This window comes from Sulfitobacter sp. 1A13353 (assembly GCF_043557255.1).
GTDB classification, from domain to species: domain Bacteria; phylum Pseudomonadota; class Alphaproteobacteria; order Rhodobacterales; family Rhodobacteraceae; genus Sulfitobacter; species Sulfitobacter faviae.
The window spans coordinates 398,156-451,627 of sequence record NZ_JBIFFS010000003.1; the positions used below are offsets into that span (position 1 = coordinate 398,156).

Genomic DNA, 53,472 nt, shown 5'->3' on the forward strand with positions numbered 1-53,472 from the left:
CGATATCTCGGCCAATGGCAATATCATGGGCACGGGGCGCTCGACCGATCTTGCGGTGCAGGGTGACGGCTTCTTCGTCGTCTCGCGCAACCCCAACGATCCTGTCGAATCAAACTACTACCTGACCCGCGCCGGTTCCTTCACCCCGGATCAGGACGGCAACCTGCGCAACTCGGCGGGCTATTTCCTCTCGGGCTTTCCGACGGATGCCAGCGGCGCCACAGGCAGCGTCAGCAGCACCAGCTACAATGACCTCAGCACCGTCAATGTGGCGAGCTATCAGGTCCAAGGCACGCCCAGCACCCGCGTTGGCGTTTCGGGCAATGTCCCCGCGCAGGAAACCGGCGCTGGCACCACCGGCACGGCCTTTGAATCCACCCTGCGCTATGTGAACCAATTGGGCGGCAGCGATGCGCTGAACCTGTCTTGGACACCGGGGGCCACGGCCAATGAATGGACTGTCAACATCAGCGATGAGGCAGGCAACAGCTACGGCGATGCGACGGTGAATTTCACCGACAGCGGCGTCAATGCAGGTAGCCCGGCGAGCTACACGCCCGGCACCCTGCCGATTGATCCCGCGACCGGCGTGGTGACCCTGCAAATCAACAACGGCGGCACCCCCCAACCGCTTGAGATCGACTTCGGCGCGCCCGGCACCTTTGAGGGGATGACCCAATTCTCGGGCGATTACACACCCCCGGCCTTTTCGGATGACGGCACCGAGACCGGCAGCCTTGAACGGGCCGAGATGAGCGACAGCGGCATCCTTTACGGCGTCTTCGACAACGGCCAGCGCCGCGCGCTGTTCCAAGTGCCGCTTGCCAATGTCGCCAACCCTGACCAGATGCGCTCGGTCGACGGCAACGCCTATGTGGCGACCCGGGATTCCGGCGCGGTGAGCATCGGCAACCCGATGTTGAACGGTCTCGGCAGCATCAACAGCGGGGCGCTCGAAGGCTCCAACGTGGATATCGCGGAAGAGTTGACCGACCTGATCCAGACACAGCGGGCCTATTCCTCCAGCGCCAAGATCATCACCACCAGCGATGAGATGCTGAGTGAAACGCTAAGCATCAAACGCTAACCCGGTGCATGAATGAGCATCTCATCTGCCTTTAGCATTGCCCGCAGCGGGCTGAGCACGACAGAGGGTCGCGCCAACCTTGTTGCGGGCAATATCGCCAATGCGCAAACCGAAGGCTACGTCCGGCGCGAGGCCGCGCAGGTCACGACCAACGGTCAAAGTGGCACGGTGGAGCTGCGCATCGCGCGGCAGGTCGATGAACGCCTTGCGGGCATGTCGCGGAATGCTTCGGCTGAATTGGGCCGGGCCTCTGCCACCAGTGAGATACTCGGCAGCTATCTGATCACTCTGGGTGAGCCGGGCGATGAAGTCTCCCCCGCCGCTCGTTTGGCGGAGTTTCAGGCGGGGCTCGACCTTTTGGCCAACAACCCCTCCGACCCCGCCGCGCAGAACGACCTTTTGTCGCGCAGCGAGACCTTGGTGCACAGCATCAACGAGGCCGCCATCGGGCTTGAGGCCAGCCGCGCACAGGCCGGTGATAGTCTGGTGGCGAGCGTGGCCGAGGTAAACGCGGCGCTCTCGGATATCGCTGCGTTGAACGAACGTCTGGCCCTTGCCGGGACCGATCCCACCGGCACCAGCGGGCTGATGGATGAGATGAACCGCCGCCTTGATGCTTTGGGCAGTCAGATGGATTTCCAAAGCCGTAGGGAAGCGGATGGAACGCTGACGCTGCACACCACCGGCGGCACGGAATTGGTCCATGGCGAAACCGCCGTGCCGCTCAGCGCCAACCCCGAGACGGGGCGGCTGATGGCCGGGGACATCGACATCACGCCAAACAGCCCCACCGCGCGCGGGTCCGACAGTGGCCGCCTTGCGGGGCTGAGCGGGCTGATCGCCAATGACCTGCCGCAGATGAAGCTGCAATTGGATGAACTCGCCCGCGGGCTGGTGCAGAGTTTCGAGGCCGCAGATGCCTCCCTCGGGGCCGGGCAGCCGGGGCTTTTCACCGATGCAGGCGGCGCTTTCGATCCGGCGCAGTTGGACGGGCTGGCCGGGCGGCTTGCGCTCAATGACAGCGTCCAGCCCGACAAGGGCGGTGCGCTTTGGCGGCTGCGCGACGGTGCCGGTGCCACATTCCCCGGAGAGCCGGGCGACACCACGCAGTTGAATGCCTTTGTCGACGTGCTTGAGACGGGCATGGCCTTTGACGCGGCCACGGGCCTCAGCACCAATGCGCGTTTGGGGGATTATGCCGCCGATCTGGTCAGTCAGCAAAATGTGCTGCGGGTCGGGGCGGACGGGCAGGCCGAGACGGCCCGCGTGCGGCTCATCACCTTCGAGGACAACCGCAGCAGCATCGAAGGCGTGAACGTCGACACCGAATTGCAAAAGCTTCTGGAAATCGAACAGGCCTATGGCGCGAATTCGCAGGTGCTCACCAGCCTGAGCGATATGCTCGACACCCTTTTGGCCAGCGTGTGAGGATAGGATGACCGAGATTTCCCGCACCGTCTCCACTGCTTTGCAAAGCCTGCGCCAGCGCGAACAGACCAGCCGCCTCGCCGCCGAGATCTCGGACGTGTCGAAAGAGGTGACGACCGGGCTGAAGGCCAACCCCTATGACGATCTGGGCCACCGCTCTGCCGATGCCATCGCCATTCGCATGCAGATCACCCGCAACGATGGTTTCCTGACCTCCAATGCGCTTTTGGACCGCCGTTTCCTCGCCGTGGAAACCTCGCTCGGGGCCATGCGTGACGTGGGCCAAGAGGTGCTTGAGCAAGCCTTCACCGCCGACAGCGCGGGCGGGCTTTCGACGACCTACCTGTCGCAGGCGGCACGCACGGCGCTTGACCGGGTGTTGGAGCGTGCGGCGGTCAGCGACAGTTCCGGTTTCCTGATGTCGGGCACCCGCAGCGACACCAACCCGCTGCAAGCTTGGGATGAGATCAACCCGCGCACCGGCGAATCCCCGGCCATCGCGGTGGATCACATGATCGGCGGTCCTCTGACCGATGTGGCCGATGTGCAGCGCGCCATCGACGATCTCAAGGCAGGCTTCGGCGACAGTTCGGTGTTCTTCAACCACAATTTCGAGAACAGTTTTTACAACGGCGCGCCGTCGGGCAATCCGCCGCTGACCTCGCGCACCTCCGAGACCCAGACCCAGACCCAAACCGCCCAAGCCAATGATCCGGCAATCCGCGATCTGGTCCGTGGGTTGGCGATGCTGAGCGCGGTGAACCCCAGCGACATCCCCGATGAGGCCGCCCGCGATGCGTGGCTAACCGAGGCGCGCAGCGCCATCGGGGCGGGGCTGGAAGGGCTGACCGATCTGGAAACCCAGACTGGCCTGAAACGCGCACAACTTGCCGATACGATCGCGGCGCAAGAAAGCCGGGCGCTGTTTCTGGATGGGGAGGTGATGAACCTCGAAGGGGTCGACCAATATGACGCGGCCACCCGTCTGACCCAATTGCAGAACCAACTCGACTCCAGCTTTGCCGTCACCGCGCGCCTCTCGCGCCTGTCCTTCCTGAACTACCTCTAACCGGAACCGCCCCATGAACGCCTTGTTTAAACTCTTGCTGATCGGCCTCACCTTCGCGCTTGCCGCGCCGGCGGCAGCACAGGTGCGGATCAAGGATATCGTCACCGTCGAGGGCGTGCGGTCGAACCAATTGGTCGGCTACGGGCTGGTCGTGGGGCTCAACGGCACGGGCGACAGTCTGCGCAACGCGCCTTTCACCGAACGCGCCATCGAAGGCATGCTAGAGCGGCTCGGCATCGGCAACCTGACCGAAGATCAGATGCGCACGGCCAATACCGCCGCCGTCATGGTGACCGCCTCCCTGCCGCCCTTCGCCCGCGCGGGCAGCACCATCGACGTGGTCGTGTCCTCACTGGGCGATGCCTCATCGCTGCGCGGCGGCACGCTGATCGTCACACCGCTGACCGCCGCGGATGGCGAGATCTACGCCGTGGCCCAAGGCCCGATCGCCGTCGCCGGCTTCGCGGCGCAGGGGCTGAACGCCTCCATCGTCGAAGGGGTGCCGACAGGCGCGCGGATCGACAATGGCGCCATCGTCGAGCGTGAGGTCGATTTCGACTTTAGCGAGATGAACAGCATCAAACTGGCCCTGCGCAACGCCGATTTCGTCACCGCACAGCGGGTCGAGGCGGCGATCAACCAAGCCATGGGCCCGGTTGCCAAGGCCATCGACTCGCGCACCATCACCGTGTCGGCTTACGGCAAAGGATCGTTGATGGAGACGATGGCCCTGATCGAACCGCTGCAAGTTCAGCCTGATCAAGTCGCCAAAGTGGTGATCGACGCGCGCTCCGGCACCATCGTCATCGGGGCCAATGTTCGCATCGACCGTGTCGCGGTCAGCCAAGGCGGGCTGACCGTCACCGTCCGCGATGATTTCAACGTGAGCCAGCCCGAATCTTTGTCCATCGGCGGGACCACCGTGGTGGTGCCGAATTCTTCGGTCGGCGTCGAAGAGAAAGACGCGAAATTCGCCGTCATCGACGGGTCGGTCAGCCTGCAACGGCTCGTCGACGGGCTGAACGCCATCGGCGTCGGCGCGACCGAGACGATTTCAATCCTTCAAGCCATCAAGGCGGCGGGCGCTCTGCATGCCGACCTTGAGATCATCTAGGGGCAGGCCATGGAATTCGCATCTTTCCCAATCCCCGCGCCGACCCCGGCGGCCAAACCGGCAGCACCGCAGGCCGATGCCGTCACCGCCGAAAAAGCGCAGGAGTTCGAGGCGATGTTCCTCGGCCAGATGGTCGATGAAATGCTCTCGACCGTGGACGTCGGCAGCTTCGGCGGGGGGCATGCCGAAGAGACTTGGCGCAGCTTTCTGTCCAACGCGATTGGCGAAAGCATCGCCGAGCAGAACAGCACCGGAATCGCCCGTACAATTGAAACCGCCATGCAGCGCTATCAAACGGGGGCCGACCGATGAGCGATCCGCGCAAAGCACTCGCCGCCGTGGATGCCTTGGGCAATCTGCTGCGCCGCGAAATCGCCGCGGTGGAGGGCGGGGCGTTCAACCAATTGGTCGAATTCGCCAGCGAAAAGGCCCGACTCACCGCCGTGCTGGAAGAGCAACTCAGCCATGATCCCGAGGCGGTCAGCAAAGATAAATTGCGCGATCTGAAAGATCTGATCGCGCGCGATCATCACCACCTGCAATTGGCCCGCCAAGCCACGTCTGAGATGATCTCACAGGTTTCCCAAATCCGGGAAAAGCACAGCATTGCAGGCATTTACGGCCGAAGCGGTGCGAAACGTGACAACCGCGCAACACTGATGACAACCGTGGACAAAAGTTTCTGAATTGCCTCAATGTTGCCAGTTTTTCGCGTAAAAACGTAATCAAGCGGGTTCGCCCCGCAGTTGTCAGAAAGACGACATAACGAACTAGAATAGTCTGGAATAAGAACATGTCTTCGATCAACACAAACACATCCGCAATGAACGCTCTGTCGACTCTGCGGAGCGTCAATTCGAGCCTGAATCAGACCCAAGACCGTATCTCGACCGGTCTGAAAGTTTCGAACGCTGGCGACAACGCCGCTTATTTTGCCATCTCGGAAACGATGAAGGGCGATAGCGGTATGACCAAATCGATCAACGAAAGCTTGACGTTGACCAAAAATTCTTTGGCGACAGCCAACGTCGGAGCTGATAGCTTTAAGGACCTCGCGCGCCAGTTTTCGGAGCGTGTTGCCTTCGCTCAAGGCGGCGGCAGCATCGAAGACGTCAAGAATGAGCTTGATGAAATTGTTAAGCAGATGGACGCTTCCATCAGCCAAGCAACTTTTAACGGCGATGATCTGATCGGCTCGGGCAATACCGTCGCAACTGGGACAACTGTAGCAGGTGACGGCTCGATTTCTGCTGCGGCTACCACCACCGAACAGGCTCGTTCCCTTAGTGTTGTCACCGGGATTACCCGTAACGCCACCGGTGTAGCAGCAACAACAATGGACGTCAGCGGTGTAGACCTAAAGCGGACCTACACCGATTTCAAAGCAGTCGCGGATGCTTTCAAAACCGGTTATGATGCCGCCGTGGCGGGTGCCGCCACTCCTGCAGCAGCCGAAATTGCCGGTCAGGACTATCTCAAGAACTCTTTGACCGCGGCCGAAGACCTTTTGGGGGAAGCTATTGAAGCTTCGACCACTCTTGGCGTTGGTCAGAAATCCATCGAAAACCAGCAAGAGTTCCTGACCAAGCTGACCGACAACCTCGACACCGGTGTTGGCGCGATGGTTGACGCCAACATGGAAGAAGAAGCCGCCCGTCTTCAGGCGCTTCAGGTTCAGCAGCAGCTGGCATCGCAGTCCCTGTCGATCGCCAACCAGGCGCCGCAGAACATCCTGAGCCTGTTCCGTTAAGGATTAGGGTTTTCGGGGCCGGGACCTAGTGCTCTGGCCCCGATCCAACCGCCTCAGAATTTGCGGTTGGCAGGCAGCAAACGATAAAAACAAGGAAGAATTCCTATGGGGCTGGCAGCATACAAACGAACAATTCGCGAAAGCGAAACCCCGCGGCAGATCGAGCGCCGCATCCTCAGCCGCGTCACACATGACCTTGCCGAAAAGGGTCAGGGCTTTGATGCGACAGACGATAAGAGCGAGCGGTTGCACATCCTCGCCTCCGGTCTGCGCGACGCGATCTACGAAAATCAACGGTTCTGGTCGGCCCTGCGCTTTGACCTGTCCGAGCCGGAAAACAAAATGCCCGACGGGTTGAAAGCCTCGCTCATTTCCATCGCGCTTTGGGTGGACCGTCATAGCACCGCGCTGATGGCCGGCGAAGGCCGCTTGGCGGGTCTCGTCGAGATCAACGGCAATATCGCCGCCGGTTTGGCCGGGCAGGCCGCGCCGCAGATGCAGGAGGTGTAAGATGCTGAAACTCACTCTTCGCCCCCGCGAACGTGTGGTCGTGAACGGCTGCGTCATCCGCAACGGCGACCGCCGTCAGGCGCTGACGGTCGAGAACCGCGCCGACATCGTGCGCGAGTCCGATCTGTTGAAGCCGGATGCGGAATCCACGCCGGTCTCCAAGGTCTATTTCCTTGTGCAAACCGCGCTGATCCGTCCCGATACACGCGATCAAATCCTGCCGATGATCCAGCAGGGCTTGGCCGATCTGGCCTGTTGCTTTGGCGCGGACATGCGCGCCCGGATCATGGAAGCGGCGAATTTCGTCTCCATGGCCGATTTCTACAAAGCGATGAGCGAGCTGCGCGCGGTGCTCAAATACGAGACCGAGCTCATGCAGCTGCGCCCGGTGCCGCCCGCGGCAAACCATGAGGCCGCGCACGCATGATTTCGCTGGGCGGCATGGGCACGCAGGTGGCGGTCAAACTGTTTGACGCAACGCGCGACAAACAACTCGACCTTGCCGCCAGCAACGCCCTGAACGCCCGGCAGATCGAAGCCTTTGAAGAGCGTATCGGCAGCATCTCTTCCCCGCAGGAACTGATTGCCGATACGGAAGTCTATACTTTCGTCATGCGGGCCTTCGACCTTGAAGATCAGATCTTTGGCAAGGCGATGATCCGCAAGACGCTGGAAAGCGATATCACCGACAGTTCCGCACTGGTGAACCGCCTCAGCGACCCCAAAATTCGCGACATGTATCTGACTTTGGGCTTCACGCCCGGAGGGGGGAGCAGCGAAAACCTCGATAAGGTCGATTGGCAGGCCGAGATGATCGACCGTTTCAAGGAACGTTTCGTGCTGAACGAGGCCGGAGAGGACAACGAAGGCGCGCGGATCGCCTTGGAGTTCAAAGCCAAAGCCGCTGAGATCGACTCATGGCTCGACGTGTTGAAGGACGAAGACCTCGGCAAATTCATGCGCCGCGCCCTTGGTGTGCCGGATGAGGCGATCCAAGTCGATCTCGACCGTCAGATCGCACTTTTCGAGCAGAAGTTCGACATCGAAAAGCTGCAAGACCCGGCGGAGGTCGACAAACTCGTCTCGCGGTTCTCGGCGATTTACGATGCGGTCGAAGGTGTCTCTTCGTCGTCGAGCACGGTGCTTTCGCTGATGCAGGGGGCTGTCTCGATCGGGCAGGGCGGCAGCTTTACGGCTGCCACCATCGACATCCCCACGATCACCGGCGGCTATAGCGCGTCGAGCGTCTACCGCTGACCCCCTTTATTCGATGAATTCGTCGTCATCGGCTGCCGAGGGCAGTTCGATCACGCCTTGATCGGCAAGGCTCTTGGCATATTCCACCATGGCGGCCTGTGCCGCGCGGACGTCCCGGCCCCGGACTGGGCCGGTGGCGGCCATCTCGTCCATCAGCATCTGACGCGAGCGTTGCGGCAGGCATTCCATCAGGTGATCGCGCTGCTCTTTCTTGGCGCCGCGCATCGCCATCGGCAGGGTCGACCCGTCCAGCCCGCGCATCACCTGCGCCAAGTCCTGCATCGGCAGTTTGAACAGGTCGTCAAAGACGAACATGCGCTGTTTGATGGCTTGGAAAGCGTCCGGAATACGCGCGTCCAGCGCGCCGGAAAGCTCCTCAAAGGCCTGCACATCCAACTGGTTGAATAGATCCGCCATGCGCTGATGCGTCTCGACCGAATTGGTATGCATCGCATTCGACAGGATATCCTGTTTCAGCGTCTCTTCGATCTGCTGCATCATATGCAGCGGTACGGCCTCCATCGCGATCATGCGCTCGGCAATGTCCTGCATCCGTTCAGGGCCCAGCAGCGGCAGCACCTTGGCGGCCACGCCGGTGTCGACGTTGTTGAGGATCGCCGCGGCGGTCTGGTCATGCTCGCCCTTGAGGTAATTGGCGATCACCGTCTCATCCAGCGCGCCAAAGCCGCGCCACATGGCGCTTTCGCGCTCGCTGTTCTTGAGCCCCTCCATGATGCTGGTCACCTGCTCATCGGGCATGAATTTGCGCAGCATGGATTCCGCCGTCGACAGCGACCCCACGACCGAACCGGTGCCGCTGACGACCTTTTGGGTGAACTCTTTGAGCACATGTTCCACCACCTCTGCCGGGATCGGGCCAAGGCGGCTCATGGCGCTGGTGATACGCTCGATCTCGGCGGTGCCGAGCTTTTGCATGAGTTCCGATCCGGTCTGCTCGCCAAGGCAGAGAAAGGTGATGGCGGCTTTGGTCGGACCGTTCAGATCCTCCACCGTGATGGGCTTTCTGCGGGATTTGGAAAGGGCATTGGTCGACATGAAGAGATCCTTTCAGTGCAGGTCAGCCACCGGCAAGCGGCACATAGCTTTCAATCAGCGATCCCGCCAGCATGTACCAACCGTCGATCAGCACAAAGAAGATCACCTTGAACGGCAAGGAGATGAGTACCGGGGGCAGCATCATCATCCCCGCGCTCATCAAGACCGAGGCGACGATAAGGTCGATGGCGACGAAGGGCAGGTAGATCAGAAAACCGATGGTAAAGGCGCGGCGCAGTTCCGAGATCATGAAGGCCGGAACGAGATGGCGGAAGGTGGCCTCTTCCGCCGAGGCGGGCAGGGGGCTTTCTTCTGCCTCTTCATCCGCGGGCGCGATGCGCAGGAACAGGGCGTAGTCTTCGGGCCGCGTGTTGACGTACATGAAGGTCTTGAAGGGCGCGGCGATCCGCTCCAGCGCCTGTTCCTCGGCGATGGCGTTTTCCAACAGCGGCTCGACCCCGGCCTCATAGGCGTCCTCGAACACCGGCTGCATGACGAAGAAGGTCATGAAGAGCGCCAGCGAGGTCAGCACGATATTGGGCGGGGTCTGGTTCAGCCCAAGGGCCGAGCGCAGCATCGACAGGACAATGACAAAGCGGGTGAAGCTGGTCATCACCACCAAAAGCCCCGGCGCGATGCTGAGCACGGTGACCAGCGCGATGAACTGGACGATCCGACCTGAGAGGTTGGCGTTCTCATCACTGCCCGGCGCGGTGTCGCCAATCACATCCGAAAGCGTGCTGAGAAATCCGCCATCTTGGGCCACGGCCATGCCGCCGCTGGCGAGAAGCACCAGCAGGGCAAGGCCCATCCGGCCCGACGCATGGCTGCGCAGAGAGGGGCGGTCAGTCAGGGACATAGTCCTTGACGATCTGTGTCAGGGACACGCCAAGCCGGTCTTCACCGACCTTCACGAGATCACCGCGCGCCACCAGACGGTCAGAGACCATAAGGTCCACCGGTGCGCCGATCTTGCGGTTCAACTCCACGATAGAGCCTCGGGTGAGTTCCAGCAGGCGCGAAATCGGCATACGGGCCTGGCCCAGCACGATCTGCACATCGAGGCCGACGTTCAGCATCGCGTTGATGCCCGCGCCGCCCGCCTCGGGGCGGGGGGCCAGCGCGTTGCGCGAGTCTTCGGTGTCGAGCTGCGGGAAGACGCCCGCATCATCGCCGCCCGCGCTGGCGGCGTTGCCAAAGGCATCGGCGCGCGGTTGCTCTGGCGTGGCGTCAGGCGTTTTGCCGTCTGCGGCGTTGTTGTCGTCTCGGGGGGATTGCAGGTCAGGCTTGTCCATTTCCGTCCTTCTCCTTTTGTGCTTTCAGCGCCCGCGCATGGGTGTCGCGCAATTCGGCGAGCAGGCGGTCGCAAATCTTTTTGAACCCGTAATCAAGGTTGCCGTGGTCCCATTCCATGCGCGCATCGCCATCGGGCAGTTCGGGATCGGCCCGCAGGTCCAGCACGCTGTCGCATTTGTAATAGACCGCCCGTTGCCGCAGCTCGGGGCCGATCTGATCCAGCGTGGCGGGCGACAGGCGCACTTTGATATGGCTCGACCCGATGGCCATTTTCAGCGATTGGGTCACGGTCTTTTTCACCCGCGCGGTCGAGAGGCGTTCGATCACCTCAGGCAGGACGATCTCGCAGGTTTGTAGGGTAAAGCCCACGATCTGCGCCATCAGCGCTTCTTGATGGGCCTGCATCGCCTGTGCCAACCGCGCCAGTTCCTGCGCGAGCTTTTCGGCCATAGCGGCATGTTCGGCCTGCATGGTCTGATGCATCTCGGCGCGGCCCGCATCGGCCCCGGCCAGATAGCCTTCGATATGGCCCTGTTTATGGGCCTTCTTGATCTTCGCTTCGATCTCTTCGGGGGTGGGCAGCGCCGGGTCTTGCGGCTTGCTCTTGCCGTCTTCGTCGAAGTTCTGAAGCTTGAGGCTCGTGATCACAGATCATCCCCTTCCGACAGCCATTCGCCCAGAACGCGCAGGGCGTCATCGGTGTTGTCCTCAGCCAGTTCGGCCACGGCGCGCAATTGGCTGTGCTGAACCGCCCCCTCGACCGAGGCGAGATGCACCATGTCGCGGGGCATTTCATCCATCGGGCCAAGCACCGCACCGGTCTGTGCCCCCGCCGGGGTGGGCAGGCGGTTTTGCGGCGTCTCTTTCTGGGTGCCGCCGGTCAGCGCCTTGGGCGCGTTGTCTTCCTCGGGGCCGTCCAGCAGCGCCGCGTCGGCCCCGGCACCAGCCAGTGCGGGCTGTGGCAGGGTGGCATCCAGCACCATGCGCAACGGGCGGGCGCCCAGCACCATGATGATTGCCACCAGCGCCAAGGCAAAGAGCGAGCGCAGGATGGTCATGGCGTTGTCCGCGAGCACCGCACCCAAGCCACGGCTGGCGGGGTTGCTGAACTCGGAATCGAAATCGAGGAATTGCAGACTGTCGACCTGCACCTGATCGCCCCGGGCCTGATCAAAGCCGATGGCCGTGCTGACCAGCTGTGTCAGGCGCGCCATCTCCTCGGGGCTGCGCTCGATATAGCCTTCGGAGCCATCGGGCAGGGTGCCATAGCTGCCGTTGACCAGCACCGCGACCGAGATACGCTCAATATCGCCCGGCTCGCGCACCAATTCGCTCTGAACCGAGCCGATCTCGTAGTTGATGATCTCGTCATTCTCAGAGCGGGTGGATTGGCCCGCGCCGCCGCCCGCATCGTCGCGCAGCTCATCGGGGATGTTGTTGGCCACATCCACCGTGGCCGCCGCCGGATCGGTTTCATTGGAGTTGCGCACGCGGGTCTCAATCGACCGGGCGACCTGCTGGGCGGGATCGAAGCTGCGCGAGACGCGGACTTCGCGTTCGGTCGTCAGATCGACGCTGACCCGCACGCGGGCATTGCCCGGCCCAACCCGGGCGTTGAGGATCGATTCAACCTTTTGTGCCAGTTGCTCTTCGATCATGCTGCGCTGCCCTTGCAGCGAGAAGTCTGAGCTGCCGCCTTCGTCCTTGGCCAGGATCGTCTCGCCGGAGGCCGACAGGACGGTCACGTTCTGCGCTTCCAAGTCCGCCACGGCGGAGGCCACTAGCGCTTGGATCGCCTGCGCCTGACGGCGGGTCATGCTGGTATTGGCCTGCGACCGCACGATGACCGAACCGCTGGCCTCGGCCCGGCTGCGCGAAAAGGCGGCGCGTTCGGGCAGCACCAGATGCACCCGCGCGGCCTTGATGCCGCTGATCGTCTGGATCGACCGGGCCAGCTCACCTTCCAGCGCGCGCAGGCGGTTCACCTTTTGCATGAAGGAGTTCATCCCCATGCCGGACATATTGTCGAAAATCTCCCACCCCGGGACGCCTTCGCCGGGCAGCCCCGCATCGGCCAGCGCCATGCGGGCGCGGGCGATGTCGGTCTCGGCGACCGAGATGGTATCGCCGTTGCGCGACAGATCGACCGTCAGCCCCGCCTGTTCCAGCGTCTGCATCATCTGCGAGGCGGTGCCGGGGCTCAACTGGCTGTAGACCGGGACATAGGTGGGGGCGAGGATGGTCCGCGCGCCGATGAAGATGGCCGCGGTGATCGCCAGACCGATGCCACCGAGAAGAGCCAGCCGCTTTGGACCCAAATCCTTAAGGTTTTCAACGATCTGATTCACGGCCCCTCACTCGGTTGTATGGTCCGAGCATTCTCCACTCGGCCCTCACTATGCAAGCATATATCGATTTATACTTGGCCGATCCGAAAAATAAACAGGTTTCTGTTGCAATAAAGCTTGTTTGAAGATGTATTTGTTCTTGCATGTGGCGCTTCGCGCGGGATCCGATTAAGAGTGAAAGAATGAAAAAGCCTCTCGCTATCCTTGCTGTCGTCTTGCTCTGCCTTCTTGCGGGTCTGGGTGGGGTCACGCTGGCCATCGGGCCTGCGGGGTTGCTTGAAATGGCCGGGCTGGGGGGGGAGGAAACCGCCGAAGAGACCGTGGAGACGGCTGAGAACGATCACGGCGAGAAGGGCGGCGAAGACGGCCACGGCGCAAAGCCCAAGACCGAAGTCAAAATGCCGGTCATGCCTTTTCCTGAGATCATCGTGAACGTCACCGACACCGGCCCGCAGGGCGGGCAGACCAGCCGCTTTCTCAAGCTCAACATGCTGATGGTCTATGACGAAACCGCCGAGGGCGCGGACCGGCTGATTGCGCGTGAGATTTACCTGCGCGACAGCTTCCAAGACTTCCTGCGCCAGTTGCATGTCAGCGATCTGTCGGGCAGCTATGGGCTGGCGATGCTAAAGACCGAACTGCTGCGCCGGGCGCGGGCGGTGGGGCACACCGACGCGCCGCATGAAATCCTGATTGCCGATATGGTGGTGCAATGACGATAGCGGCCTCCCCCGATGCGCTGAGCCTCGAAGAGACGATGATCCGTCAGGCGCGCGAAAGCTTCCAGCGCCTGCCCACGCTTGAGATCATCATCGACCGTCTGCTGTTGGCGCTGGTGCCCGACCTCAAATCCTATTGCACCGTCGCCCCCGAGATCGAGCTGAGCTCGCTCGAATACATGCCCTATGAGGACGCGATGGAGAGCATCCAGTCGCCCTCGCTCATCGCCATTGCCAATGCGGAAAGCTGGGGCAGCCAGATCGCCTGTGTGGTCGAGCCTGACCTCCTGTTTTCGGTCCTTGAGATCATGCTGGGTGGCCGGCGCGCCACCAGCCAGCAATGGAAACCGCGCGGGTTGACCGCGATCGAGCAGAAACTGGGCCGCAGGCTGGCGGAACTGTCGCTCAAAGGTCTGGCGCAATGTTTGACCGATGTCAGCCCCGTGCAATTCGACATCCAGTCGCTGGAGTCCAACCCCCGGTCGGTCATGCTGGCCGCGCCGCGTACGGCGACGGTGCTGGTCCGCTTGCATATGCAATTCGAAGACCGCAGCGGCCATATGGCGCTGGTCTTGCCCTATGGCACGCTGGATGAGGTCAGCGCCCAGCTTGCGCAGCCCTTCCTTGGCGGGCGTTCGCCGACCGACAGCAATGCGCGCAAGGATATGAACAGCCAGATCTCCAGCACCACCGTCACCATTACCGGCGTGCTGCAGCAGGTGACGATCCCGCTGCATGAGGTGCTGGAATGGAAGCCCGGTCAGGTGATCGATCTGGGCATGACCGTCGATACCCCCGTGGTCGGCATGGTGAATGCCCAGCCGATGTTCCAAGCGGCCTTTGGCCAGCGCAGCAACGGCGCTTTGGCGCTGCGGGTGATCCAATCCTTGCTCCCTAAGGAAAATCAGGAGGACAGCGACGATGATGCCGGCCTTGATTGATATCCTCATCATCGTGCTGCTGGTCGGCACGCTGGTCTATGCCTTTATCCTCGACCGCCGCGTTCGCGCCTTGATGGCGACCCTGAAAGAGATGGAGCCGATGGTCGGGGCCTTTTCTAACGCGGTCGATCAATCGGCGAAATCGGTCGAAGACCTGCGTGACCTTAGCACCAAGGTACAGCGCCCCGAGCCGCCAGTGCAGCGCGAGGCGACGCCACCCCGCGCAGCCGCGGCTGAACCCGCCCCCACAGGGCAAAGCCCGGCCCAGATGCGCGCCGCGCGGCTCAAGGGCCGTGCGCAGGTCCGGGGTCAAGCAGCGGTACAGGGCAAATCCGAACTGGTCCGCACCTTTTTCGACATCACCAAGGAGCGTAAGGAATGAGCCGTATTTCCCTGCCCAAGATCGCGCTTTTTGGCCTTGGCGTGGCTGGTGTGCTCAAACTCACGGTTGAGTTCATGCCGATGATGGCCATCGCCGAAACCCCCGATGACACGCCCCCGGTCCCTGTTGAGCTTGCCGCCGCCCCCGCGCCGCCCAGCTATGATGCCAGCGGCCCGGGCGAGAGCGGCATGTGCGAGCCAAGCCATCTGATTGCCGAAGCCATCGCCGAAGAGCGGGCCCTGCTGAAAGAGCAGCGCGACACGATTGCCGACCGCGAAGCCAAGCTTGCGCTGGCCGAACAGAGCCTCAAGGCCGAACAGACCCGCCTCGCCAGTCTGCGCGACGAGATCGGCGCGCAGCTCAAGGTGATCGAAGAGGCGAACAATCAGGACATGACCAAACTGGTCGAACTTTACCGCAACATGAAGCCGCAGGTCGCGGCGGGCATCATGGATGAGATCGACGTGGAGACCGCCGTGCAGGTCATCGGTGCCATGCCCGAACGGGACGCGGCGCAGATCATGGGTTCGTTCAGCCTTGTCCGGGCGCGGTTGATCACGAAAATCCTGCTGGAACGCTCCAAACTGCCCGCCGACCGCAACCTTGAAGGGCTGCGCCTGCGCTGAGCGCGCATCACTCCTCGCGGATTGACGACCCGGCAGGGGGCTTGCGGCGCACATTGCGGCGCAGGTCCATGACAAAGCCGATGATCTCGGCCACGGCCTGCCAATGCTCCATCGGGATGCGGTCGTCGACCTCCACCGCCGCGTGGAGGGCGCGGGCCAACGGGCGGTTCTCGATCATCGGAATGTCGTGTTCCTTGGCCAACTCGCGGATGCGTTGGGCCATGACATCGGCCCCTTTGGCCACGCAGACCGGCACGTCATCGACGCCCTGTTCATATTTCAGCGCCACGGCGTAATGGGTCGGGTTGGTCAGGATCACGCTGGCATTGGGGATGGCCTGCGCGATGCGCTGGCGGGCACGGGCGCGGCGCAATTCGGCGCGGCGGCCCTTGATCTGCGGGTCACCCTCGCTGTCTTTATGCTCGTCGCGGATCTCCTTGAGGCTCATCATCTGTTTCTTTTTCCACTGCGCCCGCTTCCAGATGATGTCGGCGATGGCGATGGGCACCAGAAGCACGGTGGTGACCAGAAAAATCCAGCGCACCTTTTGCAGGGTCGCTTGCAGCAGCGTCTCGGGGATGAAAGCCTGCGTCTGGCCCAGTGACTGCGCGATGTCGCGCACGGCCCATACGGTGATGAAACCGATCACCAGCACCTTGGCCGTATTCTTGGCAAACTCCACGAAAGCCTCGGCCGAGAACAGCCGTTTGAACCCCGACAGCGGGTTCAGCTTGGAAAACTTCGGTTTGATCCGCTCGGCCGAGACGACGGTCTCGCCTTGGATCAACACGCCGAAAAGGGCTGCCAGCACCATGATCCCCACCACCGGCATCATCGCCAGCCCCAGCGTAAAGCCGAGCGATTTCAACACTTGGCCCGCTTCTGCAACACCAGTGCCGCCGGTGCCGATGGCGGTGACGCCGGCCCCCAAAAGGGGGCTTTGCAGCGCCGCCACGATCCCGTCGATCGAGGCGGGCAGCACGAAGATCAGGATCATCAGCAGGGCAAAGACCAGCATCGCGGTGCCGGTCTCGCGCGATTGCGGCACGTCGCCTTTCTTGCGCGCGTCTCGGAGCTTTTTCTCCGTCGGCTCTTCGGTCTTACTGCTCTTGTCCTCTTCCGACATGGGCTAGAATCCGTAGGTGGTGAGCCAATTCGCGAAAGGCTCAAGAAACCCGCGCATCATGGTCGGAACCGCCAGCACCATCAAGGCCAGCCCGGCGGCGATCAGCAGGGGCTGGGCGATAAAGAAGACCTGAAGGCTCGCCATCATGCGGTTGGCCAGACCCATCCCGACGTTCAGCACGAGACCCGCCACATAGAAGGGCCCCGCGATGGACAGGCCGAGGTAGAGGCTCACTTGCGTCGCGCGGGCAAACTGATCGGTCAGATCGGCCAACATGAAGGTGCCGGGCACGAAAACCTGATAGGACATCAACAGCGATTCAATGATCAGGTGGTGCAGGTCGGTGATGAATATCAGCGCCGTGGCCCCGATCAACAGCATCGCCGCCATAGAGGTCGCCCCCTCGAAAGCGCCAATGTTCGGGGCCAAAGCGTTCGCCAGCCCCGACATCAACGCCATCTGATAGCCCGCAAATTGCAGCGCCGAAAGCAGCGTGCGCGCCACCAGTCCAATCCAAAGCCCCACGGTGATCTCAGAGCCAAAGATCAACAGCAGCGCGGCGGGGCGATCCTCGGCCACCGGGCCGAGGCCGGTCACGGGATAGAGCGCGGCGCTCAGGATCAGGCCAAAGAACAACCGATGCCGCATCGGCACCGAGGTCTCCCCGAACCCCGGCATGAACACAAGCGCGCTGCCGATTCGGGCGAAAACGACGAAATACCCCATCAGGGCGTCGGTCAGGAGGGCCGAAAGGTCCATCCCTAGCCCCCGATGGTGGCGACGGTCCGCAGGGATACCTTGCGATGAATTTCGGCGTTGGAGATCACCGGCGTCATCGGGCTGACCCGCTCCAGCATGGAGCGCACATAGGACCGCGCCTCGGGGTTGACCATCAGCGCGGGCCAACTGTCTTCCGAGGCGAAGCGCTGGATCTGCTGGCGCGCTTGCAGCACGAATTCCTGCACCCGTTTGGGCGACATGACAAAGGTGCGGTCCTCGCCCACGATCTTGACCGCTTCGATGAACTCCGCCTCCCATGAGGGCGACAGGGTGATGACCGGCACGAAGCCCTGCCCATCGGCCAGCCCTTGGCAAATCTGGCTCGACAGGCGGCGGCGCACGTTCTCCAGCACCAGCGCGGGCTTGGAAGTCTGGCGCGTCGCCTCGGCCATCGCCTCGACGATCAGCGGCAGATTGCGGATCGAGACGCGTTCAAGCAGCAGTTCCTGCAAGACTTGCTGCACCAGAATGGCGGGGGAGGGGACAGGCAGGTCGTTGACCAGCTTTTGATAGTTCCGGTCCAACCCCTCGATCGCCTCCTTCGCTGCACCATAGGTCAGCAGTTCCGACATGTTCTCTTTGACGACTTCGGTCAGATGGGTGGTGATCACGCTTTCCGGGTCCACCACCGTATAGCCCTGTGCCTCGGCCTGATCGGCGACCTTGCTGTCGACCCAAAGCGCATCGAGCCCGAACGTCGGCTCGCGCGTGGCCTCACCCGGCAGTTGCAGCGGCGCGCCTTCGGGGTTGATCACCATCATCTGGTTGGCGCGGATGTCACCCTTGGCTGCGTCGACGCCGTGGATTTGGAAGGCGTAGCTGTTGATCGGCAGGCTCACGTCATCCTTGATCCGCACCGAGGGCATGGGAAAGCCGAATTCCTCGGCGAAATGTTTGCGCAGGGATTTGATCTTGCTCGGCAGTGCCGCATCGGGGCGGTTGGCCAGCGCCACCAGCCCTTCGCCCAGCACCAGCCGCAGCTCGTCCAGATGCATCGGATTGTTGTCGACCTCCGGCATCTCCTGCTTTTTCTGCGCCTCGGCATCGGCCTTCGCCTTGGCCTCAGCCGCCTCGGCCGCGCCGCGCTGGATGACCACGCCCAAGCCCACCATGGCCGCGGCCAGAAGGGCAAAGACCAGCAGCGGAAAGCCGGGCAAAAGACCGATGCCAAAGAGCAGCAGAGCGGCCATGTAAAGCGCCTTGGGGAAGTTCGAAAGCTGATCGAACACCGCCTCATTGGCGGCCCCTCGCGTGCCGCCCTTGGTCACGATCAGACCGGCGGCGAGCGAGACGACAAGCGCCGGAATTTGGCTCACCAGCCCGTCCCCGATGGTCAGCGAAGTGAAGACGTTGAAGGCATCGCCCACGCCCATGCCGCGCTGAACGACGCCGATGAGGATGCCGCCGATCACATTGATCAGCGTGATGATCAGCCCCGCCACCGCATCGCCGCGCACGAATTTCGAGGCACCGTCCATCGCGCCGAAGAAAGCGCTTTCGTCCTCAAGCTCCTTGCGGCGGCGGCGGGCCTCGTCTTCGTCGATCAGCCCCGCGCCCATATCGGCGTCGATCGCCATCTGCTTGCCCGGCATCGCATCCAGCGAGAACCGCGCGGCAACCTCGGCGATACGGGTCGAGCCCTTCGTAATCACGACGAAGTTGATGATCACGAGAATGGCAAAGATCACCACGCCGATAACGAAATTCCCCGCCACGATGAACTTGGAGAACCCTTGGATCACATCCCCCGCCGCATGCATCCCTGCATGGCCTTCGCTGAGGATCAGCCGGGTTGAGGCCACGTTCAGCGACAGCCGCAGCATGGTGGTGACGAGCAGCAGCGTCGGGAAAGAGTTGAACTGCAAGGGTGACGGAATCCAAAGCGCCACCATGAAGATCAGCACCGAGAGCGAGAGCGACAGCGCCAGCCCGAAATCCAACAGGATCGGCGGCAGCGGCAGGAACAGCACCGCCAGCACCAGCGCCATGCCGACGGCAAAGCTCACGTCCTTATTGGCGCCAAACATGCTCAGTTGCGGCAGGAGGGTATTGGGTTTCGTGCTCATCCCGCATCCTCCGCCCGGACGGTGGTGAACTGCGGCAGGACCGGCTGCATCTCATGGGCCGAGTAGAGCGAACGCCGCGCGTTCGCCGCCCCGCCGATCTGCGCGCCCCATGTGGCCTTGGCCGCCAAACGATCATAGCTGCCCGCATCGCGCCGCGCCGCTTTGCGCGGGCGGGCGGGGGCAGGGCTGGCACTGGCCAGCGCCTGAAACTCCGGCAGCCGCGCATTGGCGGCGGAAATGTTCTTTTGCAGCCGGTCGAGGTAGGTATCGCGGTATTCCGGCTCAAAGGAATGATACGAGCCCGCCGCCTGCAGCCAACTGCCCGTGCGCCGATGCAAGCGCTTAAGGAAGCGCGCCGCGTAATCCACATTCACCCGCGGATCGAACCCTTGGGCGGGGCTGTCAAAAGCATCCGGGTGCCAGCGCATGTTGATCTGCATACAGCCCACGTCGATCGAGCGGATGCCGCTTGCCTGACGCTCTGCAATCCAATCCAGCGCGGCAGTGCGGCTGTCGAACAGCCGCCCTTCGCCCGCGGCGTTGACCGCATAGGGCCAGACGGTGAAATGCCCGTTGCGGCGGGTGCCCGCCTCTTGCAGGCCGATGGCCAGCAGCAGATTGTCGGGGATGCCATGCCGGGTTTGGGCGGCGAGGATCTCGCGGATGCAGACGCCTTCGGGCCCGCCCTTGGCGGCCAGCGTCCGCGCAGTTTTGGTTACCGCATTTTTCTGCGATGGCTCGTAGAATGACCCCCAGCCTTGGGCGAGTGCAGGGGTGGCAAGCACCGCCCCCAGCAGCGCCGCGCGGGCCATATGCCAAAGCGCTCTCACAGCCCACCGTTCTGCACGAGGTCAAAGACTGTATCCGACAGGTTCTTCAGCGTGGCATACATAAACGGCGTCGCCGCCAGCAGGGTGACAAAGATCATCACGATCTTGGGCACGAAGGTCAGCGTCATTTCCTGAATCTGCGTGAGCGCTTGAAAGAACGCGATCACCAGACCAATCGCCAGCGCCACCCCCAACACCGGACCCGAGGCCAGAAGCACGGCCCAGACGGTAGCAGAGATGATGTCATAGGTCTGGGTTTCGGTCATGGCCTAGATCGGCATCCGCAGAATTTCCTGATAGGCTTCGACAAAGCGGTCGCGCACGGAGACGGCCACTTTGACGGTGGATTCCATCGCCAGCATGGCTTCGACCACCTGCTGGGTATCCGCCTCACCGCGCAGCCCGGCTTGGGCCACGGCTTCGCCCTCACGCACCGTTTCCAGCGCGCTTTCCGAGGCTTGCTGCACCATATTGGTGAAACTATTGGCGCTGGCGCCTGTCTCTTCGGCGATGGCTTCGCCCTTTTGCGCCGTCAGCGATTGCGAGGTGCGATAGGCACCGCGAACCGCGGCGGTCGAGATCAGGGAGGCGGGATCGCTCATCTCAGGTCAGCCTCACTTCAGCAGGTCGAGCATCTGACCGCGCATCCGGCGGCCCGACTCGAACATGTTCATATTGGCCTCATAATTGCGCGAGGCTTCGCGCATGTTGGCCATCTCGATGATCGGATCGACATTGGGGCGTTTGACATAGCCGGTTTCATCCGCCGCCGGATGCGCCGGGTCATAATCGCGGCGAAAGGGGGATTGGTCGCGCCCGATACGGTCGACCTCCACCAAGGAGCCGCCGCCATTGCGGTCAATCAACTCTGAGAAACTGATGGTCTTGCGGCGAAAGGGATCGGCGCCGGGCGTGGTGCCCGTTGAATCGGCATTGGCCACGTTTTCCGAGATCACCCGCAAACGCGCGGTCTGCGCGGTCATCCCGCTGGCGGCGATTTTGGCGATGGACTGAAGCGGATCCATGAGCTTCCCTTACCTGTTTCCGGTGACGGCCATGGTCAGCATGTCATAGCTTTTGCGGTAAAGCTGTGCGGCCAACCTATAGTGATCGCCGATCTCGGCGGCCTTCACGGCCTGTTCTTCGAGGTTCACGGTATTGCCATCCAAGGTCGTGCCCTTGGCGTATCCGTCCGTCACCTCGCGCACGCCGGGCGTGCCATGGGCGACACCGGTGAAATGTTTGTCATGGGTGGTCACCAGCCCGGTGTCGCGCGACAACTCGCCGCTGAGCATCGATTCAAAGGACGATACATCGCGCGCCTTGTAGTTCGGGGTCGAGGCATTGGCGACGTTTTCAGACACGACCTTCTGCCGGGCCGAGAGCCACTGCATCCGGTCCGACGCAAGTCCAAGAATAGAAAGATTAGACAAGTTCATTTTTTTGCCTATAGCCTGTTTAATCCTTGTATAGTAAATATTGCCCCGCGCTCCTAGAGGAAATTTATCCATGCAGACACTCTTTTCCGAGCTGACCAGTTTCGCCCGCGAGGCAGGCGAGGCCGAGATCACCGGCGAAGTGCGCGCGATCACCGGCATCACGCTGACCGCCGTGGGGCTGGAGCGGGTCTTGGGGATCGGCGAGCGCTGCATCGTGCATGGCTCCGACGGGCCGGTCCATGCCGAGGTGGTGGGGCTGGGCAGTCACGGCACGGAATTGCTCCCCTTCGGCTCATGGCGCGGGGTGGCGGCGGGCGACCGGGTCGAGGTCGCGATTGGCCGCGATGTGATCCGCCCCGATGAAAGCTGGAAGGGCCGGGTGATCAGCGCCTCGGCGACCCCGCTCGACGGGAAAGGACATCTGCCCGAGGGCAACGACCCCCGCCCGCTGCGCGCCGCCCCGCCGGGCGCTTTCGACCGCAAGCGCATCGGGCCGAAACTCGCGACCCATGTCCGCGCGCTGGATGTTTTCACGCCGCTTTGTCAGGGCCAGCGCTTGGGCATTTTCGCCGGCTCCGGCGTCGGGAAATCGACGCTCATGGCCATGCTGGCACGCTATACGGGCTGCGACGTGGTGGTCATGGCGCTGGTCGGCGAACGCGGACGCGAGGTGCAGGATTTCATCTCGACCGACCTCGGCCCCGAGGGGATGGAAAAGGCGGTTCTTGTTGTCGCCACGGGCGATGAGCCGCCGCTGACCCGCCGCCAAGCCGCTTGGACCGCCATGGCCGTGGCCGAACATTTCCGCGATCAGGGCCAACATGTGCTCCTCTTGATGGACAGCGTCACCCGCTTCGCCATGGCGCAGCGCGAAATCGGCCTCGCCTCGCGCGAACCGCCCACCGCCAAGGGCTATCCGCCGACGGTTTTCTCGGAGCTTCCGCAGATGCTGGAGCGCGCCGGGCCGGGGCCGGTGGGTAAGGGGGATATTACCGCGATTTTCACCGTTTTGGTGGATGGCGACGACATGAACGACCCCATCGCCGATGCCGTGCGCGGGATCACCGACGGGCATATCGTGCTCGACCGCAAGATCGCCGAAAAGGGCCGCTACCCGGCGATTGACCTGCTGGCGAGCGTCTCTCGAACGTTGCCGGATTGCCACAGTGATGTGGAATATACGCTGCTCACCGCCGCCCATAAGGCGCTGGCGGCCCATGCGGATATGGAAGAATTGATCCGCATCGGGGCCTACCGCGCGGGCAGCAACCCCGAGCTTGACCGCGCCATCGCCTTTGCCGGACCTTGCGAGGCTTTCCTGAGCCAGCGCAAGGCCGAGCATACCCCGCCGCAATCCTCTTTTGCCGAGGTGGCAGGGATGCTCGACCGGGCAGGCATCAGCCCGGGCTGAGCTTTACCGCAGATTGAACTTCTAGGGTCGCCCGGCTGCAGGCCGGGCAGCGCCGACCCGCCCCCCTGGGGCGGCGCTGCCCTTCGTGGTATAAAAAAATCTCGCCCCGATTGCCTCGCCGCCACCCCCAGCGTGGAGGGTGGGAAAGGCCGACCTACGTCGCCTACTGCAACCGGCGCAGCAACTCGACCGAAGGTTCACCCGTCGCGGGCAGGCCCGCGCTGGCCTGATAGGCGCTGATCGCCTTGCGGCTGTTCGGCCCGATCACCCCATCCGCGCCATCGGTATCGAACCCCCGCGCGGTCAGCCGTTGCTGCAACGCGATCCGGTCGTCCTTGGTCAGCCCATTAGCATCGGGCGGGAAGCTGCCGCGCAGCGGCCCGCCGCCCGCGATGCGATCCGCCAGATGGCCCACGCCAATCGCATAGCTGTCGGAGTTGTTGTAGCGTTTCAACGCGCGGAAGTTGCTGGTCACCACGAACTGCGGCCCGCCCGCCTGCGGCTGGATCACCGACCCCGCGCTGGCGGGAAGACTGCCCAACTCACCGCCCCATTTCAGCCCCCGCGTCCAGCCGTTGCGCGACAGATATGCGGCGGTGGAGGCCAGCGCATCGCTGGGGTCTTCCGACCAGATATCGCGCCGCCCGTCGCCGGTGAAATCCACCGCGAAGGCTTGGTAAGAGGTGGGGATGAACTGCGTATGCCCCATTGCCCCGGCCCAAGACCCGGTCAGCCGGTCGGCAGTGATGTCGCCGTTTTGCAGGATCTTCAGCGCCGCGATCAACTGCTTTTCAAAGAACGCCCCGCGCCGACCATCATAGGCCAATGTCGAGGTGGCTGAGACGACAGGCACATTGCCACGCCGTTCGCCAAAGAAGCTCTCCAGCCCCCAGACCGCCGCGACGATCTCTGCCGCGACGCCGTAGCGGTTTTCGATCGCGCTTAGGGTGCTGCGGTGCCGTGCGAAGGCGGCGCGCCCCTTGGAAACACGCTCGTCCGAGGCCGCGATGGCAAGGTAGTCTTCCAGACTGCGGCTGAATTCCGTCTGGTTGCGGTCCCGCTTGACCACGCCGGGCAAATAGCCCGTGCCGCGGAACCCGCGGGCCAAAGTGCTGGCCGAAATCCCCTGTGCAGTGGCACGGTTTTTGAAAGCCGCGACCCATGCGTCATAGCCCGCGTTGGGCACGGGGCGCAGATCGTCCGGCACCCCCGCCGCCGCCGCGGGGCCAAGCGCGCCGCCCCCGGTCGAACAGGCCGAGGTCAGCCCCAATGCGGCAAGGCCGAATGCGAATGTTCTGCGTGAATGTCTCATAAAACCTGCCTGTCGCTGCGTTCTTGCCTTTTGCACAGCATATCGCAGGCAGGTCGCCCGACAAGGCGGGATCGCCCCTATGGCAAGGCTTTGCCTAAGAAATTGACGCGGCTGGCTTTACTGACCGGGCTGGTACAAAGGCACCGTCGACATCGACATCTTGGCCGAACCGTCCTGCACCCGTTGACTGTGGCTGATGTAGATCAGCGTGTTGTTCTCTTCGTCGAAAATACGCTTGACCTTCAGGGTCTTGAAGATGATCGAGCGGCGCTCGCTAAAGACATTCTCACCTTCGTCGCCACGGTCAATGTCACCAATCTCAATCGGGCCGGTCTGGCGGCAGGAGATCGAAGAGTTCGACGGGTCTTCGAACCAATTGCCCTTTTGCAGCCGGTCGATCAGCCCGCGTTCGAAAAAGGCCAGATGGCAGGTCACGCCCTTCACCTTGGGGTCGGCCACGGCTTCGACAATGATGTCATTGCCCAGCCAATCCACATCCACCTTGCCGACCTCTTCGGCGCTGGCAGTGGTGGCGAAAATACTGGCGGAGAGGGCGGCGGCGCGGGCAAATGTCTTATTCATGGCAGGCAAACGCGCAGCGGGCGGCGCGGTTCCCGAAAATTCGCACGGTGGCCTCACCGCCGGGATTTGGCCAGCGCGCAGGCCGCCTCATGCTGGCTGAGAAAGACCTCCCCGGTCAGCTCGTCAAGGAAATGACTGCGTTTCAGCCGGTCCATCACCGGGCCTTTCACCTCGCTCAAGTGCAGGCGAATATCGGCATCCCGCAGCCGCGTGTTGATCGCTTCGAGCGATTCCAGCGCCGAGAGGTCGATTTCATTCACCGCGGGGAACATCAGCACCACATCCGTGAGGTCAGGCTTATCGGCGGCATATTGCGCCAGCTGATCCTCCAAGAACCGCGCATTGGGAAAATAGAGGCTTTCGTCCACCCGCAGGCTCAGCACGTGTGGCTGGGTCTCAACCTCATGCCGCAGCACATTGCGGAAATGCTCGGTCCCCGGCACCCGGCCCACCACGGCCATATGCGGGCGGGAGGTCTTGTAAAGATGCACGAGGATCGAAGTCACGACGCCCGCGCTCACCCCGGCTTCGACGCCGAAGATCAGCGTCAGCAGGATCGTCACGCTGACGGCGGCGAAATCGGCGTGGCTGAAGGCCCAAGCGCGTTTCAGGATTGAGAAGTCGACGAGGCTCAGCACCGCGACGATGATCGTGGCGGCCAGCGTGGCTTTGGGCAGGTAGTGGATGAGCGGCGTCAGAAAAAGCGCCGCCAGCGCCAGCCCGGCGGCAGTGAAAGCGCCTGCGGCAGGGGTCTCGGCGCCCGCGTCGAAGTTCACCACCGAGCGCGAGAAGCCCCCGGTGACCGGAAAGCCGCCGGTAAAGGCCGCGCCAAGGTTGGCGCTGCCGAGGCCGATCAACTCCTGATCCGGGTCGATCCGCTGGCGTTTCTTTGCGGCCAAGGTCTGCGCCACGCTGATGCTCTCGACAAAGCCGATGACCGAGATCAGCAGCGCCGGGACGAAGAGTTGCGCCAGCAGGTCGGGGGAGAAGGAGGGCAGGGTGAGCGGCGGCAGGCTCTGCGGCACTTCCCCCACGATCGCAACACCCCGCGCACCCAGATCGAAGCCCCAGACCGCCAGCGTCGTGGCCAAGATCGCCAGCACCGGCCCGGTTTTGGCCCCGATATCCGCCATCTGCGGCCCCAGCCCCATGCGCCGCAGCAGCGGTTTCAGTCCGCCGCGCACCCAGAACAGGAAGGCCGTGGCGGCCAAGCCCAAGCCGAGGGTGATGACATTGACCTCCCCCAGATGCGCCCAGAGGCTCGACAGGATCTGCGGCAGGGTATGCCCCTCGGCCTCGATCCCCAGAATATGCCGCAACTGGCTGGCGGCGATCAGGATGCCGGAGGCGGTGATGAAGCCCGCGATCACCGGGTGCGACAGGAAATTCGCCAGAAACCCCAGCCGAAACAGCCCAAGCGCCAGCAGCATCGCACCCGACAGAAAGGCCAGCGTCAGCGCCGCCGTGACATAGCCCGCCGTGCCGCTCTGCGCGATCTCGCCCACTGCCGCCGCCGTCATCAGCGAGACCACGGCCACCGGCCCCACCGCCAGCGCGCGGCTGGTGCCAAAGATGGCGTAGAGCACGATGGGCGCGATGGAGGCATAGATCCCGGCCTCGGGCGGCATCCCCGCCAAAAGCGCATAGGCCAGCGATTGCGGGATCAGCATGATCGTCACGATCACCGCCGCGATCATATCCCCGGTGAACTGGCCGCGGTCATAGCGCCGCCCCCAGTCGAGGATCGGCAGGTAGTGCGAAAGCGAAGGGAGAGGCATGGGCGGCGATCCGTCAGATAGGGGCGGCCCCAAGGGGCCGCCCGGTTGGCTCAATCGAAACGGTTTACGGGCAGTTTCAGGTAGTGATGGCCATCATCCTCCGCCGGGGGCAGTCGGCCGCCGCGCAGGTTGATCTGCAATGCGGCGAGGATGCGGTTGGGCAGCGACAGGGTCGCGTCGCGTTTCTGGCGGCGCTCGATGTAGTCCTCGCGCTTGGTGCCATCCTTGACGTGGATGTTATGGGCGCGGTGCTCGTCCACCGTGGCCTCCCACCGGGGCTCATCGCGCTCATCGGTGCCGTAGTCATGGCCGATGTAAAGCCGCGTGTCGCCGGGCAGGGCGAGGATGTCTTGGATCGAGTCCCACAACTCCTCAGTCGTGCCGCCGGGGAAATCCGACCGCGAGGTGCCCGCGTCGGGCTGCATCAGCGTGTCATGCACGAAGGCCGCATCGCCACAGACATAGGTGATCGACCCCAGCGTATGCCCGGGCGACAGCATCACCTTGGCGTCAAGCTCGCCGATCTTGAAGGTCTCGCCCTCCTGAAACAGGTGATCAAAATCGCGATCCGGGTCAAAGGCATCGGGCATGTTGTAAAGATCGGCCCAAATCTTGGCGATCTCAGGCACCAGCGCGCCAATAGCGTTGGGCGCGCCCGTACGCTCTTTCAACTGGGCCGAGGCCATGACGTGATCCGCATGGGGGTGGGTATCCAGCACCCATTCCACGGTGAGGCCATTTTCCTTAACCAGATCAAGCACCTGATCCATGCTTTCGGTCGTGAACTTGTAGTTCTTCGGGTCGAAGTTCCACACCACGTCGATCAACGCGGCCTTCTTTGTCGCCGGATCGGCACAGATGTACTGGATCGAGCCGGTGTCAGGCTCATAGATGCCCCAGACATCGGGGCTGCCTGCTCCGGTCGAAGGGGAGTGGCGCACGACGGGTGAATTGAGAGGGTCGCTCATCTGGCTGGTCCTTTCTTGGATTTAGAGGTCAAATTAGGGCTGTGCCGGGCGACCCACATGCCGCCCAGCATGAAGGGGACAAAGATCAAGGTGCCGCTGGCCGCGATGGGCAGGGCGGTCAATGCCGGGCCGGGGCAAAAGCCGCCCAAGCCCCAGCCGATGCCGAAAATCGCGGCGCCGGTTAGCAGTTTCGGCTCAAGGTCGTTGCGGGTGGGAAGGCGGAATTTATGGTCGAAATAGGGGGTCTGACGGCAGCGGAACAGCCATGCGAACCCCGGTGCCGTCACCGCGATGGCGCCGCCCATGACAAAGGCAAGGCTGGGATCCCATGTGCCAAAAACATCGAGGAAGTTCAGCACTTTGGCCGGGTCGGCCATGCCGGAAACGATCAGGCCTATGCCGAACAAAAGGCCGGAGAGCAGGGCAAAGAACTGTTTCATGTCACCCTCCGATCACATGGCGCATGACAAAGACGGTCACGAATGCCGTCGCCATGAAGGTCACCGTCGCCACGATCGACCGCGCCGAGCCTCGGCTGATCCCGCAGACGCCGTGGCCCGAGGTGCAGCCGTTGCCATAGGTCGCGCCAAAGCCGACGAGCAGCCCGGCCACGGCCATCAGGACGGGGTTCGAAGGCACCCATTGCTGCGGCCAGCCACCCGAGGTAATCAACCAAAGCGGCGCCGCGAGCAAAAGCCCCAATACGAAGAAAAACGACACGCCCCGCGCTTCGCCGTCGCTGTCACGCGCGAAAAGCCGAGAGGTCAGCCCGCTGATCCCCGCGATGCGGCCGTTCGTGGCCATCAACAGCACCGCCGAGGCCCCGATCATCGCGCCGCCGCTCAGCGACAGCCATGGTGTGAATTCGGTTTCCATCTCTCAACTCCTTACGGCCCGCCAAGCGGCTGCCTTGTGTCAGACTTTAAATCAGTATATATTACGTCATCATAATATTCAATGATGCTAATATGAAAAACACGGACGACTTTCTGGATGGCGATATCGCCGGGGCTGCGGCGCTTATGACGATGCTTGCCTCAGAAGCGCGGTTGCAGATCCTGTGCCGTCTGATCAGTGGGGAACGCTCGGTCGGGGATTTGGCGCAGGCCTGCGGTCTGTCGCAATCCACCATGTCGCAGCAGTTGAAAAAGTTGAAGGACGCCGGTCTGGTCGACAGCCGCCGGGCGGGGCAGACGATCTTTTACCGCGTCAAGGGGCAGGAAGCCGTGGCCGTTCTGGAAACGCTGCATGGCCTCTACTGCGCGCAAAAGTAAAACGCCCAGCAAAACCGGGCGCTTCTCTTACGCTTTGCTATCTGCGTAGGATTTAACCAACTGACCGATCTTCTCTTCGGTCAGGTCGATGCCGCGGGCCTTGCCCTCCTGCAGGGCCGTGTCACCGTCCCAACCCTTATCCGCCGCGAGCGCCATCAAGGTCATCGCCCCTGCACGTTTGCCCGACGCGCAGTGCAGAAACACCGGCTGGGGCAAGTCGTCTAGTGATTGGCGGAATTCATCCACCGTCTCGGGTCCGAGGCTGTCCGGCGTCACCGGATGGTGCAGGTAGTTCAACCCCAGCTTCTCGGCCACCAGCCGCTCTGCATCGGGGGAGAGGCCGCCTTTCTCATCCGAGGCACGGAAGTTCACCAGTGTTTTCATCCCGGCCGAGGCCGCCTGCTCCAGCCCTTTTGCGTCCGGCGTGAACAGGGCCACGTTATGGGCAGGGTCGATGGTCGCGATCTTTTGGCTGTCGTCGGTCATTCTGGCCTCCTTCTCTGCGCGGATGCAGTCGCCCGCGCGTGGTGGTTTCAGCGGCCCAACCCCAACCCGGCGCAACTGTTCCCCGCTTAGCAGAACGGGCCGCGCTGCGCAGATATAATCCGAGTATTAAAGTCAGGATTGTCACCGCCGCCCGGTTTTGCTAGGCAGCTGGCAGAAATTCCGCTTGGCGCAAGAGGTGCTGCGACGATTCTGCCCAGCTGTGGCAGGCGCCCCAGACCTGCGCCGTGATCAAAGACAAACCCATCGGGAGCCACCCCCATGCCGCATTTTCGTTCCGCGTTCCTCGCGGCCCTGTCCCTGACCATCGCCGAAGGCGCCGCCGCCGAGACGCCCGCTGCAACCCCGGCCAGCGCCTCGCCCGCGCTCAAGGTCGAACTGAACGCCGCCGACACCACGGAAGCCAATTGCAAGCTGACCTTCCTCATCACCAACGAGCTTTCCGCCCCGCTCGACAAGGCGGTCTATGAAACGGTGCTGTTCGACCGCGAAGGCACCGTGAACCGGCTAACGCTCTTCGATTTCGGCGAACTGCCCGTTGGCCGCCCGCGCGTGCGTCAATTCGTGGTGCCGCAGATCACCTGCGAAAACCTTGGCCGCATCCTCTTTAATGGCGCGCAAAGCTGTGACGGCGCGGGGATCGAGGCGGGCACCTGCGAAAGCGCGCTGGCCCCGGCGACCCGGACCGAGATCGAGGTGCTGGGCTGATGGATCAACTTGACGCGCTGCTGACCCCGCTGCGGGGCATTGCCGAAACCGGTGGCCCGGTGGTGGTGATCCTGATGGCCGTGGCCGTGCTGACCCTTGCGGTCGCGCTTTATAAGACTTGGCAGTTCCGCGCCGCCGCCGTGGGCCGCCACCGGGCGCTGTCCGAAGCGGTCAACGCATGGGAGCGTGGCGATGCCGCCGCCGCCCGCGCGGCGCTGGGCCGGTCGAAAAGCTACCTCGCCCCGGTGATCGAATTGGCCATGTCCGCGCCTGAGGCGGGTGCCTCTCGCTTGCAGGCCGAGGCCGAGATGCGTTTTGCCAAGCTAGAGCGCGGCTTCCGCCTGCTTGATTCCGTGGCGCAGCTTGCCCCGCTCTTGGGTCTCTTCGGCACGGTTCTGGGCATGATCGAAGCCTTCCGCGCCTTGCAGGATGCGGGCTCTCAGGTGGACCCGTCGATCCTCGCCGGTGGCATCTGGGTGGCGCTTCTGACCACTGCCGTCGGGCTTGTCGTGGCCATGCCGACCGCGCTGGTGCTCAGCTGGCTTGAGCAACGCATGGAGAACGAGCGCGTCATCGCCGATAAGGCGATCCTCACCGTGCTGCACCCGGGCCAGAACGCGGCCCCCGCCGCTGCGCCCGCCGCCACGCCCTTTGCCGCCGCCGCGCCCCGGCCAGCCCATGGCTAGGCCACGCCGGCGGCGCAACCGCCTCTCCATGACCTCCCTGATCGACGTGATCTTTCTGCTGTTGTTGTTTTTCATGCTGACCTCGACCTTCTCAAAATTTGCCGAGATCGAATTGGCCGCAGCGACATCCGGGGCAGGGGCCGAGGCGGGGGCGAAACCCTATTTCCTGCAACTGACCACCGAGGGGCTGCGCCTCAACGGCGATGCGCTGGCGCTTGACGCGTTGACCGCCAGCCCCTTGGCCGAGGCCGAGGAGGGCACCCCGCTTTTGGTCTCGCTCGGGGCCCAGGTCGAGGCGCAGGCGCTGGCCGATCTGCTCATCGCGCTGCGCGCCCTGCCGGGGCTCAGCGTCTCGGTTCTGGAGGGCTGACCATGCGACCCATCGCCAAGGCCAAACCGCAACGCGAACCGACCATCGCGCTGATCAACATCGTCTTTCTGATGCTGGTCTTCTTCATGGTCGCAGGCACCCTGTCGCAGCCGCTCGATTCCGATCTCAACCTCGTCGAAACCCGCGAGCTTGAGGGCCGCGCCCCGCCCAATGCGCTGGTGGTCCATGCCGATGGCCGCATGACCTACGCAGGCCAAGACCGCGCCAGCGTGGTCGATTTCATCGACGCGCTGCCCGAAGAAGAGCGCGACACCGTGCGGCTCCTCCCCGACCGTGCGCTGCCCGCCCGCCGCCTTGTCGAACTGACTCGCGAGCTGCGCGGGGCAGGGGCCGCGCGCGTCATGCTTGTCACCGAAAGGGCGCTGCAATGATCCCCCGTTCCGGTCTCGTCAAAACACTTTCCATCGGCGTCGCGGCCAGCCTCGTCGTGGGCGTGTCGCAACTCGCCCAGATCGACGACAGCGCCAAGATCGCAGGCGGCGGCGCGCCCGCCGCGGCCCAGCTTGGCACGCGGTTCGAGGATATGGCGGTCGGCACATTGGATGCCGAACCGGTGGAAGAGATCACCCCAACCCCCGGACCCGAACCGCTGGAGACCGCAGAGGCCCTGCCGCCGACCCCCGCGCCCGAGCCCACGCTCACCCCCACGCCTGCGCCCGTCGCAGAGCCGGTGCAGACGGTTGAGGCCGAGCCGATGCCCGTGGCCCCGCCCGCCGCCGCGCCGACAGAGACGCCGGTCTTGCCCGCCCTGACCCCGGTCGAAACCCCGCCCGAGACGACTGAGGCCACGCCAACCATTACGGCTGCCGCCCCGGTGCCGCCGGTCGAAACCCTCACCGCCGAGGCCGAGGATGACGCGCCGCGCCTGTCGCAGCGCCCGCAGCGCCGCGACCCCGAACGCGCCGCCGAGGCCGCCAAGAAGGCCAAGCCCAAGCCGCAGCCGAAACCCAAGCCCAAACAGACCACGCGCGGCAATGCGAAGCGCAACAACACCAAGGGCGCGCAGACCGCCAGCCGCGCGGGCAATGCCGCGCAATCGGGCAGCCGCCAACGTGCCGCCGCGCCTGCGGGCAATGCGGCGGCCAGCAACTATCCCGGCAAGGTGATGAGCCGCATCGCCCGCGTCGGCAAGCCGCGCGTCCGCTCCCGCGGGACGGCTGTGATCGCCTTTTCCATCGGTGGGGGCGGGCAGTTGGCAGGGGTTCGCGTGGCCCGCAGTTCCGGGTCGGCGGCGCTGGATCAGGCGGCGCTTGGCATCATTCGCAAGGCCGCCCCTTTCCCGCGCCCGCCCGCCGGGGCACGGCGCAACTTCTCGATCCAGATCAAGGGCCGGTAACGGGCAGGCGGAGGGCTCAGCCCTCCGCGATCACCCCATCGACCGCCGTGCCCAGCATCTCGACCGTCATCTCGATTTCCTCGGGTGGAGAGGTAAAGGCCGGAGCCAGCAGAACGTGATCCCCCGCCGTGCCATCGGCGCAGCCCTGCGAAGGGTAGCAGATCATCCCTGCCTCCATCGCCGCGCGCTGGATCTTGCCCGCAAGGTTGCGGCTGACGTCGAAGGGCGTCTTGCTGTCGCAGTCGGCCACCAGTTCGATGGACCAGAACAGCCCGCGCCCGCGAATGTCACCGACATGGGCATGCTGGCCGAAGCGGTCGCGCAGCGCGGTTTCCAACTGCTGCCCCCGGGTGCGCACCGCGCTCAGCAAATCGCGGCTCTCGACCTCTTGCAGCACCGCCAGCGCGCCCGCCGTGGCCACCGCATGGGACATATAGGTGTGCCCGTTCCACAGGTTGCCGCTGCCCGCCATGATCGCCTCGATCACGCTTTGCCGCGCCATCACCGCCGCGATCGGCTGGTAGCCCGCGCCGAGGCCCTTGGCCATGGTGGTGATATCGGCGCAAATGCCTTCCTGCTCCAACGCGAAAAGGCTGCCCGTCCGCCCCATGCCGCACATCACCTCATCAGCGATGAGCAGCACGCCGTACCGATCACAAATCTCACGCACATGTTTGAAATATCCCGCAGGCGCGGGCTGGGAGCCGAGCGAGGCGCCGACCACCGGCTCGGCCACGAAGGCGGCCACCGTCTCCGGCCCCAGCTCAACAATCCGCGCCTCCAACTGATCCGCCAGCCGCCGCGCGAAATCCGCCGCGCTCTCGCCCTCGCGTTGCAGGCGGTAGGCATAGGCGGCGTCGATATGCTCGACCTCCATCAACATCGGGGCAAAGGGTTTGCGGCGCCCGGCATGACCGCCCACGGCCAAGGCCCCCAGCGTATTGCCGTGATAGCTGGGCTTGCGCGCGATGATCTTGGCGCGCGCCGTGTCGCCGCGCTCCAGATGGTACTGCCGGGCGAGCTTCAGCGCCGCCTCCATCGCTTCGGACCCGCTGCCCAGATACATGACCCGGCCTTCGCCCGTACCCTCGGGCGCGCGGGCGATGAGATGGTCGGCCAGTGCCTCTGCCGGGGCGTTGGTGAAAAGGCCAGTATGGGCAAAGACAAGCTTGTCCATCTGCGCGGCGACGGCGGCGCGCACGGCGGCATTGTCATGCCCAAGGCTTGATACAGCCGCACCGCCACAGGCGTCCAGATAGCGCTTCCCCTTGTCATCAATAAGGAAATTTCCTTCTCCGCGTACGATCACAGGTTGCGTGGCGCGCAGGTTACGGTGCAATACATGGCTCATCGTAGAATCCGATCCTTGGGGTCGACCCTATTTACCGCTTCGCCTGCTGACTGCCACATTAATCAGCACAAGGCGCCTATTCGGAAAAGCTTGGGCTGACCTAGGGTCAGGAGAAGCTTGACAGGTAAAATATTTTATCAAACGGTAAAATACCTAACCAACGGGGGATAAAAATGACACAACGCAATTTCACACGCCGCTTCCTATTGGGTACGGCGGCCATGCTGGCGGGTGCCAGCCTTTTGCCGCAGGGCGCGCTGGCCGCCGAGCCGATCAAGGTTGCGGGCGTCTACACCGTGCCGGTGGAACAGCAATGGGTCAGCCGTATCCACAAGGCTGCCGAGGCGGCACAGGAACGTGGCGACATCGAGTATACCTTCACCGAGAATGTCTCAAACACCGATTACGCCCGCGTGCTGCGTGAATATGCCGAGGCCGGCAACCAGTTGATCGTGGGCGAGGTCTTCGGCGCCGAGGCCGAGGCCCGCGAGGTCGCCGCCGATTACCCCGAGGTTGCCTTCCTCATGGGCTCCAGCTTCAAGCAGGACGATGCGCTGCCGAATTTCGCGGTCTTCGACAATTACATTCAAGACGCGGCCTACCTTTCGGGCATCGTAGCAGGGTCGATGACCGAGAGCGGCAACATCGGCATGGTCGGCGGCTTCCCGATCCCGGAAGTGAACCGCCTGATGCATGCTTTCATGGCTGGCGCTGCCGAGATGAACCCCGATATCAAGTTCCAAGTCAGCTTCATCGGCTCTTGGTTCGATCCGCCCAAAGCCAAGGAAACCGCCTTCGCTATGGTCGAGCAGGGGGCCGACGTGCTCTATGCCGAGCGTTTCGGCGTCTCGGACGCGGCGCAGGAGAAGGGTGTTCTGGCGATCGGCAACGTGATCGATACGCAAGCCGAATACCCCGAGACCGTCGTCGCCTCCGCCCTGTGGCATTTCGAGCCGACGCTCGATGCCGCCATCGCCGCCGTCAAAGCGGGCGAGTTCAAGGCCGACGACTACGGCCGCTATTCCTTCATGGCCGAGGGTGGTTCCTCGCTCGCGCCTCTGGGCACCTTTGAGGGCAAGGTCCCGCAAGAGGCGATGGACCTCATCGAGGAGCGCGAGAAGGCGATCCGCGACGGGTCCTTCACGGTCGAGATCAACGACGAAGAGCCGAAGTCCAACTAAATGACCGATCAAAACCCCGAGGCGCAGGTGGTCCTGCGCCTCGATGGCATTACCAAACGATTTGGCAAACTCACCGCCAATGACGCGATCTCCTTCGATCTGCGGCAGGGCGAAGTCATTGCCCTGTTGGGCGAAAACGGCGCGGGCAAGACCACGCTGATGAACATCCTCTTCGGCCACTACACGCCCGACGAGGGCCATGTGGAGGTTTTTGGCGAGCGTCTGCCCGCCGGTAACCCCCGCGCCGCGCTGGCCGCCGGTGTCGGCATGGTGCACCAGCATTTCACGCTGGCCGACAACATGTCCGTTCTGGAGAACATCGTGCTTGGCACCCGCTCGATCTGGCGACCCGGCTTTGGCCGTGCGCAGGCGCGGCAGCGGATCGTGGCGTTGATGGAGGACTACGGTCTCAGGGTCGATCCCGACGCCCAAGTCGGCAGCCTCAGCGTCGGCGAACGGCAGCGGGTCGAGATCCTGAAAGCCCTCTACCGCGAGGCGCGTATCCTGATCCTCGACGAACCCACGGCGGTGCTGACCCCGCAGGAAACCGAGGACCTCTTTGCCACCATGCGAAAAGCGGTCGCCCTTGGCCTCTCGGTCATTTTCATTTCCCACAAGCTGCATGAGGTCATGGCGATCTCCTCGCGCGTCGTGGTGCTGCGTCACGGCAAGTTGGTGGCCGAGGCCAAGACCGCCGAGACCGACCGCGCCGCCATGGCGCAGATGATGGTGGGCTCCGAAGTCGCCGCCCCCGTGGTGCGCCGCGCCGATCCCGGTGCCGCGCTGGTGACGCTTCAGGGTGTCTCCACGCCCGACGTCGGCAGCGCGCCGGGGCTGAAGAATGTCGATCTGGAACTGCGCGCGGGCCAGATCACCGGCCTCGCCGGGGTGTCCGGCAACGGGCAGACGGCGCTTGCTGACCTCATCGGCGGCCTCATTCGCCCTGCCTCCGGCACGTTCCACGTGAAAGGCGCCGCGCCGCGCGGCTGGTCGCCCCATGCCGCCATCGGCGCGGGCATCGCCCGCATTCCCGAAGACCGCCATAAGACCGGCACCATCGCCGATTTCGATCTCACCGAGAACGCGGTGCTCGAGCTCTATTCCCGCCCCGGGTTTTCCCGCCACGGCTGGATGAACTGGCGCGCCGCGCGCGATTTCGCGGCCAAGATCATCAAGGGATACGACGTGCGCTGCCCCGATCCCGAAACGCGCATTCGGCTGCTCTCAGGCGGCAACATGCAAAAGCTGATCTTGGGCCGGGTGCTGGAAACCGCGCCTTCGGTGGTGCTGGCCAACCAACCGGTGCGCGGCCTCGACATCGGGGCGCTCACCTACGTGCACGAACAACTCTTGGCCGCCCGCGACCGCGGGGCGGCGGTGCTGCTGATTTCCGAAGACCTCGACGAGGTCACGGCGCTGTCGGACGTGATCCACGTGATCTCCGAAGGCCGCCTTTCGCCCCCCTTCGCCCGCGGCGCGCTTACCCCTGCCGAATTGGGCGTCTGGATGGCGGGCGATGGATTCGAGGAGACCTCTCATGCGGCTTGAACCCGTCGCCAACCCCACGTGGACCCGCTCACTGGGCCTGCCCGCGCTGGCGCTTTTCGCCACCGTGGTCGTCGCCTCTCTGCTGGCGATGGTCGCGGGCGCGCAGCCGTTTTCGGTGCTGGGCCTGATCGTCAAGGGCGCCTTCGGCTCGAAATTCGCGTTGTTGGAGACGCTTAACCGCGCCACGCCGCTGATCTTCACCGGCCTCGCCGTCGCCGTCGCCTTCCGCGCGAAACTGTGGAACATCGGCGCCGAGGCGCAGCTTTACATGGGCGCGGTCGTCACCGTGGTGCTGGGCACCGGCGCGCTGGCATGGCCCAGCTTCGCGCTGCTGCCGACGATTGCCGTCGCCGCCATGCTCGCCGGGGCCGTGGTACTGCTGGTGCCGACCTTCCTCAAGACCCGCTTCGGCGTCGATGAGGTCGTCACCACGCTGCTTTTGAATTTCGTCGTGCTGCTCTGGGTCTCCATGCTACTCGAAGGGCCGCTGAAAGACCCGATGGGTCTCGGCTGGCCCAAGTCCGCCCGGCTGATCGGGGAGGCGCGTCTGCCGCGCATCGCCGAGGGGCTGCGGCTGCACTGGGGCTTTGGCCTCGCGCTGATCTCGGCGCTGGTGGTCTGGGTGATCCAGCGCCGCAGCACGCTGGGCTACGAGATGCGCGCGGTGGGTCTGAACCCCGCGGCGGCGCGTTTCGCGGGCATCCCGGTGAACGCCGTGCTGATCAAGACGGCGCTCTTGTCGGGCGGCCTTGCCGCACTGGCAGGCTTTTCCGAGGTGGCGGGACTCAAGGGCAACCTCACCTTGGATATCTCGCCGGGCTTTGGCTACACCGGGATCATCGTCGCCATGTTGGCGCTTTTGAACCCCTTGGGCGTGGTGGTGGCGGCGCTCTTCGTCGCCGGCATCTTCGTGGGTGCCGACAGCATGAGCCGCGCCGCGGGCGTGCCGACATATCTCGCCGACATCATGCTGGCGCTGGCGCTGCTGGCGATGGTGCTGGCGATCATGCTCACGAAATTCCGGGTGAGGCGCGACTGATGGATATTTTCGACATTCTCCTTCAGGCGAGCTTTTGGACCGCCGCGATCCGCATCGCCTCGCCGCTGATCTTCGCCGCCTTGGGCGAGTTGATCTGCGAGCGGGCAGGGGTTCTGAACCTTGGTATCGAAGGCATCATGGTCGTCGGCGCCTTTGCCGGCTGGCTTACCGTCTATCTCGGCGGCGGGCTGTGGTTCGGCGTGGCGGTGGCGATGCTCTCGGGCATGGCCTTCGGGCTGGTGCACGGCGTGCTCACCGTGCCCTTTGGCCTCAGCCAGCATGTCGTCGGCCTTGGAATCACGCTGTTGGCGACATCGCTCACCTACTATTGCTACCGTCTGGCGCTGCCCGAGGTCACTTCGCCGCCCAAGATCGAGGCCTTCCAGCCGCTGGAGATCCCGCTCCTGTCCGAGATCCCGGTGATCGGTCCCGCGCTCTTCAACCAGACCCCGCTGACCTATCTGGCCTTCGTGCTGGTGCTGGTGGTCACGCTGGTGCTTTACCGCACGCCCATGGGCCTCGCCCTGCGCGCGGCGGGCGAGAATCCGGCGGCGGTGGAGGCGCAGGGGCTCAGCGTCTCGGCAATCCGCATCGGCGCGGTCATGGTTGGCAGCGGGCTGATGGCCGTGGGCGGGGCCTTCCTGACCATGTCGGCCTTCAACTCGTTCTTCTTCGAGATGGTCAACGGCCGCGGCTGGATCTGCATCGCGCTGGTGGTCTTCGGCTCGTGGAAGCCGGGCAAGACGCTTCTGGGCGCGGTGCTCTTCGCCGCCTTCGACGCACTGCAGATCCGGGTGCAGCAGACGCCGCTTGGGGCCGACATTCCCTATCAGATTTTCCTCATGGCGCCTTATATCCTGTCGATCCTCGCGCTTGTCGTCATGTCGCGCCGCGCGCAGGTGCCAGCGGCGCTGATGGTGCCGTTCAACAAGGGTGAGCGCTGAACGCAGCGCTCCCTCTCAACCCTTCCGTCCGGCCGCAGGCCGGGCAGCCCCCGGCCGCCCCCCCGGGCGGGGGCTTTCACCCCCCACCCGCGGCCGGGGACTGCCCTTCGTGGTATTCAGCCCCGCAGTCACAAGGACCAACCCATGTTCGACCTCATCATCAAAGGCGGCACGCTCCCCGACGGCCGCGCCACCGACATCGGCATCAAGGGCGACCGCATCGCCGCCATCGAAGACCTCTCCACCGCCGAGGCCCGCGACACCATCGACGCCAGCGGCGACCTCGTCAGCCCGCCCTTCGTCGACCCGCATTTCCACATGGACGCCACGCTCAGCTACGGCACCCCGCGGATCAACGCCTCGGGCACGCTTCTGGAAGGCATCGGCCTCTGGGGCGAACTCAAGGAAGTGATGACCCAGGACGAGGTCAAAGCCCGCGCGCTGGAATATTGCGATTGGGCCGCCTCGTTGGGGCTTCTGGCGATCCGCAGCCATGTCGACACCTGCGACGACCGGCTTCTGGGCGTCGAAGCCCTGCTCGACGTGCGCGAGACGGTGAAGGACTACATCGACCTGCAACTCGTCGCCTTCCCGCAAGACGGGCTCTACCGCGACCCCACGGCGCATGAGAACACCATTCGCGCCCTCGACATGGGTGTCGATGTGGTGGGCGGCATCCCGCATTTCGAACGCACCATGGCCGACGGCGCCCGCTCCGTCACTGCCCTATGCGAACTCGCCGCCGAACGCGGCCTCATGGTCGACCTGCATTGCGATGAGACCGACGACCCCCATTCGCGCCACATCGAGACGCTGGCCTATGAGACCCAACGCCTCGGGTTGCAGGGCAGGGTGGCTGGTTCTCACCTCACGTCGATGCATTCGATGGACAATTACTACGTCTCGAAACTGCTGCCGCTGATAGCCGAGGCAGAGGTCGCCGCGATCCCGAACCCGCTCATTAACATCACCCTGCAGGGCCGCCACGATAGCTTCCCGAAACGCCGCGGCCTGACGCGCGTGAAAGAGATGCAGGCCATGGGCATCGACGTCGGCTGGGGGCAGGACTGTGTGATGGACCCGTGGTATTCCATGGGCACGGGCGACATGCTCGACGTGGCCTTCATGGGGCTGCATGTGGCGCAGATGACCTCGCCCGAGGAGATGCGCCGCTGCTTTGACATGGTGACGAATGTGAACGCGCGGATCCTCGGCTTGCAGGACTACGGGCTGCGCGTCGGCGCGACCGCCTCGCTGGTGGTACTGGACGCGGGCAACCCGATCGAGGCGTTGCGCCTGCGGCCCGACCGGCTCTGCGTTGTGGCCAAGGGCCGCGTGATCTCACAACAGGCGCGCAACGACGCGCGGCTCAGCCTGCCGGGGCGGCCCGACAGCGTGCGCCGCCGCCATAGCGCGCATTCGTAAAACCGGGCTGAAAACAGGCCCAAAATCGGCGCCTTGAACCCGGGTGCCGATTTCCTACTTCTGGCCAATTGAACTCCGTCACACCCAGTGCTATGTTAGCGCTAACCGCGCCAATCCGCCCGAAACCGGGCCACCGGAGGACTCACCATGACCACGAAAATCGCCATCAACGGCTTTGGCCGCATCGGACGCTGCGTGCTGCGCGCGCTGATCGAGAACGGCTTTGACGGGATCGAAGTCGTTGCCATCAACGACCTGACCGATGCCGAAAACCTGCTGCACCTGCTGAAGTACGATTCCGTCCATGGCCGCCTGCCGGTGGATGCGGAATTGAAAGACGGCACCCTGCATGTGGCGGGCCAGTCCATCCGCATGACGGCAGAGCGTGATCCGGCGAAGCTGCCTTGGGGCGACGTCGATGTGGCCTATGAATGCACCGGTTTCTTCACCGCCCGCGACGCGGCGGCGAAACATCTGGAGAATGGCAGCAAACGCGTGTTAATCTCGGCCCCCGGCAAGGGGGTAGACCGCACCGTGGTCTACGGCGTCAACCATGACGAGTTGACCGGCGAAGACGTGATCGTCTCCAACGCGTCCTGCACCACCAACTGCCTCGCCCCCGTGGCCAAGGTGCTCGACGATACTTTCGGGATCGAAACCGGCTATATGACCACGATCCACGCCTATACCGGCGACCAGCCGACCCACGACAGCCCGCACCGCGACCCGTATCGTGGCCGCGCCGCCGCCCTGTCGATGGTGCCCACCTCGACCGGCGCCGCCGCCGCGATTTCCGAGGTGATCCCCCATCTGAAAGGCGTGCTCGAAGGCTCTGCCGTGCGGGTGCCGACGGCCAATGTCTCGCTCGTGGATCTGTGCATCATGCCCAAGAAACCGGCCACGGCAGAGGCGGTGAACGCGGCCATGCAAGAGGCGGCCGATGGCGCGTTGAAAGGCGTGTTGGCCTATGAGCCCGCGCCGCTGGTCTCGACCGATTTCAACCACGATCCGCATTCCTCGACCCTCGCGCCCGATCAGACGCGGGTGACCGATGGCGGCATGATCCGCGTGGTCAGCTGGTATGACAATGAATGGGGTTTCTCGAACCGCATGAACGACACTGCGCGCGCCATTGCCGCGCTGATCTAAGCTATTGCTGGCGCGGGGGGCAGCCCTCGCGCCCGCGCTCTACAGCGAGGCCGCCGCGCGGCTCGCTTGGTCATATTGACCCGACATCGCCCGAAGCTGCGCCGCAATCTTGCGCAGTTCCTCGCCCGAGATATCGGTGCGCGGCAAGCCATCCAGAAAACACGCCTGACGGATCGCGCGATAGGCTTCGCATAGCTCGGCGCCCGCAGGCGAGGTGCGATAGAACACCTCCTTGCCGCGTTTCTCTGCGCTCAGCAATTCGGCCTTGACCAGCTTGCGAAGGGCGTAGTTCACCGTATGCGTGTCTTCGATGTTGAGCAGGAAGCAGATATCCGTCAGCCGCTTCTCCCGGCCCCGGTGGTTGGCGTTGTGCAGCACGAGGATTTCCAGCGGCGTCAGATCGCCATTGCCCGCCGCCGCCATGCAACGCGACATCCAGCGGGTGAAGGCGTTATAGGCGATGATCATGCCGTATTCGAGTTCGGAGGCCTCCCAGCCATCGCCCTCGGCCAAGTGACGTGAAGAGACGATGCGGCGTGACGGGGTGGGGGGTACTTCTTCCGACATGCGGTGCCTCCGGGTGTTTGACCCCTCTGACGTTACCAAGACGCTGACAATTTACAAGCGTTTCGCGGCGCTTCGCCGGTGCAGCAGGGGCAAAGATCAATTTGCAACAGGTTGCGCTGCCACATTCGCGCCATCTTTCGCGCGGTCCCCGGCTTTGCTAGGCTGCTGGCAATAATAAACGAGGCAGGCAGAGCAGTTATGAAAACGGGCTTTCGGGGCACGTTTGTCATCAGCTGGTCGCAAACAGAGATCGACGGTCTGGAGGCCGCGCCGGTGCAGTCGCTCGAACTGGGCTCGGCCTGGGCGTGGCGCGGGGATACCATCCGGGTGGATGGGCCGAATGATGTGCTGCGGCTGGATATGGCGGACGGGGCAGAGCGGCTGCGCAAACGCGCGGCCCGCAAGGTGCAGCGCCTGATCGGGGCCGCGCTTGAGGAGGGGGGCATACTGCCGCCCGCACCGCGGCGCGATCTGGGCACGGCCCCGCTGCCCGACGACAGCTTCATGGTCACCAATGGCGCGCGGACCTATACCGTCACCCTGATTGACGCAGGCCCGGGGCGGATGCCGCTGCTGATGTTCGTCGATGAAATGCCCCCGCGCAACAGCGAGCTTTGGGTGATGCACAGCACCCTGACCCCGGCGCGCGATGACCGGCCCGAGGGCGGCGGGGTGATCTGTTTCACCCCCGGCACCCGCATCCGGACCCCCAAGGGCAGCGCCCTGATCGAAGAGTTGCGCGAGGGCGATCTGATCCAGACGAAGGACAATGGCGCGCAGCCGCTGGAGTGGATCGGCAGCCGCCGGATGACCGGCGCGCGGCTACATGCCATGCCGCATCTGCGCCCCGTGCGCTTCCGCCCCGGAGCCTTGGGGATTGCCCAGCCCGACGCCCCGCTGCTGGTCTCCCCCGATCACCGGATCGTGCTGCAAGGCGCTCAGGCCCGTGATCTGTTCAACTGTGACGAAGTGCTGGTCGCCGCCAAGGACCTGATCAACGGCCACAGCGTGGCCAGCGATATGTCCCTGCGCGAGGTGACCTATGTCCATGTGTTGCTGGCCGAACATCAGGTGATGTGGGCCAATGGGGTCGAGACGGAAAGCTTTCATCCCGCCTCCGCCCCGCTGACCAGCCTTGGCGCGCAGGACCGGGCGCGGCTGCTGGCCGCATATCCGCAGCTTGAGACGGATCCGCACAGCTATGGCGGTTTCGCGCGGCGCAATCTCAGCACTTCGGAGGCGGCGATCCTGCGGCATGTGGCGTGACAGCCGGGCACGGGCGCCCGACCGTTCGAGAGGCGCTTAACTCTCGGCGCCTTCTTCGATCAGGGCCGCGATGATCGCCCGTGCGCTGTCGGAATCCCATTTCGCATCGCCCTGCAACCGGGCAATCTCGCGCCCTTCACGGTCTAGGATCACGCTGATCGGCAGGCCGAACACGCCCATCTGGCTGGCGAGCTTTTGCTTCGGGTCTTGGTGACGGGGCAGGCTGTCGACACCCGCTTCCTCGAAGAACCGTTTGATCCCTTCCTCAGAGTTGCGCCCCGTGGCGATGGTTAGCACCTGAAAATCATCGCCGCCGAATTCCTTTTGCAGGGCGTTCAACTGTGGCATCTCCTTGCGGCAGGGCGCGCACCATGTGGCCCAGAAGTTCACCAGCACGATCTTGCCTTCGTAATCCGCCAGCGACATCGCCTCGCCATCGTCCTCACGCTCAAAGGTCACGTCAGAGGCCGCCTGCGGCGCGTCATGGATCACGAGTTTCTTCATGTCCCCTTCGCGCAGCCCCGCGATGTCAGCCGTTCCGGCAAGGGCGGGGTTTGCACCTGCGACAAGCAGCGTATAAACGAGGCCGAGCACAAGATTTTTCATACGTCCCTCCAAGGGTATTCAACATGACCGACACGACCTCGAACAAAATGTGGGGCGGGCGTTTCGCCGCCGGACCGGATGCGATCATGGAGGCGATCAACGCCTCGATCGGGTTCGACAAACGGATGGCCGCGCAAGACATCAAAGGGTCGCGTGCCCATGCCGCCATGCTGGCAGCCACAGGCATCCTGACTGATAACGACGCCGACGCGATACGGGAAGGGCTTCTCACAATCTTGTCAGAGATCGACGAGGGCCGGTTCGAATTCTCCGCAGCCCTCGAAGACATCCACATGAACGTGGAGGCACGGCTGAAAGACCTGATCGGAGAGCCCGCAGGCCGCCTGCACACGGGCCGCAGCCGTAATGACCAAGTCGCGACCGATTTCAAACTCTGGGTGCGCGACCAATTGGACGCCGCCGACGAGGGGCTGCAGGCCCTGATCCGCGCGCTTTTGTCTCAGGCCGAAGCGGGGGCCGATTGGGTCATGCCGGGCTTTACGCATCTGCAAACCGCGCAGCCCGTGACATGGGGCCACCACATGATGGCCTATGTCGAGATGTTTGGCCGTGACCTGTCGCGCATCCGCGATGCGCGCAAGCGGATGAACGAATGCCCGCTGGGGGCCGCCGCATTGGCGGGCACCTCCTTCCCGATCGACCGCGAGATGACGGCAGAGGCGCTTGGTTTCGACCGCCCCGCCGCGAACTCCCTCGACGCGGTGAGCGACCGCGACTTCGCGCTGGAATTCATGTCAGCCGCCAGCATCTGCGCCATGCATCTGTCGCGCTTCGCCGAGGAGCTGGTGATCTGGTCCTCCGCGCAGTTCCGTTTCGTGGCGCTGTCGGATCGTTTTTCGACCGGCTCCAGCATCATGCCGCAAAAGAAAAACCCCGACGCTGCCGAGCTTATCCGCGCCAAAGTGGGCCGCATCTTTGGCGCCAACACCGCGCTGATGATGGTGATGAAGGGGCTGCCGCTGGCCTATTCCAAGGACATGCAAGAGGACAAAGAGCAGGTCTTTGACGCTGCCGACAACCTGATGCTGGCGCTGGCCGCGATGACCGGGATGGTGGGCGACATGACCGCCGAGCGCGAGAACCTCGCCGCTGCCGCGGGCTCGGGTTTCTCCACCGCCACCGATCTTGCCGACTGGCTGGTGCGCGTGCCGAACCTGCCGTTCCGCGACGCGCATCACGTGACCGGCACGCTGGTGGCCATGGCCGAGGCGCAGGGCTGCGATCTGCCGGACCTGACGCTGGAGCAGATGCAATCGGTCCATGCCGAGATCACCAAGGACGTTTTCGATGTGCTTGGCGTCGAGAATTCGGTAAACTCGCGCATGTCCTATGGCGGCACCGCGCCCGCGCAGGTGCGTGCCCAAATCGCACGTTGGAAGGAAATCCTGAAGTGAAACGCCTCCTTGCGGCCCTTTCCCTGTTGAGCCTTGCCGCCTGTGGCGCGGATGGCGAACCGGTGCGGCCCACGGCGAGCAGCAGCATCACCATGTCCTCGTCGGGCGTCTCGGTAGGCACAGCGGTGGGGCTGCGCCGCGGGCCGTTCTCCGTCTCGCTCGGGGCCGGGTCGTGAGGCCGCTTTTGCAGATCACACTGGTGGCCGGGGCGCTTGCCTTGGCCGCTTGCACCCCGCCGCAGTCCGCCCCACGGCAGGCCGCACCCACACCGCCGACCGAGCCGGGGATCAGCCTGTCGGGCTATGCCACCGTCGGCGTGGTCAAGAGTTTCTGATGTCGCTTTTGCGGATGCTCTACCTCGCCCTCGCGGTCTGGGGCACGATCCATCCGATGTATTACTTCGTCACATGGTTCAACGCCGAAGGCTGGAGCCTGAGCGCCATGGTCGAGGCATGGCACGCGAATGCCGCCGCCAGCGGGCTGGTCTGGGACCTGACCATCGCTGCCGTCACTTTGACCATCTGGATCATTGGCGAGGTCGCCGTGCGGCGCAATTTCCTCAGCCTGATTGCCATTCCCGCCACGTTCTGTATTGGGGTGAGCTGTGGCCTGCCGCTTTATCTTTTCCTGCGGACAGCGCCCATCAGATAAGCGGCGACGACATGGGGCCAAACGCAGATGGATCATTTTCTCTATAAAGACGGTGTGTTGCATGCCGAAGACGTAAGCCTGGCCGAGATTGCCGCCGCCGTGGGCACGCCCGTCTATGTCTATTCCACCGCCACGCTGCTGCGCCATTTCCACCTTTTTGACGACGCGCTGTCGGGGATGGACCATCTGGTCTGCTACGCGATGAAGGCGAACTCTAACCAAGCCGTCTTGCGCACGTTGGCGCAGGCGGGCGCGGGGATGGATGTGGTCTCGGGCGGGGAATACCGCCGGGCGAAAGCGGCGGGCGTGCCGGGCGACAGGATCGTCTTTTCCGGCGTTGGCAAGACCCGGGAAGAGATCGAACTGGCGCTGACGGGGGGCATCCGCCAGTTCAACGTCGAGAGCGAGCCAGAGATGATCCTGCTGGATGTCGTGGCGCGCGAATTGGGCAAAGTGGCCCCGATCACCATCCGCGTAAACCCGGATGTGGACGCGAAAACCCACGCCAAGATCGCCACCGGCAAGAGCGAGAATAAGTTCGGCATCCCCATCGCCCGCGCCCGCGAAGTCTATGCGATGGCGGCCAAACTGCCGGGGCTCAAGATTGTCGGCATCGACGTGCATATCGGCAGCCAGTTGACCGATCTCGCCCCCTTTGAGCAGGCCTACGGCAAGGTCGCGGAACTGACCGAGGTGCTGCGGGCCGATGGCCATGACATCCGGCGGCTCGACCTCGGCGGCGGCTTGGGCATCCCTTACGAGCGGTCGAATTCCGCCCCGCCGCTGCCCACGGATTACGGTGCGATGGTGCAGCGCACGCTGGGGCATCTGGGCTGCGAGGTCGAGATCGAGCCGGGCCGCCTGATCGCGGGCAACGCAGGTGTGCTGGTGAGCGAGGTGATCTATCTCAAATCCGGCGAGGGCCGCGATTTCCTGATCCTCGATGCCGCGATGAACGATCTGATCCGCCCTGCCATGTATGACGCATGGCATGACATCGTGCCGCTGACCGAACCCGCCCCGGGGGCCGAGCCGCGCCCCGTCGATATCGTGGGCCCGGTCTGCGAATCCGGCGATACTTTCGCCAAACAGCGGATGATGCCGGTGCTGGGCTCAGGCGATCTGGTGGCCTTCCGCTCTGCCGGGGCTTACGGCGCGGTGATGAGCAGCGAGTATAATTCGCGGCCCCTGATCCCCGAAGTGCTGGTGAACGGCGATCAATTCGCGGTTATCCGCCCACGGCCAAGCTTTGACGAAATGATAAACCGCGATACCATCCCTGAATGGCTTTGACGGCATCCCGCCGCCGGGCCACCGGAGCGTGACGCATGGAGACTTCCACTGACAGGACAGACGGGCTGCGCGCTTTGCGCTGGCCCTTGCGGCTGACCTGGGCGGGGATGCTGGCCGAGGCGCTGGTGCAGGCGTTCTGGCCCGTGTTGGCGCTGGTGCTGACGGTGCTGGCGGCGCTGATGATGGGCGCGCAGGATGCTTTGGCGGGCGGGGCGCTTTGGGCCGCGTTGGCCATCGTCGGTCTTGCTGCTCTCTCCGGTTTGTTCTTTGCCCTGCGCCGTTTCCGTCTGCCATCCCGCGCGGCGGCGCTGGCGCGCTTGGATGCCAGCCTGCCGGGGCGGCCCATTCGGGCGCTCTTGGACGATCAGGCGATTGGCGCAAGCGATGCCGCCTCGGCGGCGGTCTGGCAAGCGCATCAGCGGCGCATGGCCGCGCGGGCGGCTGCGGCCAAGCCGGTGAAGGGCGATCTACGGGTCGCGCAGGCCGATCCCTATGCGCTGCGCTATGTGGCTTTGCTTGGGTTCATCGTGGCGCTTGTCTTTGGTTCCGTCTGGCGGTTGGGCGAGGTGACGCATCTGGCCCCCGGCGGGGCGGGCGGCACGCTCGCCTCCGGCCCCGTTTGGGAAGGCTGGGCCGAGCCGCCGCGCCATACCGGCAAGCCGACGCTCTACCTCAACGATCTTGAGGCCGGGGCGCTGTCGCTGCCCGAGGGCACGCTGATCACCCTGCGGCTCTATGGCGAATTGGGCGCGCTGACGGTGGCTGAGAATGTGTCGGGCCGCGAGGTGGCGGCATCCTCGGAACCCGCGCAGGATTTCACCCTGCGCCAAAGCGGAGAGATCAGCATCGACGGGCCGGGCGCGCGGGCGTGGCAGATCACGCTTTTGCCCGATGCCGTGCCACAGGTCGAACGGCTTGGCCCGCCTGAGGTGACCGCCTTGGGAGAGATGAGCCTGCCGTTCCTTGCGCGCGACGACTATGGCGTCGAAGCCGGGGAAGCGCGGATCAGCCTTGATCTGGATTCTGTCGACCGCCGCTATGGTCTGACCGTCGACCCCGAGCCGCGGCCTGAGATCGTGGTGCCGCTGCCCATGCCGATCAGCGGCGACCGGCGCGATTTCGAAGAGACGTTGATCGAGAATTTCTCGAAACACCCATGGGCCAATCTCCCGGTGTCGCTGCAACTTTCGGTATTGGACGCCTCCGAACAGCAGGCCGTGACCGAGGTGAGCCAGTTGACCCTGCCGGGGCGGCGTTTTTTCGAGCCGGCGGCGGCAGCGGTGATTGAGATGCGGCGCGATCTTTTGTGGTCGCGCGCAAATGCGCCGCGCATTGCGCAGGTGCTGCGCGCGGTGAGTTATGCCCCCGGCGATGACCTGCGTTCTGAGGTGACGGCGCTGCGGCTCAAGCAGGTGATCCGGCGGCTGGAACTGCGGGCGCGCTACGGGCTGGACGAAGAGGTGCAGACCGAGCTGGCCGAAGACCTCTGGGCGCTGGCGATCGAATTGGAAGAAGGCGTGTTGGCCGATGCGCTTGAGCGGATGCGCCGCGCGCAGAATAGGTTGAACGAGGCGATGAAGAACGGTGCCTCGCAGGCCGAAATCGCCGAGCTGATGGACGAGCTGCGCCGCGCCACCGAAGACTATCTGGAGCAACTTCAGCGGCAGCAGGCGCAGGAGGGCGCGGGCGAAGACCAGCAGCCGCAGGGCGAAGCGATGCAGATGACCCAAGACGATCTGCAACGCATGATGGACCGCATTCAGGAGTTGATGGAACAGGGCCGCATGGCCGAAGCCGCCGAGGCGCTGCGCCAGTTGCAGGAAATGATGGAGAACATGCGCGTCACCGAAGGCCAGCCGGGTCAGGGCGGCAATTCGCCCGGTGAGCAGGCGATGGAGGGGCTGTCGGACACGCTGCGTGAGCAACAGGGGCTGAGCGATCAGGCCTTCCGCGACCTGCAAGAGCAGTTCAATCCCGGCACCGGCGCGGGCGAGAGTGACGGCAACGAAGGCCGCAACGGCGGGCAGGGGCGCGGCGAGAGCCATGAAGGCCAGCGCGGGCAGGGCGGCCCCTCCGGTGAAGATGGGGCCGAGGAGGGGCTGGCCGGTCGCCAGCAGGCACTGCGCGACGAGCTGCGCCGCCAGCAAGGGCGTTTGCCCGGGCAGGGCACGGCTGAGGGGGACGCGGCCCGCGACGCGCTGGACCGCGCGGGCGAGGCGATGAACCGCGCCGGAGAGGCGCTGCGCCGCGATGAACTGGCCGAGGCGATCGACAATCAGGCGCAGGCGATGGAAGCGCTGCGCGAGGGCATGCGCGCCCTCGGTGAAGCGATGGAACAGGAGCAACGCGCAGGCCAGCCGGGCCAAGGCACGGCAGAGGGCGGCGATCAGCGCGGCGAGGGGCGCGATCCGCTTGGGCGTGAGCAGGGCGGCAGCGGGGCCAACAGCTCGGACGCGCCGCTGGCGCAGGGGCCGGACGATCAAGGCCGCGCGCGGCGGTTGCTGGACGAAATCCGCCGCCGCTCAGGCGAGGCGGAGAGGCCCGAGGTCGAGCGGGATTACCTTAACAGGTTGTTGGATCGGTTCTGATCGGGACTAGCCCTGCGACTGGGTCGCCACGGTGTCGAGCCAGACCAGCAGGTCTTGCAACTGCCCGTCGAGCCAGAGCCGCGCATCGTCCATCCATGCCACATAGGATGACAGATAGGGATCGGCCTGCGGCAGGGACTGCGCGATCTCGGGCGCGTAGACATAGACTACCGCGAGCAGGGCCGCCAAAACGATCATTATGGTGAACCCCCGCATGAACCCGCCGGATTTCTGCGGCTTTTCGGGGCGGTCGAGCGCGGCGGTGGGGGTGGGCCCGGCCTGCGCGCCCTCTTGCCCGTCATGGCGCAGGGTCGAGTTAATCTCTTCGATATCGGGCAGAAGATCGCGGCGCGAGGCGCTGCCATAGGCGTCGACCTCGCTTTCCGGGACCGGCTCTCCGCGCATCTTGGCCATGCGCAGGCGCGCCTCATGGGCGCGGCGGGCGTCTTCATCCTCGGTCACATGGTCTTCTGCGGCGATCTCGGGGGCCTGCTGCGGCTGTGTCAGGGGCGCGTCGTCTAGGCCTAGGTCCGGCTGGCTTTCCAGCGGTTCGGACTGGCGACGGCGGCGGGCTTCTTGCTCTGCCGCGGCCTCTTGGCGGAGGATCTCTGCGATGGCGGGGTCGAGGGGGCGGCGCACCGGCGCGGCGGGGGCGGGTTGGGGCGTTTCCTCCTCGGGGTCGAATTCGTCTTCGAAGTCGTCGTCTTGATCGTCCTCAAAGGGCACGTCTTCCTCTTCATCGCCGAAGGGCTGCAAATCGGGCAGGCTGGCCGCTGCGGCGGCTTCCGTGTCCTCATCCGGGCCGCGCTGCTTCATCCGCATCACGTCGTCGGCGAAATCATCCTCTTCGGCCTCTGGCGCATTGTCGGGGTGATGCTGGAACCACGTCTGCCCGCAGTTGGAACATTGCACATCACGCCCCGCCGCCGGCATCACATCGTCGGGGACTTCGTATTGCGCGTCGCAGTTGGGGCAGATCAGCCGCATGGTCATTCCTGGGTTCGTTCGGTGCTCTGAGATCGTAACGGGCAGCATATGTCCTAGAATAACGTAGGAAAAGTGATATCTGGGCAGGGTGCTGGGGTTCTGAGTGATTGAATCCTTTCCGGTGCTGAGGCACAACAGGTCGAAGTTTTTTAAGGTGGATGCGTGATAGAGCTCGAAAATGTGGCCTACAGCTATGGCGGGGGCGAATTGCTGTCCGACATCACGCTGAAACTCGCCCCCGGATCGTTCCATTTTCTGACCGGCCCCTCGGGCGCGGGCAAGACCACCTTGATGAAGCTCTGCTATGGGGCGCTTTTGCCCACGGCGGGGCACCTACGGCTGTTCGGGCAGGACGTGCGCGGGCTGGGGCGCGATGACATCGCGCTGTTGCGCCGCCGTGTCGGCGTGGTGCATCAGGACGTGAAATTCCTCGACCATCTCCCCCTGACCGAGAATGTGGCCCTGCCGCTCAATGTCTCGGGCCGCGGGGCCGAGGCGGGGGGCACGGATCTGGAAGAATTGATGTCGTGGGTTGGCCTCACCAACCGCGTCGACGCTCTGCCGCCTGAGCTTTCGGGCGGGGAGCGGCAGCGGGCCGCATTGGCGCGCGCGGTGATCATGTCGCCCGATGTGATCCTCGCCGATGAGCCGACGGGGAACATCGACTGGGAGATGTCCCAGCGGCTGCTGCGCCTGCTGATCGAGTTGAACCGCATGGGCAAGACCGTGTTGATCGCCACCCATGATCTGGGCCTCATCCGCGCCACCAAAGCGCATGTGCAGGCCCGCGTCTTGCGCATCGCGAACCGGCGCATCCAACTGGCGGGGGCGGATCTGTGAAGCGCTTCGATCTGGGCGCCCTGCGCGCGATTTTCAAAGGCGACCGGCAGGCCGACCGCGTGGTGCCGCCTTCGGGTTTCACCGCGCAGTTGACGCTTTTCGCAGCGGGGGCGATGGCCTTTCTGGCGGTCTTTGCCTTGGCGCTGTCGCTGGCCTCGGGCCGTTTGGCGCAGGTCTGGGGGCAGGAGTTGGCGCAGTCGGCGACGGTGCGGATCGTGGCGCCGCTGGATCAACGCGCGGCCCAGACGGAGGCCGCCTTGAAGGTGTTGCAGACGACCAAGGGCGTGGCTTCGGCCCGTGCCCTGACGGATGCGGAGCAAGAAGAGCTGCTCGCCCCGTGGTTCGGCCCGGAATTGGCGATGGAGAACCTGCCGGTGCCGCGCCTGATCGAAGTGGTCGAGGAGGGTGAGGGGTTGGACCCCGTGGGCCTGCGCTTGCGTCTCTCGGCTGAGGTGCCGGGCGCGGTGCTGGACGATCACAGCCGCTGGCGCGCGCCCTTGGTTGCCGCGGCCAGCCGCCTGCGTCTCTTGGGCTGGATTTCGACGCTGTTGATCGGGGCTGCGGTGGCCGCGATGGTGACGCTTGCGGCGCAAGCGGCGCTTGCGGCCAATGCGCAGGTGATCGCGGTGCTGCGGCTGGTGGGGGCGACCGATGATTATATCGCGCGGGCCTTCATCCGCCGTTTCACCCTGCGCGCGCTTCTGGGTGCCGCGGCGGGCACGGCTTTGGGCATGATCGCGGTGGTGTTGCTGCCTGACGCGGGCGAGGCAGGCGGATTTTTGACCGGCTTGGGCTTCCAAGGCTGGCATTGGGCCGTGCCGCTGATGGTGCCGCTTCTCGTCGGCGCGGTCGCCTTTGCCGCCACCGGGGCCGCCGCGCGGCGTACATTGAGGGAGTTGACATGAAGCTGCTGCAATGGGTCCGCTCGATCCTTTATATCGTGCAGGTGACCGTGGCGATGCCGGTGATCGGGCTGGCCTTCGCGCCTTGGGCGATGTTCTCCAAACGCGGGGCCTATGCGGGCTGCAAAGCCTATGCCGCTTGGGCCATGTGGACGGCGCGTTGGCTGATCGGCTTGCGCTGCGAAGTGCGCGGCCAAGTCCCCGAGGGTGAGGTTCTGATCGCGGCCAAGCATCAGTCTTTCCTCGATATCATCATGATCTTCCACGCCCTGCCACGGGCCAAGTTCATCATGAAGCGGGAGGTGCTTTGGACGCCGGTGATCGGGCAGTACACCAAGCGGATGCAGATGATCGCCGTGAACCGGGGCAAGCGCGGGCAGGCGATCACCAAGATGATGGAAGACGTAAACGCGGGCCGGGTGGAGCCGGGGCAGATCGTGATCTATTCCCAAGGCACCCGCGTCGCCCCCGGGCTGAGCGCGCCTTACAAGGTCGGCACGGCGGTGCTTTACGATCAACTGGGGCAGGTCTGCGTGCCTGCGGCGACCAATGCGGGCTACTTCTGGCCACGCCGGGGCCTCTACCGCCGCCCGGGCTTGGCCGTGGTGGAGTTTCTGGAGCCGATCGAGCCGGGGCTGGACAAGCGCACCTTCATGGCGCGGTTGGAGCAGGAGGTGGAGAGCCAATCCGACGCGCTGCTGCGCGAGGCGGGGTGGCGGCCTGCGGAGGCGGGGTAGGCGCGGGGCGCTCGCCTTTTTGGTCTGAGGCTTCTCGGAATGACACGCCCGGCCGCAGGCCGGGCAGCGCCGACCCGCGGGGCGGCGCTGCCCTTTGCGATTTGTCGGCATGCCGTAGTGCCCGCTGAAACGATGGTTTCGCGGGCTGCAATCTTAGATATTCAGGAAGCCGTTAAAGTGGCGGCGCCGCCGGGGGAGGTGGAAAAGAC

General features: G+C 64.2%; 61 protein-coding genes (1 of these 61 running past the window's edge). 37 read left to right on the plus strand and 24 right to left on the minus strand.

Going from position 1 to position 53,472, the window contains the following annotated elements; genetic code table 11:
* The 10 genes from ACGYLO_RS09150 to ACGYLO_RS09195 all read left to right on the plus strand — a co-directional run.
* Nucleotides 1-1,087, plus strand: the 3' portion of a protein-coding gene (locus ACGYLO_RS09150; RefSeq protein WP_271689278.1) for a flagellar hook protein FlgE. The gene continues 182 nt to the left of window position 1, outside the view; only the last 1,087 of its 1,269 coding nucleotides appear in the window; its start codon lies off the left edge, out of view; it ends in the stop codon at nt 1,085-1,087.
* Nucleotides 1,088-1,099: 12 nt separating this feature from the next.
* The gene (gene flgK, locus ACGYLO_RS09155; RefSeq protein ID WP_271689279.1) at nt 1,100-2,515 is read left to right on the plus strand and encodes a flagellar hook-associated protein FlgK; all 1,416 of its coding nucleotides are present in this window, start codon (nt 1,100-1,102) and stop codon (nt 2,513-2,515) included.
* Between the two features lie 7 nt (nt 2,516-2,522).
* Nucleotides 2,523-3,584 (plus strand): flagellin, encoded by a 1,062-nt coding sequence (locus tag ACGYLO_RS09160; RefSeq protein ID WP_271689280.1) that lies wholly within the window; start codon nt 2,523-2,525, stop codon nt 3,582-3,584.
* Between the two features lie 13 nt (nt 3,585-3,597).
* Nucleotides 3,598-4,698, plus strand: coding sequence for a flagellar basal body P-ring protein FlgI (locus ACGYLO_RS09165; RefSeq protein WP_168612836.1), 1,101 nt, complete (start codon nt 3,598-3,600; stop codon nt 4,696-4,698).
* 9 nt (nt 4,699-4,707) lie between these two features.
* Entirely contained in the window at nt 4,708-5,010 is a 303-nt protein-coding gene (locus ACGYLO_RS09170; protein ID WP_271689281.1) for a rod-binding protein, read from the plus strand.
* Nucleotides 5,007-5,384 (plus strand): hypothetical protein, encoded by a 378-nt coding sequence (locus ACGYLO_RS09175; RefSeq protein ID WP_209217508.1) that lies wholly within the window; start codon nt 5,007-5,009, stop codon nt 5,382-5,384. Before ACGYLO_RS09170 ends, ACGYLO_RS09175 begins: the two co-directional genes overlap by 4 nt.
* Before the next feature lie 107 nt (nt 5,385-5,491).
* Complete coding sequence (locus ACGYLO_RS09180; RefSeq protein WP_271689282.1) at nt 5,492-6,448, plus strand: flagellin; 957 nt, start codon at nt 5,492-5,494, stop codon at nt 6,446-6,448.
* Between the two features lie 105 nt (nt 6,449-6,553).
* Nucleotides 6,554-6,958 (plus strand): flagellar biosynthesis regulator FlaF, encoded by a 405-nt coding sequence (flaF, locus tag ACGYLO_RS09185; protein WP_271689283.1) that lies wholly within the window; start codon nt 6,554-6,556, stop codon nt 6,956-6,958.
* 1 nt (nt 6,959) lies between these two features.
* Nucleotides 6,960-7,385 carry a flagellar biosynthesis repressor FlbT gene (locus ACGYLO_RS09190; protein ID WP_209217505.1) on the plus strand — a complete coding sequence of 142 codons (426 nt, stop codon included), beginning with the start codon at nt 6,960-6,962 and terminating at the stop codon, nt 7,383-7,385.
* Nucleotides 7,382-8,215, plus strand: a complete 834-nt coding sequence (locus ACGYLO_RS09195; protein ID WP_271689284.1) for a DUF1217 domain-containing protein — start codon at nt 7,382-7,384, stop codon at nt 8,213-8,215. Before ACGYLO_RS09190 ends, ACGYLO_RS09195 begins: the two co-directional genes overlap by 4 nt.
* A gap of 6 nt (nt 8,216-8,221) precedes the next feature.
* Here ACGYLO_RS09195 and ACGYLO_RS09200 read toward each other — a convergent pair whose 3' ends face one another.
* From ACGYLO_RS09200 to fliF, 5 genes are read right to left on the minus strand one after another with little or no spacing between them, the layout of a single operon-like run.
* Complete coding sequence (locus tag ACGYLO_RS09200) at nt 8,222-9,271, minus strand: flagellar motor switch protein FliG (RefSeq protein ID WP_271689285.1); 1,050 nt, start codon at nt 9,269-9,271, stop codon at nt 8,222-8,224.
* Nucleotides 9,272-9,293: 22 nt separating this feature from the next.
* Nucleotides 9,294-10,130 carry a flagellar type III secretion system pore protein FliP gene (gene fliP / locus ACGYLO_RS09205; RefSeq protein WP_271689286.1) on the minus strand — a complete coding sequence of 279 codons (837 nt, stop codon included), beginning with the start codon at nt 10,128-10,130 and terminating at the stop codon, nt 9,294-9,296.
* Entirely contained in the window at nt 10,117-10,566 is a 450-nt protein-coding gene (locus tag ACGYLO_RS09210; protein ID WP_271689287.1) for a FliM/FliN family flagellar motor switch protein, read from the minus strand. The genes fliP and ACGYLO_RS09210 overlap by 14 nt, the downstream gene beginning before the upstream one ends.
* Complete coding sequence (locus ACGYLO_RS09215) at nt 10,553-11,215, minus strand: FliH/SctL family protein (RefSeq protein WP_271689288.1); 663 nt, start codon at nt 11,213-11,215, stop codon at nt 10,553-10,555. The genes ACGYLO_RS09210 and ACGYLO_RS09215 overlap by 14 nt, the downstream gene beginning before the upstream one ends.
* Nucleotides 11,212-12,915 carry a flagellar basal-body MS-ring/collar protein FliF gene (fliF, locus tag ACGYLO_RS09220; protein ID WP_271689289.1) on the minus strand — a complete coding sequence of 568 codons (1,704 nt, stop codon included), beginning with the start codon at nt 12,913-12,915 and terminating at the stop codon, nt 11,212-11,214. The genes ACGYLO_RS09215 and fliF overlap by 4 nt, the downstream gene beginning before the upstream one ends.
* 182 nt (nt 12,916-13,097) lie before the next feature.
* Between fliF and fliL the strand changes: the two genes are divergently transcribed.
* From fliL to ACGYLO_RS09240, 4 genes are read left to right on the plus strand one after another with little or no spacing between them, the layout of a single operon-like run.
* The gene (gene fliL / locus ACGYLO_RS09225) at nt 13,098-13,631 is read left to right on the plus strand and encodes a flagellar basal body-associated protein FliL (protein WP_271689290.1); all 534 of its coding nucleotides are present in this window, start codon (nt 13,098-13,100) and stop codon (nt 13,629-13,631) included.
* Nucleotides 13,628-14,575, plus strand: coding sequence for a flagellar motor switch protein FliM (locus ACGYLO_RS09230; RefSeq protein ID WP_271689291.1), 948 nt, complete (start codon nt 13,628-13,630; stop codon nt 14,573-14,575). The genes fliL and ACGYLO_RS09230 overlap by 4 nt, the downstream gene beginning before the upstream one ends.
* Nucleotides 14,556-14,957, plus strand: coding sequence for a flagellar motor switch protein (locus ACGYLO_RS09235; RefSeq protein WP_271689292.1), 402 nt, complete (start codon nt 14,556-14,558; stop codon nt 14,955-14,957). The genes ACGYLO_RS09230 and ACGYLO_RS09235 overlap by 20 nt, the downstream gene beginning before the upstream one ends.
* Complete coding sequence (locus tag ACGYLO_RS09240) at nt 14,954-15,583, plus strand: MotE family protein (protein WP_271689293.1); 630 nt, start codon at nt 14,954-14,956, stop codon at nt 15,581-15,583. Before ACGYLO_RS09235 ends, ACGYLO_RS09240 begins: the two co-directional genes overlap by 4 nt.
* Before the next feature lie 7 nt (nt 15,584-15,590).
* Here the strand turns inward: ACGYLO_RS09240 and flhB are convergent, their stop codons facing one another.
* From flhB to flgB, 8 genes are read right to left on the minus strand one after another with little or no spacing between them, the layout of a single operon-like run.
* Entirely contained in the window at nt 15,591-16,709 is a 1,119-nt protein-coding gene (gene flhB, locus ACGYLO_RS09245) for a flagellar biosynthesis protein FlhB (protein ID WP_271689294.1), read from the minus strand.
* A gap of 3 nt (nt 16,710-16,712) precedes the next feature.
* Nucleotides 16,713-17,468 carry a flagellar biosynthetic protein FliR gene (locus tag ACGYLO_RS09250; protein ID WP_394376398.1) on the minus strand — a complete coding sequence of 252 codons (756 nt, stop codon included), beginning with the start codon at nt 17,466-17,468 and terminating at the stop codon, nt 16,713-16,715.
* A 2-nt stretch (nt 17,469-17,470) separates the two neighbouring features.
* Nucleotides 17,471-19,555 (minus strand): flagellar biosynthesis protein FlhA, encoded by a 2,085-nt coding sequence (flhA, locus tag ACGYLO_RS09255; RefSeq protein WP_271689295.1) that lies wholly within the window; start codon nt 19,553-19,555, stop codon nt 17,471-17,473.
* Nucleotides 19,552-20,385, minus strand: a complete 834-nt coding sequence (locus tag ACGYLO_RS09260; protein WP_271689296.1) for a lytic transglycosylase domain-containing protein — start codon at nt 20,383-20,385, stop codon at nt 19,552-19,554. The genes flhA and ACGYLO_RS09260 overlap by 4 nt, the downstream gene beginning before the upstream one ends.
* Complete coding sequence (fliQ, locus tag ACGYLO_RS09265) at nt 20,382-20,651, minus strand: flagellar biosynthesis protein FliQ (RefSeq protein WP_067630399.1); 270 nt, start codon at nt 20,649-20,651, stop codon at nt 20,382-20,384. The genes ACGYLO_RS09260 and fliQ overlap by 4 nt, the downstream gene beginning before the upstream one ends.
* 3 nt (nt 20,652-20,654) lie before the next feature.
* A complete protein-coding gene (locus ACGYLO_RS09270) occupies nt 20,655-20,987 on the minus strand; it encodes a flagellar hook-basal body complex protein FliE (RefSeq protein ID WP_271689297.1) in 333 nt (110 codons plus the stop codon).
* A 12-nt stretch (nt 20,988-20,999) separates the two neighbouring features.
* Nucleotides 21,000-21,410: a flagellar basal body rod protein FlgC gene (gene flgC / locus ACGYLO_RS09275; RefSeq protein ID WP_067261031.1), complete on the minus strand. Its 411-nt coding sequence runs from the start codon at nt 21,408-21,410 to the stop codon at nt 21,000-21,002.
* A gap of 9 nt (nt 21,411-21,419) precedes the next feature.
* A complete protein-coding gene (flgB, locus tag ACGYLO_RS09280; protein ID WP_271689298.1) occupies nt 21,420-21,824 on the minus strand; it encodes a flagellar basal body rod protein FlgB in 405 nt (134 codons plus the stop codon).
* Nucleotides 21,825-21,894: 70 nt separating this feature from the next.
* Between flgB and ACGYLO_RS09285 the strand changes: the two genes are divergently transcribed.
* Nucleotides 21,895-23,235, plus strand: a complete 1,341-nt coding sequence (locus tag ACGYLO_RS09285; protein WP_271689299.1) for a FliI/YscN family ATPase — start codon at nt 21,895-21,897, stop codon at nt 23,233-23,235.
* 163 nt (nt 23,236-23,398) lie between these two features.
* On the opposite strand, the gene ACGYLO_RS09290 is transcribed toward ACGYLO_RS09285, so the two are convergent.
* From ACGYLO_RS09290 to ACGYLO_RS09315, 6 genes are all read right to left on the minus strand, one after another.
* Entirely contained in the window at nt 23,399-24,547 is a 1,149-nt protein-coding gene (locus ACGYLO_RS09290) for a lytic murein transglycosylase (protein WP_271689300.1), read from the minus strand.
* Nucleotides 24,548-24,664: 117 nt separating this feature from the next.
* Nucleotides 24,665-25,129, minus strand: coding sequence for a CreA family protein (locus tag ACGYLO_RS09295; protein WP_271689301.1), 465 nt, complete (start codon nt 25,127-25,129; stop codon nt 24,665-24,667).
* 53 nt (nt 25,130-25,182) lie between these two features.
* Complete coding sequence (locus tag ACGYLO_RS09300) at nt 25,183-26,907, minus strand: SulP family inorganic anion transporter (protein ID WP_276154464.1); 1,725 nt, start codon at nt 26,905-26,907, stop codon at nt 25,183-25,185.
* A 50-nt stretch (nt 26,908-26,957) separates the two neighbouring features.
* Nucleotides 26,958-27,875, minus strand: a complete 918-nt coding sequence (locus ACGYLO_RS09305) for an MBL fold metallo-hydrolase (RefSeq protein WP_271689303.1) — start codon at nt 27,873-27,875, stop codon at nt 26,958-26,960.
* Nucleotides 27,872-28,315: a YeeE/YedE family protein gene (locus tag ACGYLO_RS09310; protein WP_271689304.1), complete on the minus strand. Its 444-nt coding sequence runs from the start codon at nt 28,313-28,315 to the stop codon at nt 27,872-27,874. The genes ACGYLO_RS09305 and ACGYLO_RS09310 overlap by 4 nt, the downstream gene beginning before the upstream one ends.
* A gap of 1 nt (nt 28,316) precedes the next feature.
* Nucleotides 28,317-28,751 (minus strand): YeeE/YedE family protein, encoded by a 435-nt coding sequence (locus tag ACGYLO_RS09315; RefSeq protein ID WP_271689305.1) that lies wholly within the window; start codon nt 28,749-28,751, stop codon nt 28,317-28,319.
* A 92-nt stretch (nt 28,752-28,843) separates the two neighbouring features.
* Here ACGYLO_RS09315 and ACGYLO_RS09320 point away from each other — a divergent pair, with 92 nt between their 5' ends.
* A complete protein-coding gene (locus tag ACGYLO_RS09320; protein ID WP_271689306.1) occupies nt 28,844-29,149 on the plus strand; it encodes a metalloregulator ArsR/SmtB family transcription factor in 306 nt (101 codons plus the stop codon).
* Between the two features lie 27 nt (nt 29,150-29,176).
* Here ACGYLO_RS09320 and ACGYLO_RS09325 read toward each other — a convergent pair whose 3' ends face one another.
* Nucleotides 29,177-29,635 carry a beta-lactamase hydrolase domain-containing protein gene (locus ACGYLO_RS09325; RefSeq protein WP_271689307.1) on the minus strand — a complete coding sequence of 153 codons (459 nt, stop codon included), beginning with the start codon at nt 29,633-29,635 and terminating at the stop codon, nt 29,177-29,179.
* 279 nt (nt 29,636-29,914) lie between these two features.
* Between ACGYLO_RS09325 and ACGYLO_RS09330 the strand changes: the two genes are divergently transcribed.
* Genes ACGYLO_RS09330 through ACGYLO_RS09350 form a run of 5 tightly spaced genes read left to right on the plus strand, consistent with a single transcriptional unit; the run spans nt 29,915 to nt 32,774 of the window.
* Nucleotides 29,915-30,361, plus strand: a complete 447-nt coding sequence (locus ACGYLO_RS09330) for a hypothetical protein (RefSeq protein WP_271689308.1) — start codon at nt 29,915-29,917, stop codon at nt 30,359-30,361.
* Nucleotides 30,361-31,047: a MotA/TolQ/ExbB proton channel family protein gene (locus ACGYLO_RS09335; RefSeq protein ID WP_067264877.1), complete on the plus strand. Its 687-nt coding sequence runs from the start codon at nt 30,361-30,363 to the stop codon at nt 31,045-31,047. The genes ACGYLO_RS09330 and ACGYLO_RS09335 overlap by 1 nt, the downstream gene beginning before the upstream one ends.
* The gene (locus ACGYLO_RS09340) at nt 31,040-31,417 is read left to right on the plus strand and encodes a biopolymer transporter ExbD (protein WP_276154465.1); all 378 of its coding nucleotides are present in this window, start codon (nt 31,040-31,042) and stop codon (nt 31,415-31,417) included. The genes ACGYLO_RS09335 and ACGYLO_RS09340 overlap by 8 nt, the downstream gene beginning before the upstream one ends.
* Nucleotides 31,418-31,419: 2 nt before the next feature.
* A complete protein-coding gene (locus ACGYLO_RS09345; protein WP_209217482.1) occupies nt 31,420-31,809 on the plus strand; it encodes a biopolymer transporter ExbD in 390 nt (129 codons plus the stop codon).
* Nucleotides 31,806-32,774, plus strand: a complete 969-nt coding sequence (locus ACGYLO_RS09350) for a TonB family protein (protein WP_271689309.1) — start codon at nt 31,806-31,808, stop codon at nt 32,772-32,774. Before ACGYLO_RS09345 ends, ACGYLO_RS09350 begins: the two co-directional genes overlap by 4 nt.
* A gap of 16 nt (nt 32,775-32,790) precedes the next feature.
* Here the strand turns inward: ACGYLO_RS09350 and ACGYLO_RS09355 are convergent, their stop codons facing one another.
* Nucleotides 32,791-34,125, minus strand: a complete 1,335-nt coding sequence (locus ACGYLO_RS09355; protein WP_271689310.1) for an aspartate aminotransferase family protein — start codon at nt 34,123-34,125, stop codon at nt 32,791-32,793.
* Between the two features lie 173 nt (nt 34,126-34,298).
* Between ACGYLO_RS09355 and ACGYLO_RS09360 the strand changes: the two genes are divergently transcribed.
* From ACGYLO_RS09360 to gap, 6 genes are all read left to right on the plus strand, one after another.
* A complete protein-coding gene (locus tag ACGYLO_RS09360; RefSeq protein WP_271689311.1) occupies nt 34,299-35,306 on the plus strand; it encodes a BMP family protein in 1,008 nt (335 codons plus the stop codon).
* Nucleotides 35,307-36,854: an ABC transporter ATP-binding protein gene (locus ACGYLO_RS09365; protein ID WP_271689312.1), complete on the plus strand. Its 1,548-nt coding sequence runs from the start codon at nt 35,307-35,309 to the stop codon at nt 36,852-36,854.
* Nucleotides 36,844-37,893 (plus strand): ABC transporter permease, encoded by a 1,050-nt coding sequence (locus ACGYLO_RS09370; RefSeq protein WP_271689313.1) that lies wholly within the window; start codon nt 36,844-36,846, stop codon nt 37,891-37,893. Before ACGYLO_RS09365 ends, ACGYLO_RS09370 begins: the two co-directional genes overlap by 11 nt.
* Nucleotides 37,893-38,837 (plus strand): ABC transporter permease, encoded by a 945-nt coding sequence (locus ACGYLO_RS09375; protein WP_271689314.1) that lies wholly within the window; start codon nt 37,893-37,895, stop codon nt 38,835-38,837. Before ACGYLO_RS09370 ends, ACGYLO_RS09375 begins: the two co-directional genes overlap by 1 nt.
* A gap of 144 nt (nt 38,838-38,981) precedes the next feature.
* Nucleotides 38,982-40,262, plus strand: coding sequence for an amidohydrolase family protein (locus ACGYLO_RS09380; protein WP_271689315.1), 1,281 nt, complete (start codon nt 38,982-38,984; stop codon nt 40,260-40,262).
* A gap of 147 nt (nt 40,263-40,409) precedes the next feature.
* Nucleotides 40,410-41,411, plus strand: a complete 1,002-nt coding sequence (gap, locus tag ACGYLO_RS09385; RefSeq protein ID WP_271689316.1) for a type I glyceraldehyde-3-phosphate dehydrogenase — start codon at nt 40,410-40,412, stop codon at nt 41,409-41,411.
* Nucleotides 41,412-41,450: 39 nt separating this feature from the next.
* Here gap and ACGYLO_RS09390 read toward each other — a convergent pair whose 3' ends face one another.
* Nucleotides 41,451-41,978: a winged helix DNA-binding protein gene (locus tag ACGYLO_RS09390; protein ID WP_067262160.1), complete on the minus strand. Its 528-nt coding sequence runs from the start codon at nt 41,976-41,978 to the stop codon at nt 41,451-41,453.
* 198 nt (nt 41,979-42,176) lie between these two features.
* On the opposite strand from ACGYLO_RS09390, the gene ACGYLO_RS09395 reads away from it, so the two are divergent.
* Entirely contained in the window at nt 42,177-43,244 is a 1,068-nt protein-coding gene (locus ACGYLO_RS09395) for a Hint domain-containing protein (protein WP_271689317.1), read from the plus strand.
* A 36-nt stretch (nt 43,245-43,280) separates the two neighbouring features.
* Here ACGYLO_RS09395 and ACGYLO_RS09400 read toward each other — a convergent pair whose 3' ends face one another.
* The gene (locus ACGYLO_RS09400) at nt 43,281-43,850 is read right to left on the minus strand and encodes a TlpA family protein disulfide reductase (protein WP_271689318.1); all 570 of its coding nucleotides are present in this window, start codon (nt 43,848-43,850) and stop codon (nt 43,281-43,283) included.
* A gap of 23 nt (nt 43,851-43,873) precedes the next feature.
* Here ACGYLO_RS09400 and argH point away from each other — a divergent pair, with 23 nt between their 5' ends.
* Genes argH through ACGYLO_RS09430 form a run of 6 tightly spaced genes read left to right on the plus strand, consistent with a single transcriptional unit; the run spans nt 43,874 to nt 49,797 of the window.
* On the plus strand, nt 43,874-45,265 hold the full coding sequence (argH, locus tag ACGYLO_RS09405; protein ID WP_271689319.1) for an argininosuccinate lyase: 1,392 nt from the start codon (nt 43,874-43,876) through the stop codon (nt 45,263-45,265).
* Entirely contained in the window at nt 45,262-45,441 is a 180-nt protein-coding gene (locus tag ACGYLO_RS09410; RefSeq protein WP_271689320.1) for a hypothetical protein, read from the plus strand. The genes argH and ACGYLO_RS09410 overlap by 4 nt, the downstream gene beginning before the upstream one ends.
* A gap of 8 nt (nt 45,442-45,449) precedes the next feature.
* On the plus strand, nt 45,450-45,599 hold the full coding sequence (locus ACGYLO_RS09415) for a hypothetical protein (RefSeq protein ID WP_271691999.1): 150 nt from the start codon (nt 45,450-45,452) through the stop codon (nt 45,597-45,599).
* The gene (locus ACGYLO_RS09420; protein ID WP_271689322.1) at nt 45,599-45,916 is read left to right on the plus strand and encodes a DUF2834 domain-containing protein; all 318 of its coding nucleotides are present in this window, start codon (nt 45,599-45,601) and stop codon (nt 45,914-45,916) included. Before ACGYLO_RS09415 ends, ACGYLO_RS09420 begins: the two co-directional genes overlap by 1 nt.
* A gap of 27 nt (nt 45,917-45,943) precedes the next feature.
* Nucleotides 45,944-47,209: a diaminopimelate decarboxylase gene (gene lysA, locus ACGYLO_RS09425; RefSeq protein WP_271689324.1), complete on the plus strand. Its 1,266-nt coding sequence runs from the start codon at nt 45,944-45,946 to the stop codon at nt 47,207-47,209.
* 35 nt (nt 47,210-47,244) lie between these two features.
* On the plus strand, nt 47,245-49,797 hold the full coding sequence (locus ACGYLO_RS09430; RefSeq protein WP_271689326.1) for a DUF4175 domain-containing protein: 2,553 nt from the start codon (nt 47,245-47,247) through the stop codon (nt 49,795-49,797).
* A 6-nt stretch (nt 49,798-49,803) separates the two neighbouring features.
* Here ACGYLO_RS09430 and ACGYLO_RS09435 read toward each other — a convergent pair whose 3' ends face one another.
* The gene (locus tag ACGYLO_RS09435; RefSeq protein ID WP_276154466.1) at nt 49,804-50,784 is read right to left on the minus strand and encodes a zinc-ribbon domain-containing protein; all 981 of its coding nucleotides are present in this window, start codon (nt 50,782-50,784) and stop codon (nt 49,804-49,806) included.
* Between the two features lie 162 nt (nt 50,785-50,946).
* Here ACGYLO_RS09435 and ACGYLO_RS09440 point away from each other — a divergent pair, with 162 nt between their 5' ends.
* The 3 genes from ACGYLO_RS09440 to ACGYLO_RS09450 are packed head-to-tail and all read left to right on the plus strand — an operon-like array spanning nt 50,947 to nt 53,263.
* Entirely contained in the window at nt 50,947-51,624 is a 678-nt protein-coding gene (locus tag ACGYLO_RS09440; protein WP_271689329.1) for a cell division ATP-binding protein FtsE, read from the plus strand.
* Nucleotides 51,621-52,529, plus strand: a complete 909-nt coding sequence (locus tag ACGYLO_RS09445; protein WP_271689330.1) for an ABC transporter permease — start codon at nt 51,621-51,623, stop codon at nt 52,527-52,529. The genes ACGYLO_RS09440 and ACGYLO_RS09445 overlap by 4 nt, the downstream gene beginning before the upstream one ends.
* Entirely contained in the window at nt 52,526-53,263 is a 738-nt protein-coding gene (locus ACGYLO_RS09450) for a 1-acyl-sn-glycerol-3-phosphate acyltransferase (protein ID WP_271689331.1), read from the plus strand. The genes ACGYLO_RS09445 and ACGYLO_RS09450 overlap by 4 nt, the downstream gene beginning before the upstream one ends.
* The last annotated feature ends 209 nt before the right edge of the window (nt 53,264-53,472 follow it).

Excerpts from the sequence above, each read along its gene's own strand:
- ACGYLO_RS09430 (WP_271689326.1), top strand. The coding sequence starts at position 47,245 with ATGGAGACTTCCACTGACAGGACAGACGGGCTGCGCGCTTTGCGCTGG.
- ACGYLO_RS09230 (WP_271689291.1), top strand. The coding sequence starts at position 13,628 with ATGACGATAGCGGCCTCCCCCGATGCGCTGAGCCTCGAAGAGACGATG.
- ACGYLO_RS09195 (WP_271689284.1), top strand. The coding sequence starts at position 7,382 with ATGATTTCGCTGGGCGGCATGGGCACGCAGGTGGCGGTCAAACTGTTT.
- ACGYLO_RS09175 (WP_209217508.1), top strand. The coding sequence starts at position 5,007 with ATGAGCGATCCGCGCAAAGCACTCGCCGCCGTGGATGCCTTGGGCAAT.
- ACGYLO_RS09235 (WP_271689292.1), top strand. The coding sequence starts at position 14,556 with ATGATGCCGGCCTTGATTGATATCCTCATCATCGTGCTGCTGGTCGGC.
- ACGYLO_RS09315 (WP_271689305.1), bottom strand. The coding sequence starts at position 28,751 with ATGGAAACCGAATTCACACCATGGCTGTCGCTGAGCGGCGGCGCGATG.
- ACGYLO_RS09305 (WP_271689303.1), bottom strand. The coding sequence starts at position 27,875 with ATGAGCGACCCTCTCAATTCACCCGTCGTGCGCCACTCCCCTTCGACC.
- flaF (WP_271689283.1), top strand. The coding sequence starts at position 6,554 with ATGGGGCTGGCAGCATACAAACGAACAATTCGCGAAAGCGAAACCCCG.
- ACGYLO_RS09335 (WP_067264877.1), top strand. The coding sequence starts at position 30,361 with ATGGATCAACTTGACGCGCTGCTGACCCCGCTGCGGGGCATTGCCGAA.
- ACGYLO_RS09210 (WP_271689287.1), bottom strand. The coding sequence starts at position 10,566 with ATGGACAAGCCTGACCTGCAATCCCCCCGAGACGACAACAACGCCGCA.
- ACGYLO_RS09350 (WP_271689309.1), top strand. The coding sequence starts at position 31,806 with ATGATCCCCCGTTCCGGTCTCGTCAAAACACTTTCCATCGGCGTCGCG.
- ACGYLO_RS09450 (WP_271689331.1), top strand. The coding sequence starts at position 52,526 with ATGAAGCTGCTGCAATGGGTCCGCTCGATCCTTTATATCGTGCAGGTG.
- ACGYLO_RS09160 (WP_271689280.1), top strand. The coding sequence starts at position 2,523 with ATGACCGAGATTTCCCGCACCGTCTCCACTGCTTTGCAAAGCCTGCGC.
- ACGYLO_RS09240 (WP_271689293.1), top strand. The coding sequence starts at position 14,954 with ATGAGCCGTATTTCCCTGCCCAAGATCGCGCTTTTTGGCCTTGGCGTG.
- ACGYLO_RS09190 (WP_209217505.1), top strand. The coding sequence starts at position 6,960 with ATGCTGAAACTCACTCTTCGCCCCCGCGAACGTGTGGTCGTGAACGGC.
- ACGYLO_RS09390 (WP_067262160.1), bottom strand. The coding sequence starts at position 41,978 with ATGTCGGAAGAAGTACCCCCCACCCCGTCACGCCGCATCGTCTCTTCA.
- ACGYLO_RS09285 (WP_271689299.1), top strand. The coding sequence starts at position 21,895 with ATGCAGACACTCTTTTCCGAGCTGACCAGTTTCGCCCGCGAGGCAGGC.
- flhA (WP_271689295.1), bottom strand. The coding sequence starts at position 19,555 with ATGAGCACGAAACCCAATACCCTCCTGCCGCAACTGAGCATGTTTGGC.
- ACGYLO_RS09360 (WP_271689311.1), top strand. The coding sequence starts at position 34,299 with ATGACACAACGCAATTTCACACGCCGCTTCCTATTGGGTACGGCGGCC.
- flhB (WP_271689294.1), bottom strand. The coding sequence starts at position 16,709 with ATGTCGGAAGAGGACAAGAGCAGTAAGACCGAAGAGCCGACGGAGAAA.
- fliQ (WP_067630399.1), bottom strand. The coding sequence starts at position 20,651 with ATGACCGAAACCCAGACCTATGACATCATCTCTGCTACCGTCTGGGCC.
- ACGYLO_RS09200 (WP_271689285.1), bottom strand. The coding sequence starts at position 9,271 with ATGTCGACCAATGCCCTTTCCAAATCCCGCAGAAAGCCCATCACGGTG.
- flgB (WP_271689298.1), bottom strand. The coding sequence starts at position 21,824 with ATGAACTTGTCTAATCTTTCTATTCTTGGACTTGCGTCGGACCGGATG.
- ACGYLO_RS09300 (WP_276154464.1), bottom strand. The coding sequence starts at position 26,907 with ATGCCTCTCCCTTCGCTTTCGCACTACCTGCCGATCCTCGACTGGGGG.
- flgC (WP_067261031.1), bottom strand. The coding sequence starts at position 21,410 with ATGGATCCGCTTCAGTCCATCGCCAAAATCGCCGCCAGCGGGATGACC.
- ACGYLO_RS09170 (WP_271689281.1), top strand. The coding sequence starts at position 4,708 with ATGGAATTCGCATCTTTCCCAATCCCCGCGCCGACCCCGGCGGCCAAA.
- lysA (WP_271689324.1), top strand. The coding sequence starts at position 45,944 with ATGGATCATTTTCTCTATAAAGACGGTGTGTTGCATGCCGAAGACGTA.
- ACGYLO_RS09330 (WP_271689308.1), top strand. The coding sequence starts at position 29,915 with ATGCCGCATTTTCGTTCCGCGTTCCTCGCGGCCCTGTCCCTGACCATC.
- ACGYLO_RS09365 (WP_271689312.1), top strand. The coding sequence starts at position 35,307 with ATGACCGATCAAAACCCCGAGGCGCAGGTGGTCCTGCGCCTCGATGGC.
- ACGYLO_RS09435 (WP_276154466.1), bottom strand. The coding sequence starts at position 50,784 with ATGCGGCTGATCTGCCCCAACTGCGACGCGCAATACGAAGTCCCCGAC.
- ACGYLO_RS09325 (WP_271689307.1), bottom strand. The coding sequence starts at position 29,635 with ATGACCGACGACAGCCAAAAGATCGCGACCATCGACCCTGCCCATAAC.
- ACGYLO_RS09290 (WP_271689300.1), bottom strand. The coding sequence starts at position 24,547 with ATGAGACATTCACGCAGAACATTCGCATTCGGCCTTGCCGCATTGGGG.
- ACGYLO_RS09355 (WP_271689310.1), bottom strand. The coding sequence starts at position 34,125 with ATGAGCCATGTATTGCACCGTAACCTGCGCGCCACGCAACCTGTGATC.
- ACGYLO_RS09250 (WP_394376398.1), bottom strand. The coding sequence starts at position 17,468 with ATGGACCTTTCGGCCCTCCTGACCGACGCCCTGATGGGGTATTTCGTC.
- argH (WP_271689319.1), top strand. The coding sequence starts at position 43,874 with ATGACCGACACGACCTCGAACAAAATGTGGGGCGGGCGTTTCGCCGCC.
- ACGYLO_RS09400 (WP_271689318.1), bottom strand. The coding sequence starts at position 43,850 with ATGAAAAATCTTGTGCTCGGCCTCGTTTATACGCTGCTTGTCGCAGGT.
- ACGYLO_RS09380 (WP_271689315.1), top strand. The coding sequence starts at position 38,982 with ATGTTCGACCTCATCATCAAAGGCGGCACGCTCCCCGACGGCCGCGCC.
- ACGYLO_RS09420 (WP_271689322.1), top strand. The coding sequence starts at position 45,599 with ATGTCGCTTTTGCGGATGCTCTACCTCGCCCTCGCGGTCTGGGGCACG.
- ACGYLO_RS09340 (WP_276154465.1), top strand. The coding sequence starts at position 31,040 with ATGGCTAGGCCACGCCGGCGGCGCAACCGCCTCTCCATGACCTCCCTG.
- ACGYLO_RS09375 (WP_271689314.1), top strand. The coding sequence starts at position 37,893 with ATGGATATTTTCGACATTCTCCTTCAGGCGAGCTTTTGGACCGCCGCG.
- ACGYLO_RS09270 (WP_271689297.1), bottom strand. The coding sequence starts at position 20,987 with ATGAGCGATCCCGCCTCCCTGATCTCGACCGCCGCGGTTCGCGGTGCC.
- gap (WP_271689316.1), top strand. The coding sequence starts at position 40,410 with ATGACCACGAAAATCGCCATCAACGGCTTTGGCCGCATCGGACGCTGC.
- ACGYLO_RS09165 (WP_168612836.1), top strand. The coding sequence starts at position 3,598 with ATGAACGCCTTGTTTAAACTCTTGCTGATCGGCCTCACCTTCGCGCTT.
- ACGYLO_RS09320 (WP_271689306.1), top strand. The coding sequence starts at position 28,844 with ATGAAAAACACGGACGACTTTCTGGATGGCGATATCGCCGGGGCTGCG.
- ACGYLO_RS09295 (WP_271689301.1), bottom strand. The coding sequence starts at position 25,129 with ATGAATAAGACATTTGCCCGCGCCGCCGCCCTCTCCGCCAGTATTTTC.
- ACGYLO_RS09370 (WP_271689313.1), top strand. The coding sequence starts at position 36,844 with ATGCGGCTTGAACCCGTCGCCAACCCCACGTGGACCCGCTCACTGGGC.
- flgK (WP_271689279.1), top strand. The coding sequence starts at position 1,100 with ATGAGCATCTCATCTGCCTTTAGCATTGCCCGCAGCGGGCTGAGCACG.
- ACGYLO_RS09310 (WP_271689304.1), bottom strand. The coding sequence starts at position 28,315 with ATGAAACAGTTCTTTGCCCTGCTCTCCGGCCTTTTGTTCGGCATAGGC.
- fliL (WP_271689290.1), top strand. The coding sequence starts at position 13,098 with ATGAAAAAGCCTCTCGCTATCCTTGCTGTCGTCTTGCTCTGCCTTCTT.
- ACGYLO_RS09180 (WP_271689282.1), top strand. The coding sequence starts at position 5,492 with ATGTCTTCGATCAACACAAACACATCCGCAATGAACGCTCTGTCGACT.
- ACGYLO_RS09345 (WP_209217482.1), top strand. The coding sequence starts at position 31,420 with ATGCGACCCATCGCCAAGGCCAAACCGCAACGCGAACCGACCATCGCG.
- ACGYLO_RS09395 (WP_271689317.1), top strand. The coding sequence starts at position 42,177 with ATGAAAACGGGCTTTCGGGGCACGTTTGTCATCAGCTGGTCGCAAACA.
- fliP (WP_271689286.1), bottom strand. The coding sequence starts at position 10,130 with ATGTCCCTGACTGACCGCCCCTCTCTGCGCAGCCATGCGTCGGGCCGG.